General features: G+C 67.7%; 49 protein-coding genes, 1 tRNA gene and 1 riboswitch (1 of these 51 running past the window's edge). Of the genes, 30 read left to right on the top strand and 20 right to left on the bottom strand.

Going from position 1 to position 56,240, the window contains the following annotated elements; all coding sequences use genetic code 11:
* The 3 genes in view from argE to ileS are tightly spaced (at most 47 nt apart) and all read left to right on the top strand, a layout consistent with a single transcriptional unit that may run on beyond the window.
* Positions 1 to 676 carry the 3' portion of an acetylornithine deacetylase gene (argE, locus tag EJP67_RS22135; protein ID WP_126023867.1) on the top strand. The gene continues 467 nt to the left of window position 1, outside the view, so only the last 676 of its 1,143 coding nucleotides appear in the window; its start codon lies off the left edge, out of view; its stop codon occupies positions 674 to 676.
* A complete protein-coding gene (locus EJP67_RS22130; protein ID WP_126023866.1) occupies positions 673 to 2,028 on the top strand; it encodes an MFS transporter in 1,356 nt (451 codons plus the stop codon). The genes argE and EJP67_RS22130 overlap by 4 nt, the downstream gene beginning before the upstream one ends.
* Positions 2,029 to 2,075: 47 nt before the next feature.
* Positions 2,076 to 4,868, top strand: coding sequence for an isoleucine--tRNA ligase (ileS, locus tag EJP67_RS22125; protein WP_126023865.1), 2,793 nt, complete (start codon positions 2,076 to 2,078; stop codon positions 4,866 to 4,868).
* A gap of 70 nt (positions 4,869 to 4,938) precedes the next feature.
* Here the strand turns inward: ileS and EJP67_RS22120 are convergent.
* The 6 genes from EJP67_RS22120 to cysS all read right to left on the bottom strand — a co-directional run bounded on the left by EJP67_RS22120 (position 4,939) and on the right by cysS (position 10,555).
* Positions 4,939 to 5,031 (bottom strand) — tRNA-Ser (locus EJP67_RS22120).
* A 27-nt stretch (positions 5,032 to 5,058) separates the two neighbouring features.
* Positions 5,059 to 6,327, bottom strand: coding sequence for an aspartate kinase (locus EJP67_RS22115; protein ID WP_126023864.1), 1,269 nt, complete (start codon positions 6,325 to 6,327; stop codon positions 5,059 to 5,061).
* A 55-nt stretch (positions 6,328 to 6,382) separates the two neighbouring features.
* Positions 6,383 to 7,360, bottom strand: a complete 978-nt coding sequence (tilS, locus tag EJP67_RS22110) for a tRNA lysidine(34) synthetase TilS (RefSeq protein WP_126023863.1) — start codon at positions 7,358 to 7,360, stop codon at positions 6,383 to 6,385.
* Between the two features lie 15 nt (positions 7,361 to 7,375).
* A complete protein-coding gene (locus tag EJP67_RS22105; RefSeq protein WP_126023862.1) occupies positions 7,376 to 8,359 on the bottom strand; it encodes an acetyl-CoA carboxylase carboxyltransferase subunit alpha in 984 nt (327 codons plus the stop codon).
* Positions 8,360 to 8,510: 151 nt separating this feature from the next.
* Positions 8,511 to 9,161 (bottom strand): DNA-3-methyladenine glycosylase family protein, encoded by a 651-nt coding sequence (locus tag EJP67_RS22100; protein WP_126023861.1) that lies wholly within the window; start codon positions 9,159 to 9,161, stop codon positions 8,511 to 8,513.
* Between the two features lie 17 nt (positions 9,162 to 9,178).
* Positions 9,179 to 10,555, bottom strand: a complete 1,377-nt coding sequence (gene cysS, locus EJP67_RS22095; RefSeq protein ID WP_126023860.1) for a cysteine--tRNA ligase — start codon at positions 10,553 to 10,555, stop codon at positions 9,179 to 9,181.
* A 216-nt stretch (positions 10,556 to 10,771) separates the two neighbouring features.
* On the opposite strand from cysS, the gene EJP67_RS22090 reads away from it, so the two are divergent.
* From EJP67_RS22090 to EJP67_RS22065, 6 genes are all read left to right on the top strand, one after another.
* Positions 10,772 to 11,362, top strand: a complete 591-nt coding sequence (locus tag EJP67_RS22090) for a tetratricopeptide repeat protein (RefSeq protein ID WP_126023859.1) — start codon at positions 10,772 to 10,774, stop codon at positions 11,360 to 11,362.
* Between the two features lie 76 nt (positions 11,363 to 11,438).
* Entirely contained in the window at positions 11,439 to 12,032 is a 594-nt protein-coding gene (locus tag EJP67_RS22085; RefSeq protein WP_126023858.1) for a peptidylprolyl isomerase, read from the top strand.
* Positions 12,033 to 12,082: 50 nt separating this feature from the next.
* On the top strand, positions 12,083 to 12,595 hold the full coding sequence (locus EJP67_RS22080; RefSeq protein WP_126023857.1) for a peptidylprolyl isomerase: 513 nt from the start codon (positions 12,083 to 12,085) through the stop codon (positions 12,593 to 12,595).
* Between the two features lie 46 nt (positions 12,596 to 12,641).
* Positions 12,642 to 13,418: a UDP-2,3-diacylglucosamine diphosphatase gene (locus EJP67_RS22075; RefSeq protein WP_126023856.1), complete on the top strand. Its 777-nt coding sequence runs from the start codon at positions 12,642 to 12,644 to the stop codon at positions 13,416 to 13,418.
* A gap of 17 nt (positions 13,419 to 13,435) precedes the next feature.
* Positions 13,436 to 14,227, top strand: coding sequence for a M90 family metallopeptidase (locus EJP67_RS22070; protein WP_126023855.1), 792 nt, complete (start codon positions 13,436 to 13,438; stop codon positions 14,225 to 14,227).
* Positions 14,228 to 14,321: 94 nt separating this feature from the next.
* Positions 14,322 to 14,918: a hypothetical protein gene (locus tag EJP67_RS22065; RefSeq protein WP_126023854.1), complete on the top strand. Its 597-nt coding sequence runs from the start codon at positions 14,322 to 14,324 to the stop codon at positions 14,916 to 14,918.
* A 90-nt stretch (positions 14,919 to 15,008) separates the two neighbouring features.
* On the opposite strand, the gene EJP67_RS22060 is transcribed toward EJP67_RS22065, so the two are convergent.
* Together EJP67_RS22060 and EJP67_RS22055 are read right to left on the bottom strand one after the other, a co-directional pair.
* Complete coding sequence (locus EJP67_RS22060; protein WP_126023853.1) at positions 15,009 to 17,867, bottom strand: DUF349 domain-containing protein; 2,859 nt, start codon at positions 17,865 to 17,867, stop codon at positions 15,009 to 15,011.
* Positions 17,868 to 18,090: 223 nt separating this feature from the next.
* The gene (locus tag EJP67_RS22055) at positions 18,091 to 21,918 is read right to left on the bottom strand and encodes a DUF748 domain-containing protein (protein WP_126023852.1); all 3,828 of its coding nucleotides are present in this window, start codon (positions 21,916 to 21,918) and stop codon (positions 18,091 to 18,093) included.
* 670 nt (positions 21,919 to 22,588) lie between these two features.
* On the opposite strand from EJP67_RS22055, the gene EJP67_RS22050 reads away from it, so the two are divergent.
* The 3 genes from EJP67_RS22050 (at position 22,589) to nrdR (ending at position 25,362) form a co-directional block, all read left to right on the top strand.
* Positions 22,589 to 23,425 carry a lytic transglycosylase domain-containing protein gene (locus EJP67_RS22050; RefSeq protein WP_126023851.1) on the top strand — a complete coding sequence of 279 codons (837 nt, stop codon included), beginning with the start codon at positions 22,589 to 22,591 and terminating at the stop codon, positions 23,423 to 23,425.
* 41 nt (positions 23,426 to 23,466) lie between these two features.
* A riboswitch (ZMP/ZTP riboswitch) is annotated at positions 23,467 to 23,590 on the top strand.
* Positions 23,591 to 23,631: 41 nt separating this feature from the next.
* Positions 23,632 to 24,876: a serine hydroxymethyltransferase gene (gene glyA, locus EJP67_RS22045; protein ID WP_126023850.1), complete on the top strand. Its 1,245-nt coding sequence runs from the start codon at positions 23,632 to 23,634 to the stop codon at positions 24,874 to 24,876.
* Between the two features lie 42 nt (positions 24,877 to 24,918).
* A complete protein-coding gene (gene nrdR / locus EJP67_RS22040; RefSeq protein ID WP_007836918.1) occupies positions 24,919 to 25,362 on the top strand; it encodes a transcriptional regulator NrdR in 444 nt (147 codons plus the stop codon).
* A gap of 30 nt (positions 25,363 to 25,392) precedes the next feature.
* Here the strand turns inward: nrdR and EJP67_RS22035 are convergent, their stop codons facing one another.
* Genes EJP67_RS22035 through EJP67_RS22010 form a run of 6 tightly spaced genes read right to left on the bottom strand, consistent with a single transcriptional unit; the run spans position 25,393 to position 31,609 of the window.
* Entirely contained in the window at positions 25,393 to 25,854 is a 462-nt protein-coding gene (locus EJP67_RS22035) for a type IV pilin protein (RefSeq protein ID WP_126023849.1), read from the bottom strand.
* A gap of 10 nt (positions 25,855 to 25,864) precedes the next feature.
* Positions 25,865 to 29,005, bottom strand: coding sequence for a pilus assembly protein (locus EJP67_RS22030; RefSeq protein ID WP_240650742.1), 3,141 nt, complete (start codon positions 29,003 to 29,005; stop codon positions 25,865 to 25,867).
* 51 nt (positions 29,006 to 29,056) lie between these two features.
* Positions 29,057 to 29,764, bottom strand: coding sequence for a pilus assembly PilX family protein (locus EJP67_RS22025; RefSeq protein WP_126023847.1), 708 nt, complete (start codon positions 29,762 to 29,764; stop codon positions 29,057 to 29,059).
* Complete coding sequence (locus EJP67_RS22020) at positions 29,761 to 30,570, bottom strand: PilW family protein (protein WP_126023846.1); 810 nt, start codon at positions 30,568 to 30,570, stop codon at positions 29,761 to 29,763. Before EJP67_RS22020 ends, EJP67_RS22025 begins: the two co-directional genes overlap by 4 nt.
* A complete protein-coding gene (pilV, locus tag EJP67_RS22015; RefSeq protein ID WP_240650741.1) occupies positions 30,567 to 31,109 on the bottom strand; it encodes a type IV pilus modification protein PilV in 543 nt (180 codons plus the stop codon). Before pilV ends, EJP67_RS22020 begins: the two co-directional genes overlap by 4 nt.
* Positions 31,106 to 31,609: a GspH/FimT family pseudopilin gene (locus EJP67_RS22010; protein ID WP_126023844.1), complete on the bottom strand. Its 504-nt coding sequence runs from the start codon at positions 31,607 to 31,609 to the stop codon at positions 31,106 to 31,108. The genes pilV and EJP67_RS22010 overlap by 4 nt, the downstream gene beginning before the upstream one ends.
* 206 nt (positions 31,610 to 31,815) lie before the next feature.
* On the opposite strand from EJP67_RS22010, the gene ribD reads away from it, so the two are divergent.
* The 11 genes from ribD (at position 31,816) to EJP67_RS21955 (ending at position 41,427) form a co-directional block, all read left to right on the top strand.
* Complete coding sequence (gene ribD, locus EJP67_RS22005; RefSeq protein ID WP_126023843.1) at positions 31,816 to 32,937, top strand: bifunctional diaminohydroxyphosphoribosylaminopyrimidine deaminase/5-amino-6-(5-phosphoribosylamino)uracil reductase RibD; 1,122 nt, start codon at positions 31,816 to 31,818, stop codon at positions 32,935 to 32,937.
* A gap of 44 nt (positions 32,938 to 32,981) precedes the next feature.
* Positions 32,982 to 33,635: a riboflavin synthase gene (locus EJP67_RS22000; RefSeq protein WP_126023842.1), complete on the top strand. Its 654-nt coding sequence runs from the start codon at positions 32,982 to 32,984 to the stop codon at positions 33,633 to 33,635.
* The gene (ribBA, locus tag EJP67_RS21995) at positions 33,632 to 34,789 is read left to right on the top strand and encodes a bifunctional 3,4-dihydroxy-2-butanone-4-phosphate synthase/GTP cyclohydrolase II (protein ID WP_126023841.1); all 1,158 of its coding nucleotides are present in this window, start codon (positions 33,632 to 33,634) and stop codon (positions 34,787 to 34,789) included. The genes EJP67_RS22000 and ribBA overlap by 4 nt, the downstream gene beginning before the upstream one ends.
* 4 nt (positions 34,790 to 34,793) lie before the next feature.
* Positions 34,794 to 35,261, top strand: coding sequence for a 6,7-dimethyl-8-ribityllumazine synthase (ribH, locus tag EJP67_RS21990; RefSeq protein WP_126023840.1), 468 nt, complete (start codon positions 34,794 to 34,796; stop codon positions 35,259 to 35,261).
* On the top strand, positions 35,258 to 35,812 hold the full coding sequence (gene nusB / locus EJP67_RS21985) for a transcription antitermination factor NusB (protein WP_019652195.1): 555 nt from the start codon (positions 35,258 to 35,260) through the stop codon (positions 35,810 to 35,812). The genes ribH and nusB overlap by 4 nt, the downstream gene beginning before the upstream one ends.
* Before the next feature lie 52 nt (positions 35,813 to 35,864).
* Entirely contained in the window at positions 35,865 to 37,061 is a 1,197-nt protein-coding gene (locus EJP67_RS21980) for a pyridoxal phosphate-dependent aminotransferase (RefSeq protein WP_126023839.1), read from the top strand.
* On the top strand, positions 37,058 to 37,516 hold the full coding sequence (locus EJP67_RS21975; RefSeq protein WP_126023838.1) for a YbgC/FadM family acyl-CoA thioesterase: 459 nt from the start codon (positions 37,058 to 37,060) through the stop codon (positions 37,514 to 37,516). Before EJP67_RS21980 ends, EJP67_RS21975 begins: the two co-directional genes overlap by 4 nt.
* Positions 37,513 to 38,235: a protein TolQ gene (gene tolQ, locus EJP67_RS21970; protein WP_126023837.1), complete on the top strand. Its 723-nt coding sequence runs from the start codon at positions 37,513 to 37,515 to the stop codon at positions 38,233 to 38,235. The genes EJP67_RS21975 and tolQ overlap by 4 nt, the downstream gene beginning before the upstream one ends.
* Before the next feature lie 15 nt (positions 38,236 to 38,250).
* Complete coding sequence (locus tag EJP67_RS21965) at positions 38,251 to 38,688, top strand: ExbD/TolR family protein (RefSeq protein WP_126023836.1); 438 nt, start codon at positions 38,251 to 38,253, stop codon at positions 38,686 to 38,688.
* Between the two features lie 3 nt (positions 38,689 to 38,691).
* Positions 38,692 to 39,609 carry a cell envelope integrity protein TolA gene (gene tolA, locus EJP67_RS21960; protein ID WP_126023835.1) on the top strand — a complete coding sequence of 306 codons (918 nt, stop codon included), beginning with the start codon at positions 38,692 to 38,694 and terminating at the stop codon, positions 39,607 to 39,609.
* 87 nt (positions 39,610 to 39,696) lie between these two features.
* Positions 39,697 to 41,427 carry a peptidoglycan D,D-transpeptidase FtsI family protein gene (locus tag EJP67_RS21955; RefSeq protein ID WP_126023834.1) on the top strand — a complete coding sequence of 577 codons (1,731 nt, stop codon included), beginning with the start codon at positions 39,697 to 39,699 and terminating at the stop codon, positions 41,425 to 41,427.
* Between the two features lie 22 nt (positions 41,428 to 41,449).
* Here EJP67_RS21955 and EJP67_RS21950 read toward each other — a convergent pair whose 3' ends face one another.
* Complete coding sequence (locus EJP67_RS21950; protein WP_126023833.1) at positions 41,450 to 41,851, bottom strand: YgiW/YdeI family stress tolerance OB fold protein; 402 nt, start codon at positions 41,849 to 41,851, stop codon at positions 41,450 to 41,452.
* A 103-nt stretch (positions 41,852 to 41,954) separates the two neighbouring features.
* The gene (dnaE, locus tag EJP67_RS21945; protein ID WP_126023832.1) at positions 41,955 to 45,473 is read right to left on the bottom strand and encodes a DNA polymerase III subunit alpha; all 3,519 of its coding nucleotides are present in this window, start codon (positions 45,471 to 45,473) and stop codon (positions 41,955 to 41,957) included.
* 112 nt (positions 45,474 to 45,585) lie between these two features.
* Between dnaE and EJP67_RS21940 the strand changes: the two genes are divergently transcribed.
* From EJP67_RS21940 to EJP67_RS21920, 5 genes are all read left to right on the top strand, one after another.
* On the top strand, positions 45,586 to 46,371 hold the full coding sequence (locus tag EJP67_RS21940; protein ID WP_126023831.1) for a sulfurtransferase: 786 nt from the start codon (positions 45,586 to 45,588) through the stop codon (positions 46,369 to 46,371).
* A gap of 36 nt (positions 46,372 to 46,407) precedes the next feature.
* Positions 46,408 to 47,124: a response regulator gene (locus tag EJP67_RS21935; protein ID WP_126023830.1), complete on the top strand. Its 717-nt coding sequence runs from the start codon at positions 46,408 to 46,410 to the stop codon at positions 47,122 to 47,124.
* A complete protein-coding gene (locus tag EJP67_RS21930; RefSeq protein WP_126023829.1) occupies positions 47,075 to 48,679 on the top strand; it encodes a sensor histidine kinase in 1,605 nt (534 codons plus the stop codon). Before EJP67_RS21935 ends, EJP67_RS21930 begins: the two co-directional genes overlap by 50 nt.
* A 154-nt stretch (positions 48,680 to 48,833) precedes the next feature.
* Positions 48,834 to 49,364 (top strand): tripartite tricarboxylate transporter TctB family protein, encoded by a 531-nt coding sequence (locus tag EJP67_RS21925; protein WP_126023828.1) that lies wholly within the window; start codon positions 48,834 to 48,836, stop codon positions 49,362 to 49,364.
* Positions 49,365 to 49,368: 4 nt separating this feature from the next.
* Complete coding sequence (locus EJP67_RS21920) at positions 49,369 to 50,937, top strand: tripartite tricarboxylate transporter permease (protein WP_126023827.1); 1,569 nt, start codon at positions 49,369 to 49,371, stop codon at positions 50,935 to 50,937.
* Positions 50,938 to 51,023: 86 nt separating this feature from the next.
* On the opposite strand, the gene EJP67_RS21915 is transcribed toward EJP67_RS21920, so the two are convergent.
* The 4 genes from EJP67_RS21915 to EJP67_RS21900 all read right to left on the bottom strand — a co-directional run bounded on the left by EJP67_RS21915 (position 51,024) and on the right by EJP67_RS21900 (position 53,872).
* Positions 51,024 to 51,947, bottom strand: a complete 924-nt coding sequence (locus EJP67_RS21915) for a pirin family protein (protein WP_126023826.1) — start codon at positions 51,945 to 51,947, stop codon at positions 51,024 to 51,026.
* 23 nt (positions 51,948 to 51,970) lie between these two features.
* A complete protein-coding gene (locus EJP67_RS21910) occupies positions 51,971 to 52,522 on the bottom strand; it encodes a flavodoxin family protein (RefSeq protein WP_126023825.1) in 552 nt (183 codons plus the stop codon).
* A 141-nt stretch (positions 52,523 to 52,663) separates the two neighbouring features.
* Positions 52,664 to 53,083, bottom strand: coding sequence for a DoxX family protein (locus EJP67_RS21905; RefSeq protein WP_126023824.1), 420 nt, complete (start codon positions 53,081 to 53,083; stop codon positions 52,664 to 52,666).
* 87 nt (positions 53,084 to 53,170) lie between these two features.
* Entirely contained in the window at positions 53,171 to 53,872 is a 702-nt protein-coding gene (locus EJP67_RS21900) for a pirin family protein (RefSeq protein WP_126023823.1), read from the bottom strand.
* Positions 53,873 to 54,031: 159 nt separating this feature from the next.
* Here EJP67_RS21900 and EJP67_RS21895 point away from each other — a divergent pair, with 159 nt between their 5' ends.
* The gene (locus EJP67_RS21895; RefSeq protein ID WP_126023822.1) at positions 54,032 to 54,985 is read left to right on the top strand and encodes a LysR substrate-binding domain-containing protein; all 954 of its coding nucleotides are present in this window, start codon (positions 54,032 to 54,034) and stop codon (positions 54,983 to 54,985) included.
* Positions 54,986 to 55,125: 140 nt separating this feature from the next.
* On the top strand, positions 55,126 to 56,240 hold a 1,115-nt coding region (locus tag EJP67_RS21890), incomplete at its 3' end, for an NAD(P)/FAD-dependent oxidoreductase (protein WP_126023821.1).

The raw sequence follows: 56,240 nt of genomic DNA, 5'->3' as shown, positions 1-56,240 counted from the left end.
GGCCATCGTCGGCGAGCCGACCGAGATGCGCGTCGGCGTGCGGCATCGCGGCTTCTTCGGGCACCGTGCGCTCTTCACCGGGCTGCCCGCGCATTCGAGCGACCCGTCGCTGGGCGCCAGCGCGATCGAGCCCGCCGCCTACCTCGTCACCCGGCTCGCCGGGCTTCGGCGCAGCCTTGCGGGGCGCGGCGGCGAGGCCACCATCAACATCGGCCAGATCAACGGCGGCACCGCGATCAACATCGTGCCGGGCTGCTGCGAGGTGCTGTGGGAGTTCCGGCCGCAGGACGAGGCCACGGCCCGGCTCGTGCGCGACGCGGTCCGCGATGCGCTGGCCGACCTCCCCGCCGGCGTGACGGTGGAAGCCAGCCAGGTCGCCGGCGTGCCGGCGCTTTCGGCGCGCGACAACGACACGGCCGTCTCCGTGGCACGCGAACTCGGCGCGCTCTGGCCCGAGGCGGAACTGCCCTTCGGCACCGAGGCCGGCTTCTTCCAGCAGGTCGGCATCTCGACGGTGGTCTGCGGCCCCGGCTCCATCGCGCAGGCGCACCAGCCCGACGAATGGATCGCCGCAAGCCAGCTGCAGGCGGCCGACCGCTTCATGCAATCGGCCGGCGCTTGGGCCCTTTCCAGGTCCGCCACCCGTTCAACGACTCCAACTCTCAAGACAGCATGAAAAACATTGACGCTGCCACGCTGGCGGACGCCACGAGCAACCTCGCTCCCCTTTCCTCTTCCCACGAAGTTCCCGTGCAGGCCGCACGAACACAGGATGCGACGCGCCGCACAATCCTCGCCGCCGTCATCGGCAACACGCTGGAGTGGTTCGACTTCGCGGTCTACGGCTTCTTCGCGCTCACGATCTCGCGCCTCTTCTTTCCCACAGGCGACGAGACCTCCTCGCTGCTGCTGACAGTAGCGACCTTCGGCGTGGGTTTCGTGATGCGGCCGGTCGGCGCGGTGGTCCTGGGCGCGCTCGGCGACTCGCGCGGGCGCAAGGCGGCGCTGTCCACCACGATCATGCTGATGGCGCTGGGCACGGCCATGATCGGCTTCGCGCCGACGTATGCCGACGCGGGCCTCTGGGCGCCCGCCTGGATCGTGCTGGCGCGGCTGATACAGGGCTTCTCCGCCGGCGGCGAGGTCGGCGGCGCGACGGCCTTCCTGGTCGAGCACGCGCCCAAGGGCCGACGAGGCTACTTCGCGAGCTGGCAGCAGGCGAGCCAGGCCGGCGCGCTGCTGCTGGGTTCGGTCTTCGGCGCGACGCTGACCGATGTGCTCACGCCGGAGCAGCTCCAGGCGTGGGGGTGGCGAGTGCCCTTCCTGTTCGGGTTGATCATCGGGCCGGTGGGCTGGTACATCCGCACCCGCACCCAGGAGCCCGAGAGCTTCCGGCAGGCCAGGGCGGCGGGCCAGCAGGCTTCGCCCCTCAGGCAGGCGCTGGGGTCCTATCGCAGGGAAATCATCGCCGGCTTCGGCGTGACCATCGTGTGGACGGTGTGCACGTATTTCTTCCTGGTCTACATGCCGACGTATGCGGTGCGCACGCTGAAGCTGCCGCAGAGCGTGTCGCTGTGGGCCAATGGCGCGGGGCTGATGGTGCTGGTGGTGCTGGCGCCCTTCTTCGGCGCGCTGTCGGATCGCATCGGGCGCAGGCCGCTGCTGATCGGCTTCGCCACCGCGATCCTGGTGCTGGCCTATCCAGCGCTGTGGCTTCTCACGGCCGTGCCCAACCCGTCGACGCTGACCATCGTGCTGCTGGTCTTCGCGGTGCTGATCGCCGGCTTCACCGGCCCCGCGCCCGCTGCCATGGCCGAGCTCTATCCGCCGCAGGTGCGGTCCACGGGTCTTTCCATTGCCTACAACTTCGCTGTCACGATCTTCGGGGGCTTCGCGCCCTTCATTGCAACGGCGCTGATCGCGCGGACGGGGAATCCGCTCGCTCCCGCCTGGTACGTGGTGTTCGCGGCGGCGGCCAGCCTCGTCGCGCTGCTGGCGGCCGGCTCGGCCTTGCGCAACAGGGACTGACCGACAACAACGCAACCGACCGCTCTCCCGAAAAAAGAAAACACCGCATGCCAGACCTGAAAGACACCCTGAACCTGCTGAAGACACCGTTCCCGATGAAGGGCGACCTGCCGAAGCGCGAGCCCGCACTGGTCGAGCGCTGGGCGCAGCAGCGCATCTACGGGCGGATGCGCGAAACGGCCGCCGGGCGCCCGCCGTTCGTGCTGCACGACGGCCCGCCGTACGCGAACGGCGACATCCATATCGGGCACGCGGTGAACAAGGTGCTCAAGGACATGGTCTTCAAGAGCCGCTTCTTCGACGGCTTCGACTCGCAATGGATTCCGGGCTGGGATTGCCACGGCATGCCCATCGAGCACCGCATCGAGCAGATGAACGGCCGGGGCCTGCCGACCGAGCAGGTGCAAAAGCTGTGCCGCGACTACGCCATGCAGCAGACGCTGAGCCAGAAGAAGGACTTCCTGCGCCTGGGCCTGCTCGGCGACTGGGACCGGGCCTTTCGCACCATGGACTTCGAGACCGAGGCCAACGAGATCCGCTTTCTCGATCGCATCCGCCAGCGCGGCCTGCTGTTTCGCGGCCAGAAGCCGGTGAACTGGTGCGTCGATTGCCAGTCGGCGCTGGCGGAAGCCGAGCTCGAATACGCGTCCAAGCGCTCGACGACGGCGTATGTGGGCATGCGGGCGATGGATGCGGCCGACTTGGCGTTGCGCTTCAAATGCGCCGTTGCTCCCGGCAAGCAGGTCCGCATCGTGATCTGGACCACGACGCCTTGGACGCTGCCCGGCAACGCCGCCGTGGGCCTGGCCGCCGAAGCCAGCTACGGCCTGTACGACACGCCCGACGGCATGCTGGTGCTTGCGGCGGAAAGCGGTGCGAAGCTGCTGGACGCCTTCGGAATCGAGCATGAGCTGCGCGCGGTCGCACCCGGCATGGAGCTCGTCGGAACGATGCTGAAGCATCCGCTGCAGGACATCGCGGTGCCCATGGTGGCCGCCGATTTCGTCTCGCTGGACACCGGCACCGGCCTCGTCCATCTCGCGCCGGCGCATGGCGCGGAAGACTTCGAGCTGTGCCGCGGCCTGGGCATCGCCGGCGACAACGTGATCGACGGCGGCGGCCGCTTCGTGCCCGGCCTGCCGGTGATCGGCGGCATGGCGCTGGAGCAAGGCAGCAAGGCGATCCTCGAGATGCTGAAGGCCGATGGCTCGCTTCTCAGGCAGGAGCGCATCGAGCACTCGTATCCCCACTGCTGGCGGCACAAGACGCCGATCCTGTTCCGCTCGACCACGCAATGGTTCATCGGCATGGACCGACTCGCGACCGGTGGCGAACACACGCTGCGCGAGACCGCGCGCGAGGCGATCCGCGACGTCCCCTTCTACCCGGCATCGGGCCGCTCACGCATGGAAGCGATGATCGACGGCAGGCCCGACTGGTGCATCTCGCGCCAGCGCGCATGGGGCGTGCCTCTCGCCTTCTTCGTGCGGCGCAGCGACAACTCGCTGCACCCCGAGACCGCGCGCCTCACCGAGGAAGTGGCGCGGCGCGTGGAGCGCGAAGGAATTTCCGCCTGGGCAAGGCTGAGCCCCGCGGACTTGGGCGTGGATGAGTCGGAGTACGAGAAGCTGTCGGACACCCTCGACGTGTGGTTCGACTCCGGCTCGATCCATGCCACCGTCTACAGGAACGCGCAGCGCCCCGATGCGCACGCCTATCCGGCGGACCTGTATCTCGAAGGCTCCGACCAGCATCGCGGCTGGTTCGGCTCCTCGCTCATGACGGGCTGCGCGGCGGACGCACGCGCGCCCTTCAAGGCGGTGCTGACGCACGGCTTCGCCGTCGACGGAAACGGCAGGAAGATGAGCAAGTCGCTGGGCAACACCGTCAGCCCGCAGGAAGTGGCGAGCACGCGGGGCGCGGAGATCATCCGGCTGTGGGTCGCCAGCACCGACTACTCGACGGAGATCTCGGTGTCGGAGGAAATCCTGGACCGCGTCGTCGAGATGTACCGGCGCATCCGCAACACGATCCGCTTCCTGCTGCTGAACGTCTCGGACTTCGACGCGGGCGCCGACGCGGTGGCCGCAAGCGATCTGGCAAGCGTCGACCGCTACGCGCTGGTGCGTTGCCGCGAACTGGTCGAGCAATGTCGCCAGAGCTACCGCGAGTACGACTTCGTCTCGGTGACTCGGCTCATCCACGGCTACTGCGCGGACGAGCTGGGCGGCTTCTATCTCGACGTGCTGAAGGACCGGCTGTACGCGAGCGCGCGCGACAGCCACGAAAGGCGCTCCGCACAGACTGCGCTGCACGCCATCGTGAAGAACCTCCTGCTGCTCGCAGCACCGATCCTCAGCTTCACCGCGGAAGAAGCGTGGATGGTGCTATTTGAAGCGGAGAAGAATGATGGCAGCGTGTTCCTCCACACCTGGGATGAAGCCACGCCGCCCATCATGGACGACGACCCGGATGTCGCCGGGTTCTGGCGGCATGCGAGGCAGCTGCGCCCTGCCGTGATGAAGGCGATCGAGGATCTGCGCTCGACGGGTGACATCGGTCGCTCCATCGAGGCGAACATCGTGATCGAGGCGCCCGAGGAAGTCGTCGAGTCGCTCGCGCTGCTGGATTCGGAGCTGGCTTCGATCTTCATGGTCGCCGACGTGGTGCTGAGGGTCGGCAGCAAGGTCGACGTGAGGGTCAGGCAGACCTCGTTCCTGCGCTGCAGGAGGTGCTGGCGGCACGACGCCACCGTGGTGGACGAAGAAGGCGAGCAAGGAATGCTCTGCGAGCGGTGCCGGACAGTGCTCGCCGGACTTCCCGAACTGCACGGCGCCTGATGGCTCCGTCGCCGGATGGAGCCGGCAAAGAAAAAACCCCTGTAGCTGGAGAGCTACAGGGGTCGCATCTTGGCGGAACCGGAGGGATTCGAACCCTCGATGAGGCTCTACACCCCATACTCCCTTAGCAGGGGAGCACCTTCGGCCACTCGGTCACAGTTCCTGAAAGAAGCTGAGATTATGCCACTACTTAGGTGCCCGGCTGATCCAGATCGAAGGCTTTGTGCAGTGCGCGCACTGCCAATTCCATATATTTTTCGTCGATCACGACCGAAGTCTTGATTTCGCTCGTCGAGATCATCTGGATGTTGATACCTTCTTCGGCCAGCACGCGGAACATCTTGCTCGCCACGCCCACGTGGCTGCGCATGCCGATGCCCACGATGCTGACCTTGCAGATCTTGGTGTCGCCGACCACTTCGGTCGCGCCCAGCGAGGGCATCACCTTCGACTGCAGCAGGTCGATCGTCTTCGCGTACTCGTTGCGGTGCACGGTGAAGCTGAAGTCGGTCTTTCCGTCCTTGCTGAGGTTCTGGATGATCACGTCGACTTCGATGTTGGCGTCGGCCACCGCACCGAGGATGTGATACGCGATGCCCGGCTTGTCGGGCACGCCGAGCACCGAGATCTTGGCTTCGTCGCGGTTGAATGCGATGCCGGATACGACGGCTTGTTCCATGTTTTCGTCTTCCTCGAAAGTGATCAGCGTGCCGGACTTGGCCTCTTCATTGATGTCGATGTCCCACGGCGTGAAGCTCGAGAGCACACGCAGCGGCACCTTGTACTTGCCGGCGAATTCCACCGAGCGGATCTGCAGCACCTTGGAGCCCAGGCTCGCCATTTCGAGCATTTCCTCGAAGCTCACGGTCGTCAGGCGGCGCGCATCGGGCTCGACGCGCGGGTCGGTCGTGTAGACGCCGTCCACGTCGGTGTAGATCAGGCACTCGTTGGCCTTCATCGCCGCTGCAATGGCCACGGCCGAGGTGTCGCTGCCGCCGCGGCCCAGCGTGGTGATGTTGCCGTCGTCGTCCACGCCCTGGAAGCCGGTGATGACCACCACCCTGCCGGCATTGAGGTCGGACATGACGCGCTCGCTGTCGATGCTCTCGATGCGGGCCTTGGTGTAGGAGTTGTCGGTGCGCACCGAAACCTGCCAGCCCGCGTAGCTCACGGACTCGACGCCCTCGGCCTGCAGCGCGATGGCCAGCAGTGCCGACGAAGCCTGCTCGCCTGTGGAGGCCAGCATGTCGAGCTCGCGGTTGTGGGCCACGCCGGGTTTGCTGGGCGCCAGTTCCTTGGCCAGGCCGAGCAGGCGGTTGGTCTCGCCGCTCATGGCACTCGGAACCACGATCATCTGGTGGCCTGCGCGCGCCCACTTGGCGACACGCTTGGCGACATTCTTGATGCGCTCGGTCGAGCCCATCGACGTACCGCCGTATTTGTGAACGATCAATGCCATGGGTGAAATCAGAGAAAAGGAAAGGGCCGCTTGATGGGCGGCGCCCTGCAAGCGGTCAGAGCGAAGTCTTCGGCGAGGGCGCAACATTGTACCAATGCAGCAAGTCACCCCTGCGTTCGACGAAACCGGCCGCCACCTTGAGGTGGATGCGATGGCCACGCGTGGTGCAGGCGCGGACCTGGTCGAGCAGCTGGTCGAGCTGCGCCGCGCTCGGCGCACAGCCGTGCGAGCGCACCAGCCAGTGGCGCAGCGCGTTGGCCTGCCGAGCGCGCGACAGCGCCTGCAGCGCGGCGATGCGCGGCGGGCTGCCGACGCTTTCCAGGTCCTGTGCCGCCAGCTCGTTCAGCAGTTGCTGAGCCTGCGCGGCGTGGCTCACACTGCGCGCGAAGGTGGAGCGGAACTGCGGAAAAGCCTGCTCCAGCGCGGGCAGCAGCACGGAGCGGATCCTGTTGCGGGTGTAGCGCGCGTCCTCGTTGGTCGGGTCCTCGATCCACGGCAGCTCGCGGCCGGCCAGCCATTCGCGAACCTCTGCGCCCGCCACCGCGAGCAGCGGACGGTAGATGTCGAGCCCGTTGCGCTGCGCATGCGCCGGCATGGCCGCCAGCCCCGGCAGCCCCGCGCCGCGCGACAGCGCCAGCAGCAGGGTCTCGGCCTGGTCGTCGGCGTGGTGCCCCAGCACGACGGACCTGATCGCTCCCCTGGCCTCGTCCGCACGCGCCATCTCGGCGAATGCCGCGTAGCGGGCCCGGCGGGCTGCGTCTTCGGGGCTTTCGCCCTGCGCATGCCGCGCATCGACGCGATGGACGACCAGGGGCACGCCCAGTCGCTCGCAGATCGCGCGGCAATGCCGCTCGAAGCCATCGGCTGCCGCCTGCAGCCCGTGATGCACATGGAAGGCGACCACCTGTCCCGGCCAGCGCGCAGCGCAGGCGGCCAGCAAGGCGGTCGAATCGGCGCCGCCGCTGAACCCCACTGCCAGCGGCCATTGCGCCGGCTCGAACGCGGCGATGGCGCGTTCGAAAGCGGAGTTCATGACGGCGCCTGTGAGTTACCTGCCGCTGCTGTCGGCCTTGGTGTCGTTGAAGCGGCCGTAGCTCTGCAGGCGCTCGTAGCGGCGCTCCAGCAGTTCCTTCGGCTTGAGGTCGCTGACCTGGCGGAAGGCGTCGTTGAGGGCACGCTTGAGGAAGGCAGCCATCTGGCGATGGTCGCGGTGCGCGCCGCCCACGGGCTCGTTCACGATCTTGTCGACCAGGCCCAGCGCCTTGAGGCGGTGCGCGGTAATGCCCAGCGCGTCGGCGGCTTCCTGAGCCTTCTCGCCCGTCTTCCAGAGGATGGAAGCGCAGCCCTCGGGGCTGATCACGGAATAAATGGAGTACTGCAGCATCAACAACTGGTCGCCGACCGAGATCGCCAGCGCGCCGCCGGAGCCGCCCTCGCCGATGATGGTGACGATGATCGGCACCTCGAGCTGCGCCATCTCGAAGATGTTGCGGCCGATGGCCTCCGACTGGCCGCGCTCCTCGGCGTCGATGCCGGGGTATGCGCCGGGGGTGTCCACGAAGGTGAAGACCGGCAGCTTGAACTTCTCGGCCGTCTTCATCAGGCGCAGCGCCTTGCGGTAGCCCTCGGGCTTGCTCATGCCGAAGTTGCGCGCGGTGCGCTCCTTCGTGTCGCGGCCCTTCTGGTGGCCGATGACCATGCAAGGCACGCCGTTGAAGCGGGCCAGGCCGCCCACGATCGACAGGTCGTCCGAGAAATGGCGGTCGCCGTGCAGTTCGACGAAGTCGGTGAAGATCTCGTTGACGTAGTCCAGCGTGTACGGGCGCTCCGGATGCCGTGCGATCTTGGTGATCTGCCAGGGCGTCAGGTCGCTGTAGATGTCCTTGGTGAGCTGCTGGCTCTTCTTGCCGAGCTGATCGATCTCTTCAGAAATGTCGACCGCGGATTCGGTCTGCACATAGCGCAATTCTTCGATCTTTGTTTCGAGCTCGGCAATCGGCTGCTCGAAGTCGAGGAAGGTTCGTTTCGCCAACGTCTTCTCCTGTTTATTTCAATTTGCTGCCCGCATCCACCGCACCATCCATTCCAGGAACACCAAGGAACCGGCTTCGCCGGGCCTTAGGTGTTGCCCCCTTGAGGGGGTTGGCGAAGCGACACGAAGTGCGCGCAGCCTGGGGGTGTTGCTAATACGTTACTGGAGCGGGATCCAGCGATCGCCAAATATACCAAGTCGCCACGCTGCAATAAGGCGCCCAGGCCACGGCGACATCGCGGGCATCGCTGCGGCTGACCGGGTCGCCCGAGAAGTAGTTGACGCTGATGCCGTTGAGCAGCCCCAGGTCGTCCACGGGCAGCACGTTCGGGCGCATGAGGTGGAAGATGAGGAACATCTCGGCCGTCCATCGGCCGATGCCGCGGATGGCCACGAGTTCCTCGATGATCTGCTCGTCCTCCATGTCCTTCCATGCATCGACGTGCACCAGGCCCGAGTCGAAATGCAGCGCCAGGTCGACGAGATACTCGATCTTGCGTGCCGAGAGCCCCGCGCCGCGCATGTCGTCGACCTTGAGCTTGAGCACGTTGGCCGGCGTCAGCTTGCGCGGCAGCGCGGCGAACTTGTCCCAGACCGACTGCGCGGCCTTGACCGAGATCTGCTGGCCGACCACGCTGCGCGCGAGCGTGGTGAACGCATCGCCGCGCGACTCCAGGCAGGCGTCGCCGAACTTCGGGATCAGCCGCTTCATCACGCGGTCCTTGCGCGAGAGGTGCTTGCACGCCTCCTCCCAATAGTCCGGCGTGTATATCTTGACGCTGGGCTTCCTGGGGGCGGGCATGGGATTCGTCGTTCCGTTCACTGCGCAGCCGCCCAGGTCGTGCCCGTGGGCGAATCCTTGAGCACGATGCCCTGCTCGAGGAGTTCCTGGCGGATGCGGTCGGCTTCGGCGAAGTTCTTCGCGGCCTTGGCGGCGGCGCGGGCGTCGATCTTCGCCTGGATGGTGGCGTCGTCGAGCGTGCTGCCGGCCTGCAGGAAGGCCCGCGGATCGCCCTGCAGGATGCCCAGCGAAGCCGCCAGCGCCTTCAGCAGCCCGGCGGTTTCGGGGGATTTGGTACGGTTCACCTCACCGGCCAGCTCGAACAGCACGGCGATGGCCTCCGGCGTGCCGAAGTCCTCGTCCATGGCGGCCTTGAAGCGCGCGGCATGGGGCTGCGCCCAGTCGATGGCCACCTCGGCCGGCACGACCAGGTCGAGGGCGGTGTACAGGCGCTTCAGCGAATTGCGCGCGTCGTCCAGATGCGCGTCGCTGTAGTTGAGCGCGCTGCGGTAATGCGTGCGCACCAGGAAGAAACGCAGGGTCTCGGCGTCGTACTTCTGCAGCACCTCGCGGATGGTGAAGAAGTTGCCCAGGCTCTTGGACATCTTCTCGTTGTCCACGCGCACGAAGCCGTTGTGCACCCAGAAGCGCGACAGCGGCTTGCCGTTGGCACCCTCGCTCTGCGCGATCTCGTTCTCGTGGTGCGGGAACTGCAGGTCGGCACCGCCGCCGTGGATGTCGAAGGTTTCGCCGAGGGTGGCGCAGCTCATGGCCGAGCATTCGATGTGCCAGCCCGGGCGGCCGGTGCCATAGGCGCTTTCCCATTTCGCGTCGGCGGGCTCGGTCGGCTTGGCGGCCTTCCAGAGCACGAAGTCGAGCGGGTCCTGCTTGCCATCGAGCACGGCAACGCGTTCGCCCGCATGCAGTTCGTCGAGCGACTTGCCGGAGAGCTTGCCGTAGCCCGGGAACTTGCGCACCGCATAGTTCACGTCGCCGTTGTCGGAGCGGTAGGCCAGGCCCTTCTGCTCGAGCTTCTCGATGATGCCGAGCATCTGCGGCACGTATTCGGTGGCGCGCGGCTCGACGGTGGGCGGCTCGATGCCGAGCGCGCCGATGTCCTCGTGCATGGCCGCGATCACTTCGTCGGTCAGCTCGCGAATGGTGATGCCGCGCTGCACCGAGCGGGCGATGATCTTGTCGTCGATGTCGGTGATGTTGCGCACGTAGGTCACGGCGTAGTCGCTGGCGCGCAGCCAGCGCTGCACCACGTCGAACGCCATCATCATGCGGGCGTGACCGATATGGCAGAAGTCGTAGACCGTCATGCCGCAGACGTACATGCGCACCTGTCCCGGTTGCAATGGGGAGAATTCCTCCAATTCACGCGACAGCGTGTTGTAGATGCGCAGACTCATGAGATTCGGAAAACGTCATTTCGCGCGCGTGCGGCACGGGCGAAAGACGGTGTTTTTCAGGGGTGACTGGGACTGTGTTCGCGAGGGGGTCGACATGGCCCCTCGGTTACAATCCGGTCAAGTATAAACGGCCGCCATCGGGTGGCGTCCGGGTGTTCCCCAAGCCCGCGCCCCCGAGTTCGTTCCCCGCATCTCCCCCAAATCCGTCGAGGCTTCATGAAGCACTCCGCTTTCTCCAGACTCTCCATTGCCTTCGCACTGCTGTTCAGCCTCTGGGGCTCCGCGGCGCATGCGAACGAATACGACGACGTGAACGCGCTGCTGCGCCAGGGCAAGTCGAACGAGGCGCTCGCCAAGGCCGACACCTACATCGCCGGCAAGCCACGCGACCCGCAGATGCGCTTCCTGCGCGGCGTGATCCTCACCGAGCAGAACAAGCAGGCCGAGGCCATCATCGCCTTCACCCAGCTCACGCAGGACTTTCCCGAGCTCTCCGAGCCCTACAACAACCTCGCCGCGCTCTACGCGTCGCAAAGCAAGTTCGACCAGGCGCGCGCCGCGCTCGAACAGGCCATCAAGCTCAACCCGAACTACGCCACGGCCCACGAGAACCTCGGTGACGTGTACGCCCGCCTCGCGGCGCAGGAATACGTGCGCGCCCAGCAGTTCGCCAGCACCAACCCCAGCGTCGCGCCCAAGCTCGCGCTGATCCGCCAGATCTTCACCTCGAAGACCGAAGCCGAGGCGGCCGCCCTGCCCGCCGCACCTGTGGTCATCCGCAAGCCGGTCGGCCGCGCCAGCAAATAATCTGTCGCCGCTATCGCGGCACCGCCATGGTGTCGACGGCGCGGCACCGTTCCTCCATCCGCACACGGAGCCTCATTTGACGATCAACTCCTTCTCCCGTTTCAGCCGCCGCGGCGCCCTAGTGCTGGCCGCCGCATTCGCGTTCGCCGCCGGCGCCCATGCGCAAGCGGCCACGCCGCGCGTCAAGCTCGCCACGTCGGCGGGCGACATCGTGGTCGAGCTCGACGAGGCAAAGGCACCCAAGACGGTCGAGAACTTCCTGCAGTACGTCAAGGACAAGCACTACGACGGCACGGTATTCCACCGCGTGATCGACGGCTTCATGATCCAGGGCGGCGGCTTCACGGCCGACCTGCAGCAAAAGCCTACGCGCGCGCCCATTCCGCTGGAAGCGAGCAACGGCCTGAAGAACGACAAGTACACGATCGCCATGGCCCGCACCGGCAACCCCAATTCGGCGACCTCGCAGTTCTTCATCAACGTGAAGAACAACGACTCGCTCAACGCGCCCAACCCCGACGGCTACGGCTACACCGTGTTCGGCAAGGTCGTCGCCGGCACCGACGTGGTCGACAAGATCCGCGCGGTGGCCACCGGCAACAAGAACGGCATGCAGAACGTGCCGCTCGAGGCCGTCACCATCAAGTCCGCCACCGTCGTGGCGAAGTAATCGGATCGGTTTTCGAATCGGTTTTTCCCTTCCCAAGCAGGAGCCCAATCATGAGCAACCCCCAAGTCGAACTGCACATCAAGAACCTCGGCGTGATCACGCTCGAACTCGACGCCGCCAAGGCGCCGAAGTCGGTCGAGAACTTCGTCGCGTACGTGAAGAAGGGCCACTACGACAACACGGTGTTCCACCGCGTCATCCCCGGCTTCATGGTGCAAGGCGGGGGCTTCGAACCCGGCATGAAGCAAAAGCCCACCGACGCCGAGATCCAGAACGAAGCCAACAACGGCCTGAAGAACGACACCTACACCGTGGCCATGGCCCGCACCAGCGCGCCCCACTCGGCCACCGCCCAGTTCTTCATCAACGTGGCCGACAACGGCTTCCTGAACCACACCGCTCCCTCGGCCCAGGGCTGGGGCTATGCCGTGTTCGGCAAGGTCATCGCCGGCACCGACGTGGTCGACAAGATCAAGGCCGTGAAGACCGGCCGCAAGGGCTTCCATGACGACGTGCCGCTCGAGGACGTCGTGATCGAAAAGGCCGTCGTCACCGCGGAATGACCCGCAACCGGCGCAACGCACTCGCGGCAGCGACAGCGACAGCAGCATGAGCACGGCGGCGAACCCAGCTTTCCCGGAGCTGGTAGCGCCGCCCGCGTGGCGCACGGTCGACCTCATCTCCGACCTGCACCTGCAGGCCGGCGAGCCCGCCACCTTCGAGGCCTGGCAGGGCTATCTGCAGACCACGCCGGCGGACGCGCTCATCATCCTGGGCGACCTGTTCGAGGTATGGGTGGGCGACGATTCCGCCACGCAGCCAGGCTTCGAGGCCCAGTGCGCCGAACTCCTGCGCCGAACCGCACAGCGCATGCCCGTGTTCTTCATGCACGGCAACCGCGACTTCCTCGTCGGCCCCGCGTTCGCCGCGCAATGCGGGCTCACGTTGCTCGACGACCCGACCGTGCTGGTGCTGCACGGCCAGCGCTGGCTGCTGAGCCACGGCGACATCCTTTGCCTCGAGGACACCGAGTACCTGAAATTCCGCGCGCAGGTGCGCACGCCCGAATGGCAGGCCGCGTTCCTCGCCCGGCCGCTTGAAGAGCGCCGCGCGCTCGCGCGCTCCATGCGCGTGCAGAGCGAAGACCGCAAGCGCAATCCGTCGATGGTCTGGGCAGATGTCGATACGCCGGCCGCGCGCGACTGGCTGCGGCAGGCCAACGCCCACGCGCTGGTGCACGGCCACACGCACCGCCCGGCCGACCACGACCTGGGCAGCGGCCTGCGCCGCATCGTGCTGAGCGACTGGGACGCCGCCGCGCACCCGCCGCGCGCGCAGTTGCTGTGCCTCTCGGCTGCCGGCGCGCAGCGCGTCGACCTGCGCTAGCCGCGCCGCCGCCAGCAATGTTCAAGTGGCTGCGCCGCCTGCGCGCCCTGCCCCCGATCCCCGAAGCCGCGTGGCAGGCCACGCTCCGGCGCTACGCCTTCCTCGGCGCGCTGCCCGAAGCCGATCGGCAGCGGCTGCGCTCGCTCACCGCCGGGTTCCTGCGCGACAAGGAATTCCACGGCGCCAAGGGCTTCACCATCACCAACGAGGTGGCGCTGGCCATCGCGGCACAGGCCGTGCTGCCGGTGCTGCACCTCAAGGGCGGACTGAACTGGTACGACGATTTCGTCGGCATCGTCGTGCACCGCTCCGAGGTGGTGGCGCGGCGCAAGGTGATCGACGAGGCGCAGGTGGTGCACGAGTACGGCGAAGTCGTGGCCGGCGAGGCCATGGAGCGCGGCCCCGTCATGCTGAGCTGGGACGACGTGCTGGCCAGCAGCATCACCAGCGAGCGCGGCTACAACGTGGTGATCCACGAGTTCGCCCACAAGATCGACATGCGCAGCGGCGACGCCAACGGCTGCCCGCCCCTGCCGCCGGGCTTCGCCGGCCAGCGCAGTTCGCGCGCGGCGCGCCAGGCGTGGCTGGCCGTCCTGCAGCCCGCGTACGACCACTTCCGCGAGCAGACCATCAAGGCCGAGCGCTTCGGCACTGAAGCGCCGTGGCTCGATGCCTACGGCGCCACCTCGATCAGCGAGTTCTTCGCGGTGGCCTGCGAGGCCTACTTCGTGAACCGCCCGAACTTCGCGCGCGACTTCCCTGGAGTGCTCGCGATCTTCGATGAATTCTTTCTGCCTAAAAGGCCCTGAACGCACGTCCAGCCTCAGTTATCAGCTATCTATTTGATAGCAATTCAACCCTTAACATCGACGGGTTATCAACTCGTCCAAAAAGGCACACAACATGAGGGATTGGTTCTATCAGCTCACGGGCAAGGCGTGGATCGCGCTGGTGTTCGGCATCGGCATCCTGGGCTGGGCAGCGTATGCACAGGTCAAGGCCAGCTCGGACACGCACGGCACCGCCGTCGAAGACCTGGTCGCGAAGAGCGGCACGATCGTCAGCGGCAGCGAAGTCACCGAAACAACCAAGCGCCGCCGCGGCGGCAGCAGCACGCGCCGCTACTTCGTGCTCGACGCCAGGCTGGCCGACGGCAACACCGAGAAGTGGCGCGTCGATTACGCGGTCGGCCGCAGCAAGCTGGAGCCGCTGATCGACGAAGCCGTCGAAGTGCGCGTCGATCCCTCGGACAACAACCTGGTCTACGAAGTGAAGCTCAAGGGCAAGCCCGTGGTGTCGCTGGCCGACGTTCAGAAGATCATGGAGGTCAAGGACAAGGCCGCGGCATCGAGCGCCACCGACAAGGGCACGCTGATCGTCGGCGCCCTCGCCCTGCTGCTGGGCATCGGCGGGCTGCTGATCCGCCGCAAGATCCGCGACGGCTATCTGGCCGAGCAGGCTGCGGCAGTGCAGACGCCAGCCATCGGCGAGAAGGTCTGAACCCGGGCTGCAAGGCTCTTGCGCAACTGCACCAAAGAAGAAGGCGCCCCGCGGGGCGCCTTCTTCGTGGCCGGAAAGGCCGCTTGCTCCCTACTTGCGCAGCAGCGCCTTCAGCGCGTTCTGCAGGCGCCGTGCGCTGGCGGCGTCGTGCGCCGCGGCGAGCACCTTGCCGGCATCCTGGCCCCAGGTCTGGGCGGGCGCCGGGTCGCCGCGCTTCGTCAGCAGCTTGAGCTGCAGGGCACGGCGCGCTTCGAGTTGCTCGGCGGGCGTCGGCACTTCGGCGGCCATTTCGAGGCGCAGCAGCGCTTCGGCGGCGTCGTTCGCGGCAGCCGAGGGCGCGGAGCCGATGGCTTGCGACCAGCCGCTGCGCACTGCCGGCGTGACCGCGCGGCCCAGCTCCTGGATGCTCGGCAGACGGCTGGCGTCGCGCTGCTCCCAGGCGCCCAGCACCTGCGTCAGGGCTTCGCCGTGCGCCTGCGCAGCAAGCTTGCGCAACGCCATGTCGGCGCGTTCGAGTGCCTCGCGTTGCGCGCGGAAGGCTGCATCACCCAGGCGCGGTCCGCGATCTTCGCGCGGCGGGCGGTCGCCGAAACGGCCGCCGGGCGCGCCACGGTCGCCACCACGAGGGGCTCCACGGTCACCGCGATCGCCGCCACGATCACCACCAGGACGCCCCGGGCCCCCGGCACCGGGGCGGCCGCCATCGCGACGGTCGCCGAAGCGGCCGCCGGCACCGCCGCGCGCGGCAGGTGCCGGCTCGGCCTTCTTGCTGCTCGGGCGGTCGTCGCCGCGCATCGCCACGACGGGCTTGGGCGCGGCCTTCGGCGCTGCGGCCGGCGCTTCGACGGCTGCGGCTTCGCCGGCGTCGTGCGCCGCGCCATCGGTGCGGGCCGAAGCGTCGGCGCCGTCGGCGGGTGCAACGAGGTCAGCCGAAGCCGCAGAAGCTGCGGCCTCGGCGGGCGTGCCGGGCGATGCTTCCGCGTCGCTCGGGCTCGGCGCCTGTTCGGCGCTTTCGCTGAATTCGGCGGCCGCCTGCCCCGGCGCCACGACTTCGGTCGCGCCGACCGACGGACCGTCGGCCTTGGGCGCGGGCGGCGGCGCCTCGCCACGCAGCGCGCCTTCGAGGCGAGCGATGGCGGCGCGGATCTTCTGCGCATCGCCGCCGGCATTGGCCGCGTCGAGCGCCTTGGACGCCTCCAGCACGTTGCGGTCGTGCTCGTTCATCGCAGCCGAGGCCTTTTCACGCTCGGCGGTCTTGCGGTTGAAGGCTTCGTCGATGGGGGCACGGAAGGCGTCCCACAGCTTCTGCTCCTGGCGGCGGTCGAGCGGCACGGTCTGCGCCTCGGCCTGCCAGCGCTGCTGCAGCGCCTTGACGGCGTCGATGCGCAGCACCGGCTGCGCGCCGAGTTCGGTCGCCTCGGCGATCATGGCCTGGCGGCGTTCGATGCTGGCCTTCTGCGCGGTCTCGAACGGTGCACGGGCGGCGCCGAAGGCTTCGTTCCACAGCGGCTGGAGTTCGGCGAACACCTTCTCGCCCACGTGGCCGGCATCGCGCCAGCGGTCAGCGAACTGGTGCAGCGCGCGGTTGTGTGCCTTCAGGTCGGTGGCGCCGGCGTGCTGGGCCGCCCAGGCCTTGACCTCCTCGATCAGCGCGACGCGCAGCGCGCGGTGCTCGGCCGCGTCGGCGCGGACCTTCTCGAGCCAGGCCTCGACCACCTTGTGGGCTTCGTTGCAGGCTTCGTCGAAGCGCTTCCACAGCGCGTGGTTCGGCACGCCGCCCTGGTCGGCCTGCTTCCACTGGTCGCGCAGCGAGCGCAGCGTTTCCTGCATCTTGCGGCCGCCGAGGGCCTGGCCTTCAGGGCGCTTGAGCAGGCCCTCGGCCTTGGCGACCAGGTCTTCGCGCACCTTGTCGGCGCTCCAGCGCTGCCAGCCTTCGAGTTCGCCGGCGGCGACCAGCGCGGCATGCACGCGGGCTTCGAGCGGTGCGTCGACCAGCTTGCCGTGCTCCTTGAGCACGGCGCGCAGCGCGGCGGCCGCGCCGGCGCTGGCCTTGCCGTGGCCTTCGGCAGTTTCCTGCTCGAGCTTGGCGAGCGCGGCCTGCACGGCTTCCTGGGCGGCGGCGCGCACGGCCGGGTCGACCTTGGGCGCAGCCGGGCGAGCGGGAGCAGCGGGCTTGGGCGCCACGACTTCACCGCGCGCGGCGCGCAGCTCGTCGGCCCACACGGGCACAGGCGGCAGCGGCGCGGCGGCATCCGCGGCGGCGGCAACGGCCTGGGCCAGCGCGCTGTGGAAGGCGTCGGACACCACCAGCAGTTGCGACCTGGACGATTCGAGCTGCGGCGCGAACTTGGCGTCGAGGCTGTTCCAGTTGGCATCGGCCACGATCTCGGCAGCCTGCTGCTGCCAGTGCGTGACATCGGCGCGCAGCGATTCCTCGGCGACCTGGGCGTCCTGCCAGCCCTTGGTGGACAGCACCTCGAAGCGCTGCGCCAGCAGCACTGCGGCTTCGCGATGCACCTGCGCACGGTGCTGCAGGTCTTCGATGCCCTTGACGCGCTCCGACAGCTTGAGCTTCAGGCCGGCCAGCGGCTCGCGCGACAGCGGAGCCCCGGCCTTGGCGGCATCGCGCTGCCAGGCGAGCGCGTCGGCGATGTTGAGCTTGGACTGGGCGAGCAGCGCTTGCGCCTTCTGGGCCCATTCGGCGGCGATCGCCTCCTGGCCCTTGGCGCGCTTGAGCTCGTCGAGCTTTTCGCGCAGCAGGCGCGCGGCGCCCTTGTCACGCCCGCTCAGCTCCTTGAAGACTTCCTGCATCTGCTCGGGCGCGGGGTTGCCCGCGAGCCAGTCGCGGATGCGCGCGGCGCGCTCGCCGGAGGTCGGCGCGGTGAAGGCGCCGCCGGTCAGCGTGTCGAGGGCCTGAATGTCGTGTGGCTTGGAAGGAGTAGAGGTCACTGCGCGAAATCGTTGTCTTGGTAGAGAAAGCGAAGGCGCCGGCAAAGGCCGGCGCACATCGACATTTTCACCCACTTGCGGCCGGCCACTGAATTCCGTCGTGAAACGGAGGTGCTCGGCGGGGTCGTGGGCGGGGAAGCTGGCGGACTACATATATAGCAAGCCTTGGGAAAAAACCAAGTCGGCGCGACGGATCGGGCCGCCGCGCCGTGCCTGTTCAGCCCTACTTCATGGTCAGGCTGAGCTCGGCGCCCGGCTTCCAGTCGCTGCCGCTGGCGCTGGTGCGCACCGCGCCCAGGAAGAGCCGCTCGCTCGGCAGCTTCTTCGCAAGCAGGTAGTCGCGCACCGCCGCGCCGCGCTCCACGGCGAGCTGGCGCATCGACTCCTCGTCGACGGGCACGCTGGCGAACAGCAGCTTTTCCATGTCCTGCAGCGGCAGGTCCTTCGCCAGGCCGACGATGTTGCGCGGCTTCGTGATATCGGCGCGCTTGTACACGGCGGTCAGCAGCTCGGGGTATTCGGCGTCGGTGACGGGCGGCACGTCGGTGCCGGTCTGGCCGCCGCGCACCGCGACGCGGCGCTTCTCCGCATAGGCAAGCTGGCGCACCCGCTGGCGCTGGTACGCATCGCGCTCCTTCTCGAGGCTGGAGGTGCCCACCACCGTCATCTGCAGCGTGGGCCGGTCGGTCAGCGCCTTGGCGACCTTGTCCAGGCTTTCCCTGGCGGATGCGCTCAATTCGGAACTGCCGGGTTCGAAGGTGATGGCGCTCGATTCGCCGCTGCCGCCGCCCAGGCCGCCCGTGAGCAGGCTGAACGGCGCCGTCACCGCCTTCACGACCAGGTTGACCACGGCCTTCCAGATCAGCGGGCCGACGCTGAACTGCGGGTCGTTGAGCGAGCCGCTGAGCGGCAGGTCGACGTCGATCACGCCGTTGCGGTCGGCCAGCAGCGCCACGGCCAGTTTCACCGGCAGGCTGTTGGTGGACCCCGCCACCTCGTCGCCGAACTGCAGCTGGTTGAGCACCAGCTTGTTGGTGGCGGTGAGCTGGCCATCGGGCGCGACCTTGTAGTTGACGTCCATGCTCATCTTGCCGCGCTCGATGCCGTGGCCGGCGTAGCGCACCGAGTACGGCGACAGCGGCGCCAGGTCGAGGTCGCGCATCCTGGCGGTGATGTCGAGTTCGAGCGGCTTGGCCAGCGGGTTGAGCTTGCCGGTGATTTCCAGCGCCGCGGTCTGCTGCGCCTTGCCGCGCAGCTCGAGGTCGGCGAGCGCGGGCCGGCCGCTCTCGCCCTTGGGCGGGTTCGACGAGAACGAGCTGAGCTTGCCGGTCAGCTCGCTCAGGTCGGCCGAGTAGTTGGGCTTGACGAACAGGTCGGTGAAGTCGATCTTGCCGTTGACCAGGCTCATCGGGCCGAAGTTGATGACCGGCGCCGGCCCCGAATCGGCTGGGGCCGCCGGCGCGGCAGCGGTTGCCGCCGCCGCCGGCTTGGCGGGTTCGGGAGCCGCGCCGACCATTTCCTCGGCCGACATCGGCCTGCCGCCGGCGGCCTTCGGCGCCGAGGCCTTGGCTGCCGTGGTGGTGGTCGTGCCGCCCGGGCCCTTGCGGGTGCTGGCCTCGCCAGCTGCCGCTGCGGCAGCGGCCGCTTCGGCCTCGCCCTTCTTGGTCAGGCTCAGCAGGTTCAGCCGGCCGGTGGGGTCGACGATCACGCGGGCAAAGAAGTCGGTCAGCGTGGTTTCGCGCACATCCACGTTCGGCGGCGCGTTGGGCGCGAGGCTGACCTGCAGGCCGCGCAGGCTCAGCGTCTTCCAGCTCAGCAGCTGGTTGTTGTTGCGGTCGAAGCCGGGCGACTGGGTCAGCGAGACGCTGTTGGCGCGGAAGTCGTCCAGCGCGGTGTCGCCGGCCAGCTTGACGCTCATGCCCCCCGGCGACGTCGCGTAGCGCACCGTGCCGCGATAGCTCGCGAAGGCGCGGCGGATGTCGACATTGAGGGAATCGGCGTAATAGGCCTTGAAGGCGTGCGCGGGGAAGGACGCGATCTCCACCCTGCCCTCGGCCGCCAGCGGCTTGAGCACGATGTTGCCCTTGTAGTCGAAGCGGCCGGGGTCGGAACGCCCGGAACCGATGCGGCCCGAAACCTCCAGCGGCGAAGTCGTATTGGTTTCGGGCGCGAGCTTCTGGGCGTGCAGCTTGAAGGCCGTGACCTCGACCGTCACCGGCGTTGCGCCTGCCTTGTCTGAATAAGAGAGCGCGCCGTTGTCGACCGCCAGCGTGCCGACGGTCAGCGCCCAGGGCTTGGTGTTGGCACCGGGCTGCGGCGTTTCGGCGGCCGCGGGCTTGGGTGCGGCGACCTTGGCCTCCGCCTCCTTCGTGCTGCCGCCGGCGGGCGTCTTGAGCCAGCGCTCGAACATCCAGCGCTTCTCGCTGTCGCGCTCCACGCGGATCTTGGGGTTGGTCGCGGTGAACGAAGCCACGTTCAGCGTGTGCTTCGTCATGTCGGCCTCGGCGTCGACCAACTCGAAGCGCCCGACACTGGCCAGCGCGGTCTTGCCCTGGGTCAGCGCCAGGCCGTCGGCAGCAACGCGGCGCGCCTTGAACTTCAGGTCGGGCTGGGCCCAGGCGATGTCGATCTGGCCGCTGAGCTTGCCGTCGAGCGTGGGCTCGAGGCTCTGTGCCAGATAGGGGGCGGCCAGCGACAGCGGCAGCGCGTCGACCTCGGTCTGCACGTCGGCCACCTTGTCGGTGGCGCTGCCCTTGAACTTGAGCGAGGCGCCGCCGACGGCAGTGCTGCCGCTGAACTCGGCCGGCTTCTCCATCGGCCAGGTGACGCCCGCGACGTCGATGCCGAGGTCGGTCAGGTCGACGGCTGCGGCGGGGTTGACGGTTTCGTCGCGCCAGCCGATGCGGCCGCCGTTCAGGGCCACCTTGTCCACCTGCACCTTCAGCGCCGGCTTCGGCGCGGGCTTGCCTGCCGCCGGCGCGCTAGCCGCCGCGGCGGGCGGCGGGGCGACCTTCTCCGCCGCACCGGTCGCCGGGTCGGTCGCGAGCAGGTTGAGCCTGCCGGCCGCGTCGCGGGCCACGGCGAGCTGAGGGTTGGCCAGGGCCACCTCGCTCAGATGGAACACCGACTCCAGCGGACGCACGTCGGCCAGCCCCAGCTTGAGCGACTCGAAGGCCAGCAGGTCGCGCCCGCGCGCGTCGGCGACCTTGGTGGTGTGGGCCTCGACCGTGCCGGTGATCTTCAGCCCGGTAGTGGCGGCCTGCTCGAAGCCGATCTTCAGGTCGGCGTCCAGGCTGCCCGCCTGCAGCTTCACCGGCAGGCCGCCCGGGATGTAGCCGAGGTACGGCACCAGGTCGAGCCCCTTGAACTGCACGTGGGCGTCGGTCTTGCGGCTGTCGGCGAAGGGCGTGGTGAAGGCGGCCGAGTCGAACTTGCTGCCGTTGAGCGCGAAGGCGAGCTTGGGCTCGGTGTTGATGTCGCGCTTGGAGTCGAGGTTGCTCAGGAAAGGCACCTTGAGCACGAAGTCGCGCAGCTCGTGCTTGCGCTTGACGGTCTGGTCGTCGAAGTCGACCGAGCCGCCATTGATCGCGATGTTGTAGATGGCGAAGCGCGCGGGCTTGGCGTTCGGGTCGGGCGGCGGGCCGGCCGCGAGCCTGGCCAGGATGTCGTCGATGTCGTACTTGCCGTCGGCCAGGTGGGTGAGCAGGACGGCCGGGCCGTCGATGGTGACGGCGTCGATCACCGGCGCGAGGCGGAAGATCGACTGCAGCTCGGCGTCGGCATAGATGCGGTTGACCGCCACCTGCGGCTTGCTGCCATCGGCGGTGGCAATGCGCAGGTCGTCCAGCGTGAGTTCGAGGGTCCAGGGCTTGAAGTCGATCTTGCCGACGGTGACCTGGCGGCCGAGCTTCTCGCTCGCGATCTTCTGGAGCTGGCTCTTCGCGATCGGCGGCACTGCCAGCCAGGCGATGACCCAGATGGCCAGCAACGCAAGCAACGCGACGATCCCACGCCGCACCCATTTGTTCTGTTTGATCGAAGCTACGTCCATCGCTGGAGTGTGCCGCAAACATGCGCCGACGCTAGGTACGCAGAAAGGACGCAGGCCTCGTCCCGGAAGAATTACCGAAGAAAGGTCTTCATCGGTTCTCCCAGATGAAGAAAGCCCGGTGAGTCGACGGAATGTCTAGTCACCGGGCTTGATGGCGGGCCCAAAACCCATGCCATCGATTCGCGCGACGGGAAGTCAATGGTTCCCGCCGTGCTGGCAGCAAGAGATTGCCACCGTGGCTCCTCGACCGCCGAACCCTCGGACTTGCACCTCGGGTTTCCCGGGCCTCGGAAGAACGCCTGAAAAGCCAGGCCCGTCCAGATTAGGCGTCGCTCCCTCCGATTGCAAACGTGTTTTACAAAGGGATTTCCCCTAAGCCGAAACGCCTCGGTGAGAGCCATTTTTTAAACAACTATTAGCATAAGAAAACAAATACTTATACTTGACCGGGTATTTAGCCACGCTAGAATCCGCGCTGCCCTGACTGCCCGACGCAGAGGGGCCACCTGAATCCGCTGCCGAATTCCCCCGGCTTGATCAGGCCGCCGCGCTCCCAACCAACCCCACACTCCTTGCGCGGAGCCTGATTCGTACCAATCCAAGCGCCGCTGCCTTCATCCCTCGCCTTCGATGGCGTTGCGAATCGGGTGCCGCACAGAAAGGAAGAGCGATGAACAAGGCGTTTGATGTCACGGCCCGCGGGCTACGGACTTTCCTGTCCGACGTGGCAGACGGCTTTTTTGAAATCACCCACAACGGGTTTGCACTGGTCGGTCTGGCCATCGTGTTCGCGGCCCTCGCCCTGGTGGCGCGGCCCGACCTGCGCAAGACCGGCGAAGAGGAACTGATGGGCTGGCTGCAGTCGCGCAAGCCCGCGCCCGAAGCCACCGACCTCGAGCCGACCGCCATCGAGCGCACCACGGCCGCGAGCCCCGCCGACCTGCCCAAGCAGCAGGCGGCCGTGGCCTACTGGCTGAGCAAGAAGTACCGCGTGGCCGCCGAGCCGCTGAGCGTGCTGGTGGCCGAGGCCTACGGCATCGGCAAGCGCACGAAGATCGACCCGACCCTGATCCTCGCGATCATGGCCGTCGAATCCAGCTTCAATCCCTTCGCCCAGAGCCAGGTCGGCGCCCAGGGCCTGATGCAGGTCATGACCCGCGTGCACGGCGACAAGTACGAAAGCGCGGGCGGCACGCTCACCGCGTTCGACCCCGTGACCAACATGCGCGTCGGCGTGAAGGTGCTGCAGGAATGCATCGCCCGCGCCGGCTCCCTCGAAGGCGGCCTGCGCTACTACGTGGGCGCGGCCAACCTCGAGGACGACGGCGGCTACGCCGCCAAGGTGATGGCCGAGCACGAGCGCCTGCTGCAGGTCGCCAACGGCCGCGCGCCGTCGACGATCACGCCGACCGTGCGTCCGCAGCCGATCCCGGTGGCGGCGCCTCCCGCCAAGCGCGAGGAAGGCAGCGAGCCGGCGAAGGTGGCCCTGCTCTCCTCCGTTTCCTGAAGGAGTTTTCGCCGCGCGGGTACAGCCTCCTGAGCTACACTCGCCCGGTACGCGACTGGCGATAGGCGCAGCACTCTGCAAGGTGCCCCGCGCTGACGTGGAATACCACTGGGAAGCGTACCGCCTGGTCACACAGGCGTTCAGCCGTTCGCCTGGGCAGCCCTTGTTTGGTTGAAGAACAAGGACCTCGTCTTCAAAGGACTGCCATGTACCAACGCAATATCCTGGTCGAACAGACCGACCCCGAAATCTGGGCCGCGATTCAAGCCGAGAACGCACGCCAGGAACACCACATCGAGCTGATCGCCAGCGAGAACTACGCCTCCCCGGCCGTCATGGCCGCACAGGGCTCGCAGCTCACCAATAAATACGCCGAAGGCTACCCGGGCAAGCGCTACTACGGCGGTTGCGAGCACGTCGACGTGGCCGAGCAGCTGGCCATCGACCGCGTCAAGCAGATCTTCGGCGCCGACGCCGCCAATGTGCAGCCGCACTGCGGCGCCTCGGCCAACGAAGCCGTGATGCTCGCCTTCCTGAAGCCCGGCGACACCATCATGGGCATGAGCCTGGCCGAAGGCGGCCACCTGACCCACGGCATGCCGCTGAACATGAGCGGCAAGTGGTTCAACGTGGTGAGCTACGGCCTGAACGACAAGGAAGAGATCGACTACGACGCGATGGAGCGCAAGGCGCATGAGCACATGCCCAAGCTGATCATCGCGGGCGCCTCGGCCTACTCGCTGCGCATCGATTTCGAGCGCTTCGCCAAGGTGGCCAAGGACGTCGGCGCGATCTTCATGGTCGACATCGCCCACTACGCCGGCCTCGTGGCCGCGGGCGTGTACCCCAACCCGGTGCCGCACGCCGACATCGTCACCTCCACCACCCACAAGAGCCTGCGCGGCCCGCGCGGCGGCATCATCCTGATGAAGTCGCAGCACGAGAAGGCCATCAACAGCGCGATCTTCCCGGGCCTCCAAGGCGGCCCGCTGATGCACGTGATCGCCGCCAAGGCCGTCGCGTTCAAGGAAGCCATGTCGCCCGAGTTCAAGGCCTACCAGCAGCAGGTGGTCAAGAACGCCCAGATCGTGGCCGAGACCCTCACCCAGCGCGGCCTGCGCATCGTGAGCGGACGCACCGAAAGCCACGTGATGCTGGTCGACCTGCGCGCCAAGGGCATCACCGGCAAGGAAGCCGAAGCCGTGCTGGGCAGCGCCCACATGACGATCAACAAGAACGCGATCCCCAACGACCCGGAAAAGCCGATGGTCACCAGCGGCGTGCGCATCGGCACCCCCGCCATGACCACCCGCGGCTTCAAGGACGAAGAGGCCCGCATCACCGCCAACCTGGTTGCCGACGTGCTCGAGAACCCGCGCGACGCGGCGAACATCGAAGCCGTGCGCGCCAAGGTTCACGCCCTGACCAGCCGGTTCCCGGTCTACCGCTGATCTGTTGTCGGCCCGTAGAAAGAAGAAAGAAGTCCTGGCCGCATGAAATGCCCGTTTTGCGGCCATCTTGAAACGCAGGTCGTCGAGACCCGCGTTTCGGAAGACGCCGACTTCGTCCGCAGGCGCCGCCAGTGCAGCGCCTGCGACAAGCGCTTCACCACCTACGAGCGGCCCGACGTCAACTTTCCCGTGGTCGTGAAGAAGGACGGCAGTCGCGCCGACTTCGACTCGACCAAGGTGCGCGCCTCCATGATGCTGGCGCTGCGCAAGCGCCCCGTGAGCATCGAGCAGATCGACAACGCGCTGCTGCGCATCGAGCAGAAGCTGCTGGCCAGCGGCCTGCGAGAGATCGACTCGACCAAGGTCGGCGAGCTCGTCATGCGCGAACTCAAGAAGCTCGACAAGGTCGCCTACGTTCGCTTCGCCTCGGTGTACCGCAGCTTCGAGGACGTGGACGAGTTCCGGCAGCTGCTGCGCGACATCTGATCGGCGCTGCCGCCCTTCCCCGGCCGGCCCTCAGCGGGTCCAACAGAGCTGAACCAGCGAATCCGCGACGCTCGTGCGTCCTCCGGCCAGCTTGACTCCTTGATGGTTCACCGTGAGCGTGCCGCACTCGTCTGCGGCTGAAGCGCCCTGAGGTACGGCCTTCAGGGTGTAGCTGCTCTCGCTCCTGTCGACATAGCCGATGTCGTAGCTGGCCGAGCCGGACGACGGCGACTGCTTCAGCCCGGCCGGCAACGCAACGCTGGTGGGCGGATATCTGCCGTTGGCCGTCAGGTAGCGCTCGTTCCATTGCGCCGCCTGCAGCAGTTGCTGCTTCGCATCTGCACGCTTGGCCCGCAGCACATAACGCGTATAGCTGGGATATGCAATGGCGGCGAGGATACCGATCACCGCCGTCACGATCATGAGTTCGATCAGCGTGAAGCCGCGCGAACGAGTTTGCCGGCTGGCTTGTGCTCCGGGATGGTTGTCCATGGTTTCCGTTTCAGTTGCTCGAGATCAGGCTGCGCCAGCCGAAGCGGCGCACGTTGTCCGGCCGGGTGACTGACTTGCAGTCGCCCGCGGCATTGCAGATCACGTCGGTGCCCTTCTGCCGGTTCTGGGGTTGCAGGACGAGGTCGCCTCGGCCGGAGCGGTTTCGGAACCCCGCGTAGGCGCCCACCGCGCCGGCCGTGGTGTACGAAATGCCCGCCGGCGCGGAGCCGCTGAAGAAGTCGATCAGCAGCGACCACCCGTCGTCGCCCGTTCCCGCCGTGCAGTCGACAGAGTTGCTGCTCGATCCGGGGATGGTTGTCGAGAACAGGCCGATGCCGCTGCCCAAGGCTTGGCCTGGATAGACGACGCGCTCGCCCGCCGTCGGCAGCTTCAGATACCAGCCGCGCCGGGCCTGCGAACCGCCGAAGCTCACCCCGTTGCGGGAGACGGTGCGCAATTCGGTATCGCCTTCGTGGACGGGGGTATCCCCGATGGTCTGCGCCACCAGGTCGGTGGAGGCCGCGGTGCCGGAGCTTCCGTTGGCCGGGTCACGGATGCCGTAAAGGTATTGGTCCGCAGTGGAGCTTTCGTCGCCCGAGGCGAACAGCCGTCCGGTGCCGAACACCACCATGTAGCCTCCTCGGGGATGCCCGACCACGAGGGGCGCTGCCGTGATCGGCTGGCTGGCGCCTGCCGCGAACAACGGCTTGTCGTCGAGGCCGGAGGCAGACTCCGAACCGGCCGCGCGGCGCTTGTCGAAGGGCCCCATGGTGGCTTTCCACCGGCGGCTGTCGGTGCTGCTGAGGTCGAACTTCCAGAGGTTGCCGAGCAGGTCGCCAGCGTAGACGAGGTCGATCTTGCCGTCGCCGTCGTGGTCCACCGGACGTGGCGCGGACAGGCCGTTGCCCGTGTTTTTCGCCTGCGCGGCCGGGGCGGGAATCTTGAGGATCTCCTTGTCGCCATCGAGATACTGGATCCACAGCACCGCCTTCTCGCTCTTGCTGTTGTAGCCGTTGCCCAGGATCAGGGCCTTTCGGTCGTTGCTCAACCGGGCGACCTGCAGCGCCCGCCCCGAGAAGGAATCGAGCGCGGGCTGCTGGAACTGATGGCCCAGGTCGTCGTCCGCAAGCGCGGTCGTGTCGATCAGCGCGACGCTGGCGGCCTTGCGCTCGTCGACGCTCTCGGGCCTGGTGACGTCGAGCACGAAGTAGCCCTTGCCACCCGCGCCCAGCGTGCCCACCAGCAAAGATTTCCAGTTCGCCGCCTTCTGCTCGTCGGTCGTCTTGGCCGAGGATGTCGGCCCCATGTAGATGTCGGCGACGAAGGCACTGCCGTCGACGTAGTACCGGTGGGTGTAGCCGCCTTCGCTGAGCCGCTTGAGATTCGGTGCCGCCGCTGTGCCGTAGAGGCCTTCGGGCACGTAGGCGAACGCCTCCTTGCCGGTGCTCGCGTTGAACGCATGCAGCATGCCGTCGTTGGCGCCGACATAGAGCATCGGCGCGCGGGAGATGGCAGCGAACGCCGCATAGGCCTCGCCGGTGAAGCCGCTCTTGGGCTGTCCCTCGTACCAGACGCTGGAGCCCACGATGTCGCCGAGCACATGGCCGCGCTTGCGGAACTGGCGGCCGGCGCCCTCGTTGCTGCGATCGCCGCGCAGGAAGTCGAGCACGGCCCGGCCGAGGGCGGTGCTCTCGGTGTCGGTGTCGGTGCTGGCCTTGAGCGCGGCCCTCTGCGCGTCGCTCAAGTCGGCCCACCTGAACGGCACGCCCGCGCCGGTGGTCGCTGCGCGGCCCGCAGACGCAGCCGTGGTGCCGGAGAAGCTGAGCACAACGCGGTCCCGGTCGTGTGCGCCAGTGCTTGCCATGCGGGTATCGAGCAGGTCGCGCGCCGACCAGTCGGCTTTGGCAGCGAGCTTGCCGTCGGTGCCGAACTTCGTGGCGCTGAGTCTGCCGGACCAGTCGGCCGTGTCGTAGCCGGCCTGATAGACGGAAGTGCCTGTCGAGACTCGGGAAGCGCTGGCGGAAATGGAGGTCAGCGGGGTGCCGGTGTTGACCAGGACCTGTCCAAGGATGGATTTGAAGGCACTGCTCAGCGCTTTGGCATTGGAAGCCGGCGTGAATGTGCCACGGCTGTTCAGGGCGGCATGCCAGAGGTCCATGCGTGCATTGCCTCTGAATGGATCCTGCCATTGGATCGAGCCATCGACAACGCCGGCATAGTCTCCGCTGTAGGTGGGGTTCAATGCGGTCGTCGAGATTTTCGGTCGCGACCACCAGTCGCCCGCAGCGCCGAATCCGATGAAGTGGGTCGTCAGGTGCTGCCAGGTGGCCGGATCATTCTTGGGGTTCCAGTACTCGGGAACCTTGGCGCGCCCCACTGTCACGTCGCCCGGCTCGGCAATGATCTTCCTCAGGTTGTTCGGCACGCCTGGCTGCAGGTCGCGGGCCCAGTACTCGAAGGTCAAGTCGGCGAGCGTCGGACGCTTCATACTCCCGAAGCTGTCGGCATAGGGTGCGCGCGGCGCGTAGAGGGCACCGTCGGGCAGCCAGCGGTGCAAGCCATCTTCGTTGGTGACGATGGGCATGAAGCTCTCCAATCCCGACGGCGGCGAATAGTCGCCATCCGTCATGAAGATGTGGAACGACCTGCGGCAACCCGATTGCGAGGCTCCGGCCACACCCGGATCATCCGAGAAGGGGCTGTGCTGGCCAGTGGTCTGCATGTACTCGCCCGCACGGGCCATCATTTCGTGAAGAGGCGTGCCTCCCGTCGCCTGGATGGCGTTGACCCAGGCCATGAAATTGGCGCGGTGCGTCCGGTCCAGCGAACGCATCAGGTTTGCGTTGACGCGTCCGCCGATCCTGCAAGGAAGCGCGGCGCTTCTGAATGCAGCGCAGTTGCGATCGCTGCGATCGTCGTTCAGCGCCTGCCAGGCGAGGCGGATGCGGTGATCGGGAATATTGGCCTCCGAGAAGTTCTCCCTGAGAGCAGCCTGCAGGGCAGCCATGCCGCTGCCGTACATGCTTCCGGAGTTGTCGACGGAAACGATCACGTTCGGCGCCGGCTCCGCGACCGCGGAATTTCGCGGCACCTGCGCCAGCGGATACTGCGCGGCGTGCACGACGGTCTGTGCCAACACCAGGCTGGACACGACGGCGCGTCCTGGCAGCTTCCTGATCCTCATCTCTTTCTCTCCCAATATTCAGTTCACCCCGGAGACCGGGTCCGGATCGAAGGACACCTGCAACTCGACCTTCGTCGCATCCCCTTTGCCGTTGCCGCTGCGCGCTCCCGTGGCAGTCGCCGTGATGCGATACAGCGGGTATTTGCTGTTCCGTCGGTCGATCACCTCGATCCAGTACCTGGCGCCGTCCAGCGCCGGGCTGCCGGCCTTGGGCGCTCCGGTGAACTCGCCGTATCTGGCGGACTTGGCCTTGTAGGCATCGCCGCGCCAGAAGCGGTAGGCCTCGCTGCCGTCGGCGGCGGCGACCGAATCGGGTTCGGAGAAATAGCAGATGCCCCGCTCGCAGCTGTTGGGGCCGGCGTTCATGTAGGCGGTGACCCAGCCCGTATCCCGGTCGGGAAAGACGCGGCCGTCTTCTGCCTTGCGGCAGCGCGCCGTGGCGAGTGCCGAACACGCCACGTAGGTCTTGCTCGCGGAATCGAAGGCCAGTTGCCGGATGTCGCGCTCCGCATCCAGCAGCGCTGCCTCGGCAGCCTCGAAGGCGCGCTGGTATTCGCGCTGGTTACCCGCCATCGACTCGAGAAGCACCGCGGTGCGCGCCCCGCCGATCAGCAGCAGGGCCGAAAGCAGCAGCATGATCATCACGATGAACAGCGTGAAGCCATGCTGCGCCGGCAGTTTGCTGGCCAGCCTGTGGGCGGGACCTGTCGCCTTCGCCGTGCTCACAACGCCCCCAGGTCGTTTCGCAGCGAGAACACTGCCGTATAGACACGCCGCAGCTTGCCGTCGCCGCTCGTCTTCGAGACCCCGTCGCAGTCGACGTAGCTGCCTGCAGGGTTGCTCCTCGAGGTGCCCGCGAGCTGCAGGCAGATGCGTACCGTCCGGACGTCGCGAAAGCCCTCATCGACGTCGTCGGCCTTCACGTAGCGCACCACCTGCCGGCTTCCGGACATGGCGCTGACCCCGTACATGACGTCGAAACGCTCCACGCCGTCGATGACCGGCTGCGGAATCGCGTTGCCGCTTCCCTGGCACCTGAGCGTGTAGTTCGACACATAGAACTCGCTGGTGATGAGCCGCGCGTTGCCCTGCGCTTCGGGGGCGGTACGGTCGTATTCGCCGCCCGAAGACCGCCCTGGCTCCTGACCCAGGCAGTCCTTGAAATAGTCGGGGTTCGGCGCGTAGCCCAGCTTCAGCTTGTCGTTGCCGGAGCCGCTCTCGGACTCCACGCCCTTGATCGCGAAGAAGGCGGGCTCGTCTGTCAGGTTGGTGTCCCGGCCGGCGCTGGTGTCGAAGTAGTAGAGCGGCTCGGTGGGATCGATGGGGATGTAGCCGGCCTGCCGTATCTGCTGGCCCAGCAGCCTGAAAGCCAGCGCCGAGGACTGGTTGAGCGTGTTGACGTCGTCGCCGGTCATGGCGGTACTGCGCGTGCCGAGCATGGCCGCGATGGCGGCCAGCACGATCAGCATGCCGACGACCAGCGCGACGAGGAACTCGACCAGCGTGAAGCCGGATGGCGTTCGGCGCTTCATGGCTGCGGCACCGCGACGGCGACTTCGAGGCAGGCCTTGCCCGTGGGGCACTTCCAGTCCGGGTCGGGTGCGATCGGGTCGAGCACTGCCGGCTCGTCCCAGGCGACATGCAAGAACAACATGCCGCCCGCCGTCGCGCTGGCCTTCACGTCGGCCACCCCGCCGGGCAAGGCAGCAGCTACCGCGCGCTTCCAGCCCCAGATATCGTGCGCCGCCAGTTCGGCGGCATTGCATGCAGCCCTGGCTCCCTCGCAGGACGGCTTGGGGCCGCTGGCTGCTGCGGCCGACCAGTCTGTCACGTACTTGCTGGGCGTCGTCGCCGCTGCTGCGGGATTGGCGCGGATGCGATCGGCCATGTCGCCGGCGAGTTGCATCGCGAGGTTCTGGTTGCTCGCGCCGACGCTGTCGACCAGCACGCGAACCTGGAAGCCGGCCAGCGCCAGCAGGCCCAGCGATAACACGAGCAGCGCGACGAGCGCCTCGATCATCGAGAAGCCCCGCTGCACCTGCCCCACCCGGCGAACGCGAAGGCGCTTCATGAGCATGCGCCGTCCGCCTTCACCAGCCGCATGCGCCCTCCGAGCGAAAGGCATACCGCGACGATCTTGGATGAATCCGCGCTGTCGGCCGGACGAAGGCGAAAACGGCCCCCGCCGGTCGAGTAGCCCATGGGGTCGAACGACATGGCGCCAGCCGCGCCCTTCTCGATGGAGACACGGCTGTCGGGGTCCTGGCGCTTGAGGATTTCGGCGGCGTCGCCGCTTCCGACCAGCGTCTCCCAGCCGCAGCTCCAGTCCCGGCCCTGGCACCCCGTGCGCTGCTGCATGGTCACCTTCACCCCTCGGCGAGCCGCCTCGGCGCGGGCATCGGCGATGCTTGCCATCAGCGCCTTGGCCATGACTTCGACCCGGTACCGTTCGACGAGGCCGTTGAAACTCGGCAGCGCCAATCCCAGCATCACGGCCATCAGTACGATCACGACCATCATCTCGATGAGCGTGAAGCCTCGTTCGGACGCGCAGAATCCGTTGTTGTCCATATCGTGCCGCCCGCCGCCTTGCACTTGTGTGCCGGACGGGCGTTCCTCCCTGATTTCGATGGGCGCGAATTCTATTTATCCGATTTACCGCTGGCCGGCCAATAACGCCAATTGCGCGACAGGCGGTCAAAACAAATGGATTGGCGGCGAATTGTTTTCGATGGATTTCGAATTGACATTTGCAAGGCAATTGATTTAACAAAAGAATGACAAAAGAAAATCCGAATTTCATGATTCAGGCCCTGGATCTCGCGCGCCAGGCCGGCCCGGAAACCGATCCGAACCCCCGCGTCGGCTGCGTGCTGGTGGCCTCCGACGGCACGGTGATCGGGCAGGGCCATACCCAGCAGGTCGGTGGTCCGCATGCGGAGGTGATGGCTCTGCGCGATGCGGCGGCGCGGGGCAATTCGGTCGTTGGCGCGACGGCCTGGGTCACGCTGGAGCCCTGCTCCCACCACGGCCGCACCGGCCCGTGCTGCGATGCGCTGGTGGCGGCCGGCGTGGGCCGGGTGGTAGCGGCGATGGCCGACCCCAATCCGCTGGTCGCCGGCCAAGGCTTCGAGCGGCTGCGCGCCGCCGGGGTCGAAGTCGAGGTCGGACCCGGCGCCGACGACGCACGGGAGCTCAACCTCGGCTTCTTCAGCCGCATGGTCCGCAAGACGCCGTGGGTGCGGCTCAAGGTCGCGGCCTCGCTCGATGGCAAGACCGGCCTGCGCAACGGCGTGAGCCAGTGGATCACGTCCGAGCCCGCACGCGCCGACGGCCACGCCTGGCGGGCGCGCGCGAGCGCGGTGCTGACCGGCGTGGGCACCGTGATCGAGGACGACCCCAGGCTCGACGTTCGCCTCGTGCAGACCACGCGGCAGCCGCGCGTGGTGGTGGTCGACAGCCAGCTCCAGACCCCCCCGGGCGCGAAGCTCTTCATGCCCGGCCGCCCAGTCTGGATCTACGCGGCGGTGCAGGATGAACGGAAAGCCGCCGCCCTCGAGGCGCGCGGCGCCACGGTCACCTGCCTGCCCAATGCGCAAGGCAAGGTCGACCTGGTGGCGATGCTGAAGGATCTTGCCCGCCGCGAGGTCAATGAATTGCACGTCGAGTCCGGCCACAAGCTCAATGGCTCGCTGCTTCGCGAAGGCCTGGTCGACGAATTGCTGGTCTATCTGGCGCCGAAATTGATCGGCGACGGACTGGATATCGCCTCCGGCATTCACGCCGGCGGCCCGCTGACTGAATTGGCGGGCGCCCTGCCCCTCGAATTCCGAAACTTCGAGCAGATCGGCCCCGACCTGCGCATCGTCGCCAGGATCGCCGGACGGGATACCTTCTAGCCCGGCCGCCGCGTAGCCCCTTCGTTCTCTGCGAAAATGCCGGGATGTTCACCGGAATCATCACCGGCGTGGGGCGCATCGCCGCCATCCACGACCTCGGCACCACCTCCTCCCATGGCAAGAGACTCAGCATCGAGGTGCCCGCGGGCTACCTCGACGACGTCGGTCTCGGCGACAGCATCGCGCTCAATGGCGCCTGCATGACGGTCACCACGCTCGCTCCCGAGCGCCAGCAGTTCACCATCGACATCTCCGCCGAATCCCTCGACAAGACCGCCGGCCTGACCGACGAAGGCAGCCGCATCAACCTCGAGAAGGCCCTGCGCGCGAGCGACCGCCTCGGCGGCCACATCGTGTCGGGCCACGTGGACGGCATCGGCAGCGTCAGCCGGTTCGAGCCGGTCGGCGAAAGCTGGGAACTGCGCGTGGTCGCGCCCGCCGTGCTGGCCCGCTTCCTCGCCTACAAGGGCTCGATCACCATCAACGGCGTGAGCCTCACGGTCAACAGCGTGAGCGACATCGCCGACGGCGCGGAGATCAGCATCAACCTGATCCCGCACACCGTCGAGAACACTTCCCTCGGCGGCCTGAAGGCCGGCTCGAAGGTCAACCTCGAAATCGACACCGTGGCGCGCTACGTGGAGCGCATGCTTCAAGCCGGCATGCTCACGACCACACCCAAGGACACTTCCAGATGAACGCCTCCGTCACGCCGATCGGCGCCGCCCCCAGCGCCGCGCGCGCACCAGCCCCGATCTCGTCGGTCGAGGAGATCGTGGCCGAGCTCGCCGCCGGCCGCATGGTGATCCTGGTCGACGAGGAAGACCGCGAGAACGAAGGCGACATCGTCATCGCGGCCGACCACATCACGCCCGAGGCGATCAACTTCATGGCCCGCCATGCGCGCGGCCTGATCTGCCTGACGCTCTCGCGCGAGATGTGCGAGCGGCTGCAGCTGCCGCCGATGGTGCAGCGCAACGGCGCCAAGCATTCCACCGCCTTCACCGTCTCCATCGAGGCGGCCGAGGGCGTGACCACCGGCATCTCGGCTGCCGACCGCGCGCGCACCGTGCAGGCCGCCGTGGCACCCAACGCCGTGGCCGCCGACCTGGTGCAGCCCGGCCACATCTTCCCGCTGCAGGCTGTGGACGGCGGCGTGCTGATGCGCGCCGGCCATACCGAAGCCGGCTGCGACCTCGCCGCGATGGCCGGCTGCTCGCCCGCCTCGGTGATCTGCGAGGTGATGAACGAGGACGGCACCATGGCCCGCCTGCCCGACCTGCAGGTGTTCGCTGCGGAGCACGGCCTGAAGATCGGCACCATCGCCGCGCTCATCGAGCACCGCAGCCGCGTCGAGTCGCTGGTCGAGAAAGTCGGCTGCCGCGAGATCCAGACCGCCTGGGGCAGCTTCACCGCCCACGCGTTCGTCGACAAGCCCAGCCGCGGCGTGCACCTGGCGCTGGTGCGCGGCAAGTGGGCGCCCGAAGAGACCGTGTCCGTGCGCGTGCACGAGCCGCTGTCGGTGCTCGACGCGCTCGAAATCAATCGCTCGCTGCACTCCTGGAGCCTGGACGCCAGCCTCTCGCACATCGCGAACGAGGACAAGGGCGTGGCCGTGCTGCTGAACTGCGGCGAAACCGCGAGCGAGCTGCTCGCGCAGTTCGACGGCACCGCGCGCCCCGCGCAGGCGCCCGAGCGCGGCCGCATGGACCTGCGCAGCTACGGCATCGGCGCGCAAATCCTGCGCGAATGCGGCGTGCACAAGATGAACCTGCTGGGTACGCCACGGCGCATGCCCAGCATGGCAGCAGGCTACGGCCTCGAGATCGCCGGCTACCTCACGAAAGACTGAAACCATGCAAGGTGCAAACAAGGGAGCGGAATCGAAGCCGCTGAACGGAAAGGGCCTGCGCATCGGCATCGTGCAGGCGCGCTTCAACGCCGACATCACCGACGCGCTGGCCTCGGCCTGCCTCTCGGAGCTCGAGGCGCTGGGCGTGGCCGCCAGCGACATCCACCATGTGCAGGTGCCGGGGGCACTCGAAGTGCCCGTGGCGCTGCAGGCGCTCGCCGAGCGCGGCGGCTACCACGCGCTGGTGGCGCTGGGCTGCATCATCCGCGGCGAGACCTATCACTTCGAACTCGTGGCCAACGAATCGGGCGCCAGCGTGAGCCGCGTGGCCCTCGACTACCGCCTGCCCATCGCCAACGCGATCCTCACCACCGAAAACCTCGAGCAGGCCGTCGCCCGCCAGACCGACAAGGGCCGCGACGCTGCCCGCGTGGCTGTCGAGATGGCGCAACTGCTGGCCACCCTTTCATGACCGAAGACAGCTCCAAGTCCCTCAAGGCCCTGAAGGCCACCGGCGAAAAGCCCAAACAGTCGCGCGTAGGCCTCACCAGCACCGGCGCGCGCAAGGCCTCGGCCAAGTCGAACCGCACCCGTGCGCGCGAGTTCGCGCTGCAGGCGCTCTACCAGCACCTGGTGGGCCGCAACGACCCGACCGACATCGACCACTTCACGCGCGACCTCGCCGGCTTCCACAAGGCCGACGCGCTGCACTACGACGCGCTGCTGCACGGCTCCATCGAAGGCGCCGAGCAGCTCGACGCGCTGATCCGCCCGCTGCTGGACCGCAAGTTCGAGGAAATCTCGCCCATCGAGCACGCCGTGATGTGGATCGGCGTCTACGAGTTCCAGAACTGCCCCGACGTGCCCTGGCGCGTGGTGCTCAACGAGTGCATCGAGCTTGCCAAGGAATTCGGCGGCACCGACGGCCACAAGTACGTGAACGCCGTGCTCAACGGCCTGGCGCCGCAGCTTCGCCCGCTCGAGGTCGAAGCCGACCGGGCTTCGGGAAAAGCAAGGGCATGAGCGGCAACGCTCGGCCGACCGAGGGCGCATGGCGCCGCAGCCAGGGGGTGCGATGAGAATTTCCACGCGCGCGCAGCGCATCGAGCCCTTCTACGTGATGGAAGTGGCCAAGGCAGCGGGCGTGCTGGCCCGCGAGGTCGCCCACACCGACCGGCCGATGATCTTCCTGAACATCGGCGAGCCCGACTTCAGCGCCCCGCCGCTGGTGCAGGAAGCCGCCGCCCGCGCGGTGCGTGCCGGCGCCACGCAGTACACGCAGGCCACCGGCCTCGATCACCTGCGCGAGCGCATCAGCGCCTGGTACCGCCAGCGCTTCAACGTCGACGTGCCGGCGCGCCGCATCGTCGTCACCGCCGGTGCCTCGGCCGCGCTGCAGCTGGCCTGCCTGGCGCTGATCGAATCGGGCGACGAGATCCTGATGCCCGATCCGAGCTATCCGTGCAACCGCCACTTCGTGAGCGCTGCCGAGGGCAAGGCGGTGCTGATTCCGACCACGGCCAAGGAGCGCTTCCAGCTCACCGCCGCCAAGGTCGAGGCCGCATGGACGGACAAGACACGCGGCGTGCTGCTGGCATCGCCCTCGAACCCGACCGGTACCTCGATTGCGCCCGACGAGCTGCGCCGCATCCATGAAGCGGTGTCCAAGCGCGGCGGCATCACGCTGATCGACGAGATCTACCTCGGCCTCTCGTACGACGATGCCTTTGGGCAGACCGCGCTGGCCATCGACGAGAACGTCATCAGCATCAACAGCTTCAGCAAGTACTTCAACATGACCGGCTGGCGCCTCGGCTGGCTTGTGGTGCCCGAGGCGCTGGTGCCGGTGGTCGAGCGGCTGGCGCAGAACCTCTTCATCTGCGCGAGCACGGTGTCGCAGTACGCGGCGCTCGCCTGCTTCGAGGACGAGAGCATCGCCGAGTACGAGCGCCGCCGCGCCGAATTCAAGGCGCGCCGCGACTGGTTCATTCCGCAGCTGAACGCGCTGGGCCTGAACGTGCCCGTGGTGCCCGACGGTGCCTTCTACGCCTGGGCGGACTGCACCGCCTTCGCCGAGAAGCTCGGCATCTCGGGCAGCTGGGACTTCGCCTTCGAGACCATGAAGCGCGCGCACGTGGCCGTCACGCCCGGTCGCGACTTCGGCACCGCCGAGACCGCGAAGTTCGTCCGCTTCTCCACCGCCAGCTCGATGGCGCACCTGCAGGAGTCCATCGAGCGCCTGCGGGCGATGGCCGAGAACAAGGACCGATGAGCTACGCGTTCCCGATCCGCGTCTACTGGGAAGACACCGACGCCGGCGGCATCGTGTTCTACGCCAACTACCTGAAGTTCATGGAGCGCGGCCGCACCGAGTGGCTGCGTTCGCTGGGCGTGGAGCAGCGCAAGCTGCGCGAGGAAACGGGCGGCCAGTTCGTGGTGAGCGAAACCCGGCTCAAATACCATCGGCCCTCGCGGCTGGACGACGAGCTGCTCGTGACTGCCGATCTCGAACAATTGGGCACGGCGTCGTTGATAATCGGACAGCGCGTGCTATCGAAAACAGAGCAAGAGCGAACCGGGGCCCCGGCACCCGTCTTGCTGTGCGAGGGCACGATCCGCATCGGATGGGTGGACGCCGCCACGCTGCGGCCCGCACGCATCCCGAAACAGGTGACGGGAACCCTGGAGCGCTACAGCGGCTCCATGACTCAAACTTTCAAGCCATGAACCAAGACCTTTCCATCATCAATCTCCTGCTCCATGCGAGCTTCGTGGTGCAACTGGTGGTGGCGCTGCTCGTGATCGTCTCGATCGCCAGCTGGGCCGCGATCATCCGCAAGTACTTCGCGCTGCGTCGCATGCGCGCCCTCAACGAGGACTTCGAGCGCGAGTTCTGGTCGGGCACCAGCCTCAACGAGCTGTTCGCCTCCGCCGCTCAGAACGCCAAGTTCGCCGGCCCCATGGAACGCATCTTCGCTTCCGGCATGCGCGAGTACCAGAAGCTGCGCGAGCGCCATGTCACCGATGCCGGCACCCTGCTCGACGGCGCCCGCCGCGCGATGCGCGCGAGCTTCCAGCGCGAGCTGGATGCGGCCGAGCAGAACCTCTCCTTCCTGGCCACCGTCGGCTCCGTCTCTCCGTACGTCGGCCTGTTCGGTACGGTCTGGGGCATCATGCACGCCTTCACCGGCCTGGCCGCCCTGGCGCAGGTGACGCTGGCCACCGTGGCCCCCGGCATCGCCGAGGCGCTGGTTGCCACGGCCATCGGCCTGTTCGCCGCCATCCCGGCGGTCGTGGGCTACAACCGCTTCGCCCGCGAGATCGACAAGATCGCCATCGCCCTCGAGACCTACATCGAGGAGTTTTCCAACATCCTGCAGCGCAACCTGTCGGCCAACCCGGCTGCCGGCGGCGCGGGCTCCTCGGTGGCTCCGGCCAACCGCTGAACGGAGGCGCAGCGCATGCCCGCCGTTTCATCCCGGGGCCGCGGCCGCCGGACGATCAACGAGATCAACATGGTCCCGTTCATCGACGTGATGCTGGTGCTGCTGATCATCTTCATGGTCACCGCGCCGCTCATCACGCCGAGCGTGATCAACCTGCCCTCGGTCGACCGCGCCAGCAAGCAGCCCGACAAGCCCATCGAGATCGTCATCAAGAGCGAGGACGAAGTGCAGATCAAGAAGGACCCGTCCACCGGCACGGGCGGCACCTCGATTCCCATGACCCAGATCGGCTCGGCCGCGAAACAGGCGCAGGGCGGCGACGACCAGCGCCCGGTGGTCATCAGCGCCGACAAGTCCGTGAAGTACGAGACCGTCGTGAAGGCGATGAACCAGCTCAAGCGCAGCGGCATCGAGCGCGTGGGCCTGTCCGTCACGACCACGGGCGGCAAGTAAGGCATGTCGCTCGCACTGGATCGCCCCGAGTTCGCACCGCCGCCGCAGCGCGGCACCGGGCGTGCACTGGTACTGGCGCTCATTGCCCACGGGCTGCTGATCGCGGCGCTGACGTGGGGCGTGCGCTGGCGCAGCGACGCCGACGAGGGCGCCGTGGACGCGGAGCTGTGGTCGTCCACGGTGCAGCAGGCGGCGCCTCGCCTGCAGGCGCCGCCGGCGCCCACCCCGGTTCCCGCGCCGCCGCCGCCCGCCCCTGCTCCGCCGCCGCCTCCGGCAGCGAAGGCGCCAGAGCCCGCTCCCGCGCCCAAGGCCCCTGACATCGCGCTCGAGCGCGAGAAGAAGCTCAAGGAACAGAAGGAGCAGCAGGAGCGCGAACTCGAGCGCCAGCAACAGCAGAAGAAGAAAGAGCTGGAAGCCAGGCAGCGCGCCGAGGAAGAGGCCGAGCGCAAGAAGGAACAGCAGAAGAAGCTGGCCGAACAGAAGAAGCAGCAGGAAGCCGAAGCCAAGCAGGCGGAGCAGAAGAAGGCCGAGGCCGCCGCGAAGCAGGCAGCCGCCGACCGCGCCGCCGCGCTCAAGCGCATGCAGGGCCTTGCGAACGCCACCGGCAGCGACGATTCGCGCGGCACGGCCCAGCGTACGTCCGGTCCTTCCAGCGGCTATGCCGGCCGCATCGCAGCCGCGGTGCGCCCGAACATCACCTTCCCGGATGCCGACACCGTGAACGGCAACCCGGCGGCGGAGTTCGAGGTGAGCCTGGCACCCGACGGCACCATCGTCGGCGTGAAGCTCAGCAAGTCGAGCGGCCTGCCGGGCTGGGACGACGCCGCAGAGCGCGGCCTGCGCAAGACCGACAAGCTGCCTCGCGACACCGACGGGCGCATCTTCCCGTCGCTGATCGTCACGCTGCGGCCCAAGCGCTGATTTGCAGCCTGCGCCTAACGCGCAGCTAAGAAAACGGGCCCTTTCCGGGTGACTTTCACGTCACCCGGAACTCGATAATCAGGGCTCATGACCCCCAACGGCCGCATCCGCTACGGCAGCAGTCCCCTGCTCGCCAGCCCCACTCCCGTGTGGCGCAGCAAGTTCATCGTGGCCAGCGTCGCCTTCGGCTTCCTGCTGCTGGCCGGGCGCGCAGCCTACGTCCAGATCTTCGCCAACGACTTCTTCCAGCACCAGGGCGAAGTACGCTACCAGCGCACGCTGGAGCTTCCGGCCAACCGCGGCCGCATCCTCGACCGGCACGGCCTGATCCTGGCCTCCGACATCCCCGCCCCCAGCATCTGGGCCATTCCCGAGGACATCGAGCGCGACGACCCTGCCACGCTGGAAAAGCTCAAGCAAGCAGCCAAGCTGCTCGGCATGCCGCAGAAGGACTTCGACAAGAAGCTGGAGGACGAGGACAAGAGCTTCGTCTGGATCAAGCGCCAGGTCGACGAGCCCATCGCGAAGCAGGTGGCCGCGCTCAACATCAAGGGCGTCTACCTGCGCCGCGACTACCGCCGCCAGTACCCCGAGGGCGAGGCGGCGGCGCATCTGGCGGGCTTCACCAACGTGGAAGACGTGGGCCAGGAGGGCATCGAGCTCGCCTTCGACCACGACCTGGCCGGCAAGGCCGGCTCGCGCCACGTGCTGAAGGACCGGCTGGGCCACATCATCGAGGACACGGAAGACCAGGTGCCTCCCACGCCAGGCCACGACATCCAGCTGAGCATCGACGACCAGGTGCAGTTCGTCGCCTACGAGAAGATCCGCGACGCCGTGGTCGCCAACAAGGCACGCGCCGGCAGCGTGGTGGTGGTCGACGCGCAGACCGGCGAGCTGCTGGCCATGGCCAACTACCCGAGCTACGACCCCAACGACCGCCGCAACCTCACCGGCGAGCAGCTGCGCAACCGCGCGATGACCGACGTGTTCGAGCCGGGCTCGACGATGAAGCCCATCACCATCGCCACCGCGCTGCAGTTGGGCCGCGTCACGCCCAAGACCATCATCGACACCAACCCGGGGCGCATCACCGTCTCTGGCGCGACCATCCACGACGACGAGAACTTCGGCGTGCTCACGGTCGAAGGCGTGATCCAGAAGTCGAGCAACGTCGGCGCCACCAAGATCTCGCAGCGCATGTCGGCGCAGGAGATGTGGAACTCGCTCACCGCCGTGGGCCTGGGCCAGAAGCCGCAGACGCCCTTTCCCGGCGCGGTCACGGGCAGGCTGCGGCCGTGGAAGTCGTGGCGCCCCATCGAGCAGGCCACCATGTCGTACGGCTACGGCCTGTCGGCGTCGCTCTTCCAGATCGCGCATGCCTACACGGCCTTCGCGCACGACGGCGAGGTGATCCCCATCAGCCTGCTGAAGAACCACGGCGAGGAACCGCCCGGCGTGCAGGTGTTCTCGCCGCTGGTGGCCAGCGAGGTGCGACAGATGATGCACATGGCCGCCGCGCCCGGCGGCACCGCGCCGCTGGCCCAGACGGTGGGCTACTCGGTGGGCGGCAAGACCGGCACCGCGCACAAGCAGGTCGGCAAGGGCTACGCGAGCAACAAGTACCGCGCCTGGTACACGGGCATGTCGCCCATCGACAAGCCGCGCATCATCGTCGCGGTGATGGTCGACGAGCCCAGCGCCGGCAAGTACTTCGGCGGCCTCGTGGCCGCGCCGGTGTTCAGCCAGGTGGTGCAGCAGACGCTGCGCATCATGAACGTGGTGCCCGACCTCGCCGTGGCCTCGATGGCGCACTGAGGCCGCAAGGCCGGGCCGGGGCTCAGCGCAGCACGGCGAGGCGCTTCACGTCGAGCTCGACCTTGCTGCCGATCAGGTCCTTGTCGAATTCGCCGGTGAGCTCCACGCGCACCTTGTCGTCGATCTTCACGCCCGGCGGGAAATGCTTGGCGTCGATCTCCACCTTGATGCGGCCGGTTTCGTCGGCGAAGGTGTAGTGCTCGCCGCCGTCGTGCGACACGATGAAGCCACGCAGCGTGGCGTACTGGTCGTCCTTGCCGGTGTCGATCAGCTGCTTGATGGTCATGGTCGGCACTGTGCTCGGGCCGGCGTAGGGCGTGCCCGCGGCCGCGTTCTGCGGGGTCGTGCTCGGGCCGGTGTATTGAGCCGAAGCAGCAAAAGGCAATGCCAGGGCAAACGCGAGGACGAGGGACGATTTCTTCATGCGGAGTTCCTCCTGAACTTCTTGGTTGAAAGACGGCAGGAATCCTAGCCAGCAGCCCAAAGAGCCCACGCCCGCCGGGCACTTGCCGTGGCGCAGGAAGAAATCAGTCGTAGACGATCAGCGCCTTGCCGGCCTCGGCCTGCGCGGTCCAGCTGGCCAGCGCCGCGTCGGTCGGGAAGAACTTGGCGCGGTCGCCCAGCTGCAGCTCGACCTGCGCGCCCGCGCGCGCCATCGACAGCCGCACCGGCAGGCCCTGTATCAGGTCGCCCACCTCGGTCTGCTCGGTGCGCGGCGGAAAGTCTTTCAGCAGGCGCGCGATGTCGGGCGCCTTGCCGTTGACCGCCACGCGCAGGAACTTGCCGAAGCGGCAGCGCGCCGAGGCCAGGTCCCACACCTGCTGCACCTGGAAACGGGCCTCGAAGCCGCCGCGCGCGGGCTGCAGCCGGCCGCTGACGATGACGAGCTCGTCGTCCTTCAGCGTGTTGCGGTTGGCGTTGATGAGCGCCTCGTCGGCCGTGGCCTCGATGGAATCGGACTTGTCGTCGAGCTTGAAGATCGCCAGCCGGCCCCGCTGGCCGTTGATGACGCGGAAGTCGCTCACGATGCCGGCGATGACCTGCTGGTCGCGGCTGTCGAGCAGGTCGGTGATCTCGCGCTTGCAGAAGCGCCGCACCTCGTGCGAGACCTCGTCGAACAGGTGGCCCGAGAGATAGAAGCCGATGGCGGTCTTTTCGAGCGTCAGGCGCTCCTTCACGCCCCAGGGCGTGGCGTCGACGAGGTCGGGCTCGGCGGTGGCGGATCCGTGGTCGCAGTCGCCGAAGATGTCGGCCTGCGAGGCGTTGGCCGCCGTGGCATTGGCGAATTCGAAGGCGCGGTCGAGCGAGGCGACCAGCGCCGCGCGGTTCTGCTGGATGGCGTCGAAGGCGCCGGCCTTGATCAGCGCTTCCACCGTGCGCTTGTTGATGCGCTGGCGGTCGATGCGCACGCAGAAGTCGTACAGGCTCTTGAAGGGCCCGCCCTCCTCGCGCGCGCGCACCACGGCCTCGACCGCGAGCTGGCCCGTGCCCTTCACGGCGCCCAGGCCGTAGCGGATCACCTTGTTGGTGACCGGCTCGAAGCGGTAGTTGCCGCGGTTCACGTCCGGCGGCTCGAAGGTGATGCCGAAGTTCTTCTGGGCGTCCTCGAACAGCAGCTTGAGCTTGTCCGTGTCGTCCATTTCCACGGTCATATTGGCGCAGAAGAACTCGGCCGTGTAGTGGACCTTGAGCCAGCCCGTGTGGTACGCCAGCAGCGAGTAGGCGGCGGCGTGCGACTTGTTGAAGCCGTAGCCCGCGAACTTCTCCATCAGGTCGAAGATCTCGTCGGCCTTGTCCTGCTCGATGCCGTGGGTGGCAAGGGCACCGGCGCGGAATTTCTCGCGGTGCTCGGCCATCTCCTCGAGCTTTTTCTTGCCCATCGCGCGGCGCAGCAGGTCGGCGCCGCCGAGCGAGTAGCCGCCCAGGATCTGCGCGGTCTGCATCACCTGCTCCTGGTAGACCATGATCCCGTAGGTCTCGGAGAGCATCTCGGCCACGGCCGGGTGCGGGTACTCCACGTCCTCGCGGCCGTGCTTTCGCGCCACGAAGCTGGGAATCAGGTCCATCGGGCCCGGGCGGTACAGCGCGTTCAGCGCGATCAGGTCTTCCAGGCGGGTCGGTCGCGCGTCCTTCAGCATGCCCTGCATGCCGCGGCTTTCAAACTGGAACACGGCTTCGGTCTTGCCGTCTGAAAAGAGCCGGTAGGTCGCGCCGTCGTTCAGCGGGATGTTCTCGAACGCGAAGTTCTCCTGGCCCTTGTGGCGCTTCATGATGAACTCGCGCGCGATCTCCAGGATCGTGAGCGTGGCCAGGCCCAGGAAGTCGAACTTCACAAGGCCGATGGCCTCCACGTCGTCCTTGTCGTACTGGCTCACGGCCGATTCGCTGCCGGGCTGCTGGTAGAGCGGGCAGAAGTCGGTGAGCTTGCCCGGCGCGATGAGCACGCCGCCGGCGTGCATGCCGATGTTGCGGGTCATGCCTTCGAGCTTCTGCGCGAGCTCGACCAGCATCTTCACTTCTTCTTCCTTCTCGATGCGCTCCGCGAGCTGCGGCTCCATCTCGATGGCGTAGTTGTTCTTGTCGCCCTCGATCTTCTTCTCGGGCGGGTACTGCAGCGTGACCGACATGCCCGGCTTGTTCGGAATCAGCTTGCTGATGCCGTCGCAGAACATGTAGCTCATGTCGAGCACCCGGCCCACGTCGCGGATGGCCGCGCGCGCGGCCATGGTGCCGAAGGTGGCGATCTGGCTCACGGCGTTGCGGCCGTACTTGTCCTTCACGTAGTCGATCACGCGGTCGCGGTTGCCCTGGCAGAAGTCGATGTCGAAGTCGGGCATCGAGACGCGCTCGGGGTTCAGGAAGCGTTCGAACAGCAGCTTGTATTCGAGCGGGTCGAGGTCGGTGATCTTCAGCGCGTAGGCCACCAGCGAGCCGGCACCCGAGCCCCGGCCGGGGCCCACCGGGCAGCCATTGTTCTTGGCCCACTGGATGAAGTCGCCCACGATCAGGAAGTAGCCCGGGAACCCCATCTTCAGGATGGTGTTGATCTCGAACTCCAGCCGCTCCACGTAGCGCGGACGCTCGGCGTCGCGCCTGGCCTCGTCGGGGTAGAGGTGCTTCAGGCGCAGCTCCAGGCCGTAGAACGATTCCTGGCGGAAGAAGTCGTCGATGGGCATGCGCACGCCCTCGGCGATGAAAGGCGTCGGAAAGTCCGGCAGCTGCGGCTTGCCCAGCACCAGCGTCAGGTTGCAGCGCTTGGCGATCTCGACCGTGTTGGCCAGCGCGCTGGGCACGTCGGCGAAGAGCGCCTGCATCTCGGCGCTCGACTTGAAATACTGCTCCTCGGTGAAGCGGCGCACCCGGCGAGGGTTGCCCAGGATTTCGCCTTCGGAGATGCACACGCGCGCCTCGTGCGCCTCGTAGTCCTCGCGGGTGGCGAACTGCACCGGGTGCGTGGCGACCACCGGCAGGTGCAGCCGGGCCGCCAGCTGCACGGCGGCAACGACGTGCGGCTCGTCCTCGGGCCGGCCCGCGCGCTGCAGCTCGATATAGAAGCGGTGCGGGAAGATGCCCGCCAGCTGCAGCGCAAGCTCGGCCGCGCGCTCGCCCTGCCCCTGCAGCAGCGGCTGCCCCAGCGGCCCGGCCTGCGCGCCCGACAGCGCGATCAGCCCGCCCGAGAGCTCCTGCAGCCACTCGAGCTTGCAGGCCGCCTGCGACTGGCCCCGGCCCACGTTCTGCGTCCATGCCCGCGCGAGCAGCTCCGACAGATTGAGGTAGCCCTCCATGTTCTGCACCAGCAGCACGATGCGGGTGAGAGCGCCGGGCTCCTTGCCCAGCCCGTCCACGAAGGCTTCGGCGCCGACGATGGGCTTGACGCCCTTGCCCCGCCCCTGCTTGTAGAACTTGACGGCCCCGAACAGGTTGTTCAGGTCGGTGATGGCCAGTGCGGGCTGCTTGTCGGCAGCGGCGGCCTTGACGACGTCGTCGATTCGGTTGGTGCCGTCGACGACGGAGAACTCGGTGTGCAGGCGCAGGTGAACAAACATGCTTCCATTGTAGAAAGCGGGCCCTCCACGATGTGGGTTGGCAATCCCTGAATCACCCCGGCAGAGGCCCTGTACCCGGGCGATATTCCGCCGGCACCTAAAATCCCGCCCCGTGCAAGAGATTTTGAATATCGCGGCCTACAAGTTCGTGGCCATAGACGACAGCCCCGCGCTGCGTGAAGACCTGCGTGCCCGCACCCAGGCCCTGGGGCTGATGGGCACCATCCTGCTGGCACCCGAAGGTATCAACATGTTCCTGGCCGGGACGGCCGAGGGCGTGCGGGCTTTCCTGGCCCATCTGCGCGCCGACGCCCGTTTCGCCGACCTGGAGGCCAAGGAAAGCTGGTCGGCCGCGCAGCCCTTCCGGCGCATGCTGGTGAAGCTCAAGCGCGAGATCATCCGCATGGACCACCCCGCCATCCAGCCCGAGGCCGGCCGGGCGCCCGGCGTGGACGCCGCCACGCTCAAGCGCTGGCTCGACCAGGGCCATGACGACCAGGGCCGCGAGATCGCCCTGCTGGACACCCGAAACGCCTTCGAGGTCGACTACGGCAGCTTCGAAGGCGCCATCGACTGGCGCATCGGCAAGTTCACCGAATTCCCGCCCGCCCTGCGCGCGCACCGCGACGAGTTCAAGGGCAAGACGGTGGTGAGCTTCTGCACCGGCGGCATCCGCTGCGAGAAGGCGGCCATCCTGATGCACGAGGAAGGCGTGGAGAACGTGCTGCAGCTCGAAGGCGGCATCCTCAAGTACTTCGAGGAAGTCGGCGGCGCGCACTACAAGGGCGACTGCTTCGTCTTCGACGGCCGCGAGGCCCTGGCGCCCGACCTGAGCGCGCGTTCGGCACGCGCCAGCGCCCGCGCCTCGGAAGACCCCGACCTCGCCATCAAGCAGTAACGGCAACAACGACGACAACGAGACGCGGCAGGCCCCATGCGCATCCTCCTGGTGGAAGACGAACTGGACATGGCCTCCTGGCTGGTCCGCGCGCTCACCCAAAGCGGCTTCGTGCCCGACCACGCACCCGACGCCCGCACGGCCGAGGCCTTCATGGCCGGCACCGAGTACGACGCGGTGGTACTCGACCTGCGCCTGCCCGACAAGCACGGCCTGAGCGTGCTGGCCGACATGCGCGCGGCGGACGACCGCACGCCGGTGCTGATCCTCACCGCGCAGGGTGCTCTGCAGGACCGGGTGCGCGGCCTGAACCTGGGCGCCGACGACTTCCTCACCAAGCCCTTCGAGCTGGAAGAGCTGGAGGCGCGGCTCTCGGCGCTGGTGCGGCGCAGCCGCGGCAAGCAGCACCCACGCCTGCAGTGCGCCTCGCTCTCCTACGACAGCCAGAGCCGCGCCTTCACGCTGCGCGGCACGCTGCTGTCGCTCACGCCGCGCGAGCAGGCCGCGCTCACCGCCTTGCTGCTGCGCAGCGGCTCGCCGGTGGGCAAGTCGCAGCTCTTCGCCAAGGTGTTCACCAACGACAGCACCGCCGGCCCCGATGCCATCGAGGTGGTGCTGCACCGGCTGCGGCGCAAGCTGGCCGACAGCGACGTGCGCATCGTCACCGTGCGCGGCCTGGGCTACATGCTGGAGAGCATTGCCGATGGAACCTCAGCCTCAGCCCGCAGCGACCTCCCCGGCGACGGCGGCTGAGCAGCAGCAACAGCAGCCGTCACCGCGGCCGCAGCGCTTCGGCATCCGCGCGCGCCTGCTCGCGCTGCTGCTGCCGGGCCTGGTGGTGCTGCTGGCGCTGGACAGCTGGAGCGACTACCGCGCGCTGACCGACTCGCTGGTCGTCGCCTACGACCAGAGCCTGCTGGAGCCCGTGCAGGCGCTGGCCAACGGCATCGTGGTGGCCAGCGACGGCAGCGTGCGCGTGCAGGAGCCCTTCTCGATCCAGGCGATGTTCGAGTCCACGAGGCTGCGCTACAAGTACCTGCACGTCGGAGTGCAGCGCATTCCCAAGGGCGGGACGCTGGATGTGAACTCGCCCGAGACCACGCTCATGGGCGTGCCCGGCCTGCCCCGCCCCGCGCACCGCCCGCCCGACGGCACGCCGGTGTTCTACGACGCGGTCTACCAGCAGCACCCGGTGCGCGTGGCCGCGCTGCGCCAGACGGTGTACGACAACGTCCATCCCGGCGAGGCCTACAGCGTGCTCATACAGGCGGCCGAGGGCACGGGCCCGCGCACCGAGGCGCAGGCCGAGACGCTGCGCCAGGAGTTCCTGCGCGACACACGCATGGTGGTGGTGATGGCGCTGCTGGTGTGGCTGGGCGTGGCCTGGACGCTGCGCCCGCTGGAACGCCTGCGCCGCTCGCTGCGCGAGCGCCCGCGCGACGACCTCACGCCGCTGGACGCCAGCGGCGTGCCGCATGAAGTGGCGCCGCTGGTCGACGCGGTCAACCACCACATCGCGGGCCACCGGCGCATGGTGGCGGAGCAGTCGCAGTTCCTGGCCGACGCCTCGCACCAGCTGCGCACGCCGCTGAGCATCCTGTCGATCCAGGCCGGCTACGCAGTGCGCGAGACCGATCCGGCGCGCATGCGCGAATCGCTGCAGGCCATCGTCGTGCAGCTCGCGCGCACCCGCCGCCTGAGCGAGCAGCTGCTGGCGCTGGCCCATGCCACCGCGGGCGACGAAGCCGCGCCGGCAGGGGCTGCAGTGGCCGACCTCAACGCCATCGCGCGCGGCGTGGTGCTGCAATACCTGCCGCTGGCGCGCGAGAACGACCAGGACCTGGGCTGGGTCGACGCGCGCGGCGACATCGGCACGGACGATGCGGAAGGCAGCGATGAATCGAGCGACGACGACGAGGACGACACGCCCGTGCTTCCCGTCGCAGCCAATGCTGCGGAGTTGCACGAGGTGCTTGCCAACCTCGTGCACAACGCCATCAAGTACACGCCGCGCGGCGGCAACATCACCGTGACCGTGCGGCGCGATGCCACGCATGCGCTGGCCGAGGTGTGCGACAGCGGACCGGGCATCGCGCCCGAGCGGCGCGAGAGCGTGTTCGAGCGCTTCAACCGCGACAGCGCCACGGGCACCGCAGCGGCACAAGGCGCGGGCCTCGGCCTCACCATCGCGCGCGGCTATGCGCGGCGCAATGGCGGCGAGATCGAACTCTCGAATGCCGACACGCCCGAGCGTCCCAACGGCGGCGGATTGCGCGCAACGCTGAGGCTGCCGCTGCACGCTGCGTGAGCCGCATCCGCGCTCGTTTTTGCAAGGGTTTCACCGGATAGGCCGGTACGTGATTACACGTATTTTGCGGCCCGCAAGGCCGCGAGAGCCCCTGCCGAAAGGGGATTGAAAGTCTCGATTCCTAGACTGCGCTCCTTCCAGACGAAGGAGACTTATGCAGCACCAGCTCGGTGAAGATCCGGCCTCGCACGCGCCCCGGCCCGCTTCGAAATTCAAGAAAGACTACTACGGCGGCGCGCTGCTAATCGTCGTCGGCCTGGCCGCCGTGTATGCCGGCGTCGGCTACCGCGTCGGCGAGCTGGCGCACATGGGCCCGGGCTTCTTCCCCGTCGCGCTCGGCGCGCTGCTGGCACTCACGGGGCTGCTCATCGCGGTCTCCGCGCGCGGCGAAAAATCGGCGGAAGGCGCGAGCGAGGAAGCGGCCTCGCACGGGCACCCGGGCGGCATGCCCGACCTGCGTGGCGGCATCTGCATCATCCTCGGCATCCTCGCCTTCCTGCTCTTCGGCGAATACGGCGGCCTGCTGCCGGCGACCTTCGCGATCGTGTTCATCTCGGCGCTCGGCGACCGCGACAACACGCTGACCGAGGCGCTGCTGCTGTCGCTCGCGATGTGCTTCATCGCGGTGGTCGTTTTCTGGTGGGCGCTGAAGCTTCAGCTGCCCCTGTTCCAGTGGGGAGGCTGAAGCCATGATCGGTCAATCGCTCCACGACCTCTGGTACGGCTTCGGCGTCGCCTTCCAGGGCTCGAACCTGCTGTGGTCCTTCTTCGGCGTGCTGGTGGGCAACCTGATCGGCGTGCTGCCGGGCATGGGTGCGCTGCAGGCCATCTCGATCCTGCTGCCGCTCACCTACGTGATGCATCCGGTGCCCGCCATCCTGATGCTGGCCGGCATCTTCTACGGCTCGCAGTACGGCGGCGCCATCGGCGCCATCCTGATGAACATGCCCTCGCACCCGCCGCATGCGGTGACCTGTCTGGACGGATACCCGATGACCAGGCAGGGCAAGGGAGGCGTGGCACTCGGGGTGACGATGATCGCCTCGTTCTTCGCGGCCTCGGTCGGCATCATCGTGATGATCTTCGCTTCGCCGCTGCTGGTGCAGATCGCTTTCAAGTTCGGCCCGACCGAGATCTTCTCGATCATGCTGCTGGGCCTGCTGGCCGGCTCCACCATGTCGCGCGGCTCGCCGCTCAAGGGCGTGGCCATGACGCTGTTCGGCCTGCTGTGCGGCGTGGTCGGCACCGACGTGAACAGCGGCAGCTTCCGCTTCGCCTTCGGCCTGCCCGAACTGAGCGACGGCCTGGAGCTGGTGGCGATCTCGATGGGCCTGTTCGGCGTGGCCGACTTCCTGCTCAACGTGAACCGCATGAAGGCCATCGGCGACACCGGCACGCTCAAGCTCAGCGACATGCGCCCGAGCCGCGAAGAACTCAAGCGCGCCTTCCCCGCGATGATCCGCGGCACGCTGGTGGGCACGGTGTTCGGCGCGATGCCCGGCACGGGCCCGACCATCACCACCTTCATCGCCTACGCGCTGGAACGCAAGGTGTCGAAGACGCCGAACAGGTTCGGCACCGGCATGATCGAGGGCGTGGCCGGCCCGGAGGCCTCGGCGCACTCGAAGACGCAGGTCGACTTCATCCCCACGATGAGCCTTGGCATTCCGGGCGACGCGGTGATGGCGCTGATCCTGGGCGCGCTGCTGATCCAGGGCATCCAGCCCGGCCCGCAGCTCATCACCGAGCATCCGGACATCTTCTGGGGCCTGATCGCCTCGTTCTGGATCGGCAACGTGATCCTCGTGATCCTGAACGTGCCGATGATCGGCGTGTGGGTGAAGCTGCTGAAGGTGCCCTACAAGTACCTGTTCCCGGCCGCGATGTTCTTCATTGCCACCGGCGTGTACAGCACGCAGAACAGCCTCTTCCAGATCTGGGAGGTGCTGGTGTTCGGCATCGTCGGCGCTGTGCTGATGACGCTGGAGTTCTCGGTCGCGCCGATCCTGCTGGGCTTCGTGCTCGGGCCGATGGTGGAGGAGAACTTCCGCCGCGCCCTGCTGCTCTCGCGCGGCGACATGTCGGTGTTCGTGACGCGGCCGATCAGCGCCACCTTCATCGGCCTGTGCACGCTGCTGCTGCTGGGCGTGAGCTACTCCGCATGGCGCGGCCGCGGCAGCCGCAAGGCCGTGCTCGAGCTGCCGAAGACGCCCGAGGGCGCACCGCCTGCGGAGAGCCTGACGATCGGCGGCAAATAGCCGGCCCCGACCGCCTCGGCAAGAAGACGAAAGGCCCGCATCGCGGGCCTTTCGTCTTCTTGCCGTTACCGCCGCATGCTGGAGGCTCAGACCGGCGTGGTGCCCGTGTCGGGCTCGCGCACGCCGAAGGGCTTTCCGGGCAGCGGGATGAACTCGGTCTCGCCGGGCACGTGGCCCATGCGCTGCGCCGCCCAGTCGGCGCCGGCTTCGAGGATGCGCTCGCGGCGGCTGGAGACGAAGTTCCAGGTGATGTAGCGCGGGCCGTCGAGCGGCTCGCCGCCGATCACCACGAGGCGCACGGCGGCATCGGCCGTGAGCACGCCGCCTTGCCCGTTCGGCAGCACGGCCATGGTGTGGACCGCGACCGGCTCGCCGTTCACCGCGAGGTCGGCATCGACCGCGTAGACGGCCAGCTCGGGCGCCAGCGGGGGCAGCTCGAAGCGTCCGCCCGCGGGCAGCGCGATGTCGAGGTACACGGTCTGCGAATGCGTCTTCACCGGCGAGCGCGCGCCGAAGGCCTCGCCCACCAGCACGCGCACCGCCGCGCCCTGCTCCACCAACTCGGGAATCGCGTCGGCAGGCGTGTGCTCGAAGCTGGGCTCGATTTCCTCATGCGCCTGCGGCAGCGCGGCCCACAGCTGCAGGCCGTGGTTCACGTAGGTGTCGGCCTTCAGGCGCTCGGGCTTGCGCTCGGAGTGCACGATGCCGCGGCCGGCGGTCATCCAGTTGATGGCGCCGGGCAGGATCTCCTGCACGCTGCCCAGGCTGTCGCGATGCATCATCGCGCCCTTGAAGAGATAGGTGACCGTGGACAGCCCGATGTGCGGATGCGGCCGCACGTCGTGCTCGCTGCCCGGCTGCTCGGTGGCCGGACCGAAATGGTCGAAGAACACGAAAGGCCCGACCGAGCGCTGCTGCGCCGCGGGCAGCAGGCGCCTGACCTGGAAGCCGCCTCCGAGGTCCTTGTCGTGCGGCTTGAGCAGTCGGGTTTCGGGGGCGTTGTCGGTCATCGTGGGTTCTCCTTGGGGTCCGGTTACTTGCGGGATCTTGCCACTTCACCCACGCGCTCGCCGAATGCGCGGGCCGTGTCGAAATCGCCCTTGGACATCTCGGCGGGACTGGCATCCGACGGCGACTGCGTCAGCAGGCCGCCGTAACCGCCCACGTAGTTCATCGCGTCGCGCGTGGCGGCCTTGCTGTTGCTCGGCAGGATGCCCATGCTGACCCAGATGCCGCTGTGCTGCATCGCGAGCGTCCACAGGTAGGTCATGGTCGTGACCTTGTCGCCGTTCATGGTGGCGCTGTTGGTGAAGCCGGCGAAGAGCTTGTCCTTCCAGCCCTGCGTGTACCAGACCTTCGAAGAGGCGTCGGCGAACTTCTTGAACTGCCAGCTCACGCCGCCCATGTAGGTCGGCGAGCCGAAGATGATCGCGTCGGCCGCGGCCAGCAGCTCCCAGCCGCCCTCGGGCAGGTTGCCGTCCGCGTCGATGGCCAGCAGCTGCGCGCCCGCGCCGTCCGCCACGGCCTGCGCCACGCGCTGCGTGTGGCCGTAGCCGGAATGGAAGACGACGACGATGTTTGCCATTTTTGGAACTCCTGAATGAAAAAGGAAGGGAGGTGGTCTCTTCGCGGAACACCGAGGAACCGGCTCTGCCGGGCCTCAGGTGTTGCCCCCGGCGAGGGGGGCGGCGAAGCGACACGAAGTGCGCGAAGCCTGGGGGAGAGCTTACTTTCTGTCGATGCTGAAGCGGCCGGGGCCGAAGGCGGCCAGAGCCAACAGGCCGCCGGCGATCGCGATGTTCTTGTTGAAGTTGATCTGCTGCATCATTTTCATGGCCTCGGGCGCCGACCAGTACTTGTGGAAGAACAGCGCAGTCGCCACGGTGAAGATCGCCATCACGATCGCGGTCCAGCGGGTCTTGAAGCCCAGCAGCAGCGCGATGCCCAGGCCCAGCTCCACGATGATCGCGATCGCCGCCGCCACCTCGGGCATCGGCAGGCCTGCGGAAGTGATGTAGCCGACGGTACCGCCGAAGCCCATCAGCTTGCCGATGCCGGCGGGAATGAACAGGTAGGCGATAAGGATGCGGCCGACGAGGGCCAGAGTGTCTTGTGCGGGATTCGGTGCGGTGTTTGCGGTTGCCATGGTTGAAAGCTCCTCGGTTTGGTTGGATCGGATAGAGAGAGAAATGAAAAAAGCCGGGCGGCCAGCGCCCGGCAAGGGGGAGAAAGATCAGGCGGCCAGGTCGAACACCAGCACTTCGGCGTCCTTGCCCGCGCCCAGCGTCACCTGCGATTCGCCTTCGAGCATCGCGGCATCGCCACCGGAGAGCTTCTGGCCGTTCACCTCGAGCTCGCCGCGCACCAGGTGCACATAGCTCTTGCGCTTCGGGTCGAGCGCGAGGCTGGCCTTTTCGTCGCCGTCGAAGAGGCCGGCGTACAGGCTCGCGTCGGCGTTCACCTTCACCGAGCCTTCGCTGCCCTCGGGCGAAGCCACCAGGCGCAGCTTGCCTCGCTTCTCGGCGTCGCTGAATTTCTTCTGCTCGTAGCCGGGCTCGACGCCGCGCTCCTTCGGCAGGATCCAGATCTGCAGGAAGTGCGTGGTCTGGTCGGCCTTGTGGTTGAACTCGCTGTGCATCACGCCGCGGCCCGCGCTCATGCGCTGGACGTCGCCGGGAGGAATGCTCTCCACGTTGCCCATGCTGTCCTTGTGCGCCAGCTCGCCCGAAAGCACGTAGCTGATGATCTCCATGTCCTTGTGGCCGTGGGTGCCGAAGCCGGCGCCCGCCGCCACGCGGTCTTCGTTGATCACGCGCAGGTTGCCGAAGCCCATGTGGGCCGGGTCGTAGTAGTTGGCAAAGGAAAAGCTATGGAACGAGCGCAGCCAGCCGTGATCGGCGTAACCGCGTTCCTGGGATTTACGGACTTGCAACATGGTCGGACTCCTTCTGCCCTGCCCCGTCGGGGTGCTCGGGCTTCTTCGTATGCCGCGCCGGATGCGCAGCGGATGTGAAGAATTTTGGGCCGCCGCCCCCTTCGGAAAGGCGCCGCGGTTTGATGGCACCATTCAAATATTTTGATCAATGGAGCCGCCATGCCCAGCCCCAGAGACGTGCTGACCCCCGACTCCCTCGCCATGCTCCAGACCGTGGCCGCCACCGGCAGCTTTGCCGCCGCCGCCCGGGCGCTGAACCTGGTGCCCAGCGCCCTGAGCTACCGGGTGCGCCAGATCGAGGACGCGCTCGACGTGCTGCTGTTCGACCGCAGCGCCCGCCAGGCCCGCCTGACCGAAGCCGGCGCCGAGCTGCTGCGCGAGGCCGAGCGGCTGCTGGGCGAGATCGACGCGGTGGCCAATCGCGTCAAGCGCGTGGCCACCGGCTGGGAGCCGATGCTGACCATCGCGGTCGACAGCGTGATCGCGCGCGACCCGCTGCTCGACCTGGCAACCGCCTTCTTCGCGCTGGAGCCGCCCACGCGGCTGAAGCTGCGCGACGAGACGCTGATGGGCACCATCGAGGCGCTGACCACCGGCGAGGCCGACCTCGCCATCGGCGCGGTGCTCGACGCCGCGAGCCTGGCCTTCACCACCACCGGCATCCGAAGCCGGCCGATCGGCGAGCTGAGCTTCGTCTACGCGGTGGCGCCGCACCATCCGCTGGCGCGCGCCACGCAGCCGCTGAGCGACGCGGTGATGCGGCAGCACCGGGCGGTGGCGGCGGCCGACTCGGCCCGCCAGGCGCCGGGCCTCACGGTGCACCTCGTGGGTGGGCAGGACGTGCTCACCGTGCCGAGCATGCAGGCCAAGATCGCGGCGCAGTTGCACGGGCTGGGCGGCGGCTTCCTGCCCGAGCCGATGGCGCGGCCGTACATCGAAGCGGGGCATCTGGTCGAGCTGAAGACGGAGCGCAAGCCGCCGCTGGGCTCGCTGCACTGTGCGTGGCGGGTGCGCAGCGCCGGCAAGCCGGGGCGCGCGCTCGAATGGTGGCTGGCGCAGTTCGAGCACGAGGGCACGCGGCGCGCGCTGCTCGAACGGCACAGGGGCCGGTAGAACTCGATGGAGGAGCCGATCAGTATTGCCGAGGATCGCTCGCCGCCGCTAAGGGTGTGCCCTCAGGCGGAGCGCCTGCCGGACCGATGTAGAGTGCAGACACATCCATCCGCATTCCATCCAGAAGAAGAGAGTCCGTCATGAGCACTCGCGCAACTGCAAAGAAGCCGGCCAAGGCTGCCGCCGACCGTCACCGAACCCCAGCCGGCCCGGGCCAGCCGCGCTCCCCCCGCCATTTCGCCGTTGTCGGCGCCGGCATTGCCGGGGTGGCCTGCGCGAGAACGCTGGTGCAGGCCGGCCACAAGGTCACGCTGTTCGAACGCAGCGACGCCGCCGGCGGGCGCATGGCGAGCGTGGACACCGCCTTCGGCCGCTTCGACAGCGGCGCCCAGTATTTCACCGTGCGCGATCCGCGCTTTGCCCTGGCGCTGGAGAACGCCCCCGGCGTGTGCAAGCGCTGGAGCGCCAACCTCGTGCGCGTGCTCGACGCGCACGGCCGCGTGGCCGAGGCCGCGCTGCCTTCCCTCGAGCCGCACTGGGTGGCCCAGCCCGGCATGGATTCGCTGGTGACCCGCTGGGCCGCGCCGCTGGGCGAGAGCCTGGTCACCGGCACGCGCGTCACGCAGATCGAGCCCGATGCGCTCGATGCGAAGCGCTGGCAGCTGCGCACCTCCGGCACCGACGACTCGCAGCATGTGTATTCGGGCTTCGACGCCGTGCTGCTGGCCGTGCCGCCGGCCGGCGCCCGCGCCCTGCTGGGCGACGGCGGCAAGCTGTCGGCCACGCTGGCCCGCAGGATCGAACCCGTGACCATCGCGCCCTGCTGGACGCTGATGATCGCCTACCCCCAGGCGAACCAGCCCGACATGTCGCACCTCGGTCCGCAGTGGAACGCGGCGCGCAGCACGCACCACCGCGTGGCCTGGCTGGCGCGCGAATCGTCCAAGCCCGGACGCGAGCCCATCGAACGCTGGACGCTGCAGGCCAGCGCGGCCTGGTCGCAGGAGCACCTGCGCGACGCGCCCTCGCGCGTCGAGGCCAAGCTGCTGCGCGCCTTCGCCGAGATCACCGGCATCCATGCCACGCCCGCGCACGCCCAAGCCATCTGCTGGAATGAAGCGCAGACGCAGGTGCCCGTGGGCACCACCCACCTGTGGGACGCCAAGGCCCGCATCGGCATCGCGGGCGACTGGTGCACCGGCCACCGCGTGGAAGACGCCTTCCTCTCGGGCCTGTCGCTCGCGCTGGACGTGCT

Source organism: Variovorax guangxiensis (assembly GCF_003952165.1).
Classification (GTDB): Bacteria; Pseudomonadota; Gammaproteobacteria; order Burkholderiales; family Burkholderiaceae_C; genus Variovorax; species Variovorax guangxiensis.
This window is presented reverse-complemented; position numbering and strand designations above follow the sequence as displayed.

What these genes read in the sequence shown, in the direction of transcription:
- EJP67_RS21965 (WP_126023836.1), top strand. Translation starts at nt 38,251, where the DNA reads ATGCCCGCCGTTTCATCCCGGGGCCGCGGCCGCCGGACGATCAACGAG.
- tolQ (WP_126023837.1), top strand. Translation starts at nt 37,513, where the DNA reads ATGAACCAAGACCTTTCCATCATCAATCTCCTGCTCCATGCGAGCTTC.
- EJP67_RS22115 (WP_126023864.1), bottom strand. Translation starts at nt 6,327, where the DNA reads ATGGCATTGATCGTTCACAAATACGGCGGTACGTCGATGGGCTCGACC.
- ribH (WP_126023840.1), top strand. Translation starts at nt 34,794, where the DNA reads ATGCAAGGTGCAAACAAGGGAGCGGAATCGAAGCCGCTGAACGGAAAG.
- EJP67_RS22090 (WP_126023859.1), top strand. Translation starts at nt 10,772, where the DNA reads ATGAAGCACTCCGCTTTCTCCAGACTCTCCATTGCCTTCGCACTGCTG.
- EJP67_RS21910 (WP_126023825.1), bottom strand. Translation starts at nt 52,522, where the DNA reads ATGGCAAACATCGTCGTCGTCTTCCATTCCGGCTACGGCCACACGCAG.
- EJP67_RS21900 (WP_126023823.1), bottom strand. Translation starts at nt 53,872, where the DNA reads ATGTTGCAAGTCCGTAAATCCCAGGAACGCGGTTACGCCGATCACGGC.
- EJP67_RS22050 (WP_126023851.1), top strand. Translation starts at nt 22,589, where the DNA reads ATGAACAAGGCGTTTGATGTCACGGCCCGCGGGCTACGGACTTTCCTG.
- ribD (WP_126023843.1), top strand. Translation starts at nt 31,816, where the DNA reads ATGACAAAAGAAAATCCGAATTTCATGATTCAGGCCCTGGATCTCGCG.
- EJP67_RS21975 (WP_126023838.1), top strand. Translation starts at nt 37,058, where the DNA reads ATGAGCTACGCGTTCCCGATCCGCGTCTACTGGGAAGACACCGACGCC.
- EJP67_RS22075 (WP_126023856.1), top strand. Translation starts at nt 12,642, where the DNA reads ATGAGCACGGCGGCGAACCCAGCTTTCCCGGAGCTGGTAGCGCCGCCC.
- EJP67_RS22010 (WP_126023844.1), bottom strand. Translation starts at nt 31,609, where the DNA reads ATGGACAACAACGGATTCTGCGCGTCCGAACGAGGCTTCACGCTCATC.
- nrdR (WP_007836918.1), top strand. Translation starts at nt 24,919, where the DNA reads ATGAAATGCCCGTTTTGCGGCCATCTTGAAACGCAGGTCGTCGAGACC.
- dnaE (WP_126023832.1), bottom strand. Translation starts at nt 45,473, where the DNA reads ATGTTTGTTCACCTGCGCCTGCACACCGAGTTCTCCGTCGTCGACGGC.
- EJP67_RS22080 (WP_126023857.1), top strand. Translation starts at nt 12,083, where the DNA reads ATGAGCAACCCCCAAGTCGAACTGCACATCAAGAACCTCGGCGTGATC.
- EJP67_RS21935 (WP_126023830.1), top strand. Translation starts at nt 46,408, where the DNA reads ATGCGCATCCTCCTGGTGGAAGACGAACTGGACATGGCCTCCTGGCTG.
- EJP67_RS21925 (WP_126023828.1), top strand. Translation starts at nt 48,834, where the DNA reads ATGCAGCACCAGCTCGGTGAAGATCCGGCCTCGCACGCGCCCCGGCCC.
- glyA (WP_126023850.1), top strand. Translation starts at nt 23,632, where the DNA reads ATGTACCAACGCAATATCCTGGTCGAACAGACCGACCCCGAAATCTGG.
- EJP67_RS22000 (WP_126023842.1), top strand. Translation starts at nt 32,982, where the DNA reads ATGTTCACCGGAATCATCACCGGCGTGGGGCGCATCGCCGCCATCCAC.
- EJP67_RS21950 (WP_126023833.1), bottom strand. Translation starts at nt 41,851, where the DNA reads ATGAAGAAATCGTCCCTCGTCCTCGCGTTTGCCCTGGCATTGCCTTTT.
- tolA (WP_126023835.1), top strand. Translation starts at nt 38,692, where the DNA reads ATGTCGCTCGCACTGGATCGCCCCGAGTTCGCACCGCCGCCGCAGCGC.
- EJP67_RS22035 (WP_126023849.1), bottom strand. Translation starts at nt 25,854, where the DNA reads ATGGACAACCATCCCGGAGCACAAGCCAGCCGGCAAACTCGTTCGCGC.
- EJP67_RS22020 (WP_126023846.1), bottom strand. Translation starts at nt 30,570, where the DNA reads ATGAAGCGCCGAACGCCATCCGGCTTCACGCTGGTCGAGTTCCTCGTC.
- ribBA (WP_126023841.1), top strand. Translation starts at nt 33,632, where the DNA reads ATGAACGCCTCCGTCACGCCGATCGGCGCCGCCCCCAGCGCCGCGCGC.
- ileS (WP_126023865.1), top strand. Translation starts at nt 2,076, where the DNA reads ATGCCAGACCTGAAAGACACCCTGAACCTGCTGAAGACACCGTTCCCG.
- EJP67_RS21915 (WP_126023826.1), bottom strand. Translation starts at nt 51,947, where the DNA reads ATGACCGACAACGCCCCCGAAACCCGACTGCTCAAGCCGCACGACAAG.
- tilS (WP_126023863.1), bottom strand. Translation starts at nt 7,360, where the DNA reads ATGAACTCCGCTTTCGAACGCGCCATCGCCGCGTTCGAGCCGGCGCAA.
- EJP67_RS21980 (WP_126023839.1), top strand. Translation starts at nt 35,865, where the DNA reads ATGAGAATTTCCACGCGCGCGCAGCGCATCGAGCCCTTCTACGTGATG.
- EJP67_RS21895 (WP_126023822.1), top strand. Translation starts at nt 54,032, where the DNA reads ATGCCCAGCCCCAGAGACGTGCTGACCCCCGACTCCCTCGCCATGCTC.
- EJP67_RS21905 (WP_126023824.1), bottom strand. Translation starts at nt 53,083, where the DNA reads ATGGCAACCGCAAACACCGCACCGAATCCCGCACAAGACACTCTGGCC.
- EJP67_RS22100 (WP_126023861.1), bottom strand. Translation starts at nt 9,161, where the DNA reads ATGCCCGCCCCCAGGAAGCCCAGCGTCAAGATATACACGCCGGACTAT.
- nusB (WP_019652195.1), top strand. Translation starts at nt 35,258, where the DNA reads ATGACCGAAGACAGCTCCAAGTCCCTCAAGGCCCTGAAGGCCACCGGC.
- EJP67_RS22055 (WP_126023852.1), bottom strand. Translation starts at nt 21,918, where the DNA reads ATGGACGTAGCTTCGATCAAACAGAACAAATGGGTGCGGCGTGGGATC.
- cysS (WP_126023860.1), bottom strand. Translation starts at nt 10,555, where the DNA reads ATGAGTCTGCGCATCTACAACACGCTGTCGCGTGAATTGGAGGAATTC.
- EJP67_RS21920 (WP_126023827.1), top strand. Translation starts at nt 49,369, where the DNA reads ATGATCGGTCAATCGCTCCACGACCTCTGGTACGGCTTCGGCGTCGCC.
- EJP67_RS22065 (WP_126023854.1), top strand. Translation starts at nt 14,322, where the DNA reads ATGAGGGATTGGTTCTATCAGCTCACGGGCAAGGCGTGGATCGCGCTG.
- EJP67_RS22130 (WP_126023866.1), top strand. Translation starts at nt 673, where the DNA reads ATGAAAAACATTGACGCTGCCACGCTGGCGGACGCCACGAGCAACCTC.
- EJP67_RS21930 (WP_126023829.1), top strand. Translation starts at nt 47,075, where the DNA reads ATGGAACCTCAGCCTCAGCCCGCAGCGACCTCCCCGGCGACGGCGGCT.
- EJP67_RS22070 (WP_126023855.1), top strand. Translation starts at nt 13,436, where the DNA reads ATGTTCAAGTGGCTGCGCCGCCTGCGCGCCCTGCCCCCGATCCCCGAA.
- EJP67_RS21955 (WP_126023834.1), top strand. Translation starts at nt 39,697, where the DNA reads ATGACCCCCAACGGCCGCATCCGCTACGGCAGCAGTCCCCTGCTCGCC.
- pilV (WP_240650741.1), bottom strand. Translation starts at nt 31,109, where the DNA reads ATGAAGCGCCTTCGCGTTCGCCGGGTGGGGCAGGTGCAGCGGGGCTTC.